This window comes from Streptomyces sp. NPDC006463 (assembly GCF_042870715.1).
In the GTDB taxonomy this organism is placed as follows: domain Bacteria; phylum Actinomycetota; class Actinomycetes; order Streptomycetales; family Streptomycetaceae; genus Streptomyces.
The window spans coordinates 46,751-100,717 of the sequence record NZ_JBIAHP010000019.1 but is presented as its reverse complement, the minus strand read 5'-3'; the positions used below and the strand labels follow the sequence as shown (position 1 = coordinate 100,717).

General features: G+C 70.6%; 61 protein-coding genes and 1 pseudogene (1 of these 62 running past the window's edge). 26 read left to right on the top strand and 36 right to left on the bottom strand.

The annotated features are described in order from the left end of the window. The 4 genes in view from ACFYOB_RS29725 to ACFYOB_RS29710 are tightly spaced (at most 15 nt apart) and all read right to left on the bottom strand, a layout consistent with a single transcriptional unit that may run on beyond the window. A protein-coding gene (locus ACFYOB_RS29725; protein ID WP_388564781.1) for an NADH-quinone oxidoreductase subunit D crosses the window boundary here: on the bottom strand, positions 1–726 show its 5' portion. 630 nt of this gene lie to the left of the window's left edge; the window shows 726 of its 1,356 coding nt (coding positions 1–726); the start codon lies at positions 724–726; its stop codon lies beyond the left edge, outside the window. Further along, positions 726–1,460 carry an NADH-quinone oxidoreductase subunit C gene (locus tag ACFYOB_RS29720; protein ID WP_388564778.1) on the bottom strand — a complete coding sequence of 245 codons (735 nt, stop codon included), beginning with the start codon at positions 1,458–1,460 and terminating at the stop codon, positions 726–728. The genes ACFYOB_RS29725 and ACFYOB_RS29720 overlap by 1 nt, the downstream gene beginning before the upstream one ends. Next, positions 1,457–2,011, bottom strand: coding sequence for an NADH-quinone oxidoreductase subunit B family protein (locus ACFYOB_RS29715; RefSeq protein WP_030010012.1), 555 nt, complete (start codon positions 2,009–2,011; stop codon positions 1,457–1,459). The genes ACFYOB_RS29720 and ACFYOB_RS29715 overlap by 4 nt, the downstream gene beginning before the upstream one ends. 15 nt (positions 2,012–2,026) lie before the next feature. Continuing rightward, the gene (locus ACFYOB_RS29710) at positions 2,027–2,386 is read right to left on the bottom strand and encodes an NADH-quinone oxidoreductase subunit A (RefSeq protein WP_008738438.1); all 360 of its coding nucleotides are present in this window, start codon (positions 2,384–2,386) and stop codon (positions 2,027–2,029) included. A gap of 755 nt (positions 2,387–3,141) precedes the next feature. Between ACFYOB_RS29710 and ACFYOB_RS29705 the strand changes: the two genes are divergently transcribed. Further along, positions 3,142–3,987: a C40 family peptidase gene (locus ACFYOB_RS29705; protein WP_388564775.1), complete on the top strand. Its 846-nt coding sequence runs from the start codon at positions 3,142–3,144 to the stop codon at positions 3,985–3,987. A gap of 236 nt (positions 3,988–4,223) precedes the next feature. Continuing rightward, a complete protein-coding gene (locus tag ACFYOB_RS29700) occupies positions 4,224–4,514 on the top strand; it encodes a hypothetical protein (RefSeq protein ID WP_388564772.1) in 291 nt (96 codons plus the stop codon). 5 nt (positions 4,515–4,519) lie between these two features. Here the strand turns inward: ACFYOB_RS29700 and ACFYOB_RS29695 are convergent, their stop codons facing one another. After that, the gene (locus ACFYOB_RS29695) at positions 4,520–5,803 is read right to left on the bottom strand and encodes a geranylgeranyl reductase family protein (protein ID WP_388564769.1); all 1,284 of its coding nucleotides are present in this window, start codon (positions 5,801–5,803) and stop codon (positions 4,520–4,522) included. A gap of 105 nt (positions 5,804–5,908) precedes the next feature. Here ACFYOB_RS29695 and ACFYOB_RS29690 point away from each other — a divergent pair, with 105 nt between their 5' ends. After that, a complete protein-coding gene (locus ACFYOB_RS29690; protein WP_388564766.1) occupies positions 5,909–6,439 on the top strand; it encodes a GNAT family N-acetyltransferase in 531 nt (176 codons plus the stop codon). Between the two features lie 214 nt (positions 6,440–6,653). Here ACFYOB_RS29690 and ACFYOB_RS29685 read toward each other — a convergent pair whose 3' ends face one another. Next, a complete protein-coding gene (locus ACFYOB_RS29685; RefSeq protein WP_388564763.1) occupies positions 6,654–7,565 on the bottom strand; it encodes a glutaminase in 912 nt (303 codons plus the stop codon). A gap of 18 nt (positions 7,566–7,583) precedes the next feature. Then, positions 7,584–8,276 (bottom strand): demethylmenaquinone methyltransferase, encoded by a 693-nt coding sequence (locus ACFYOB_RS29680; protein WP_388564760.1) that lies wholly within the window; start codon positions 8,274–8,276, stop codon positions 7,584–7,586. A 245-nt stretch (positions 8,277–8,521) separates the two neighbouring features. Between ACFYOB_RS29680 and ACFYOB_RS29675 the strand changes: the two genes are divergently transcribed. Next, on the top strand, positions 8,522–9,445 hold the full coding sequence (locus ACFYOB_RS29675) for a DUF3152 domain-containing protein (protein ID WP_388564758.1): 924 nt from the start codon (positions 8,522–8,524) through the stop codon (positions 9,443–9,445). Between the two features lie 53 nt (positions 9,446–9,498). Further along, the gene (locus ACFYOB_RS29670) at positions 9,499–9,801 is read left to right on the top strand and encodes a response regulator transcription factor (protein ID WP_388564755.1); all 303 of its coding nucleotides are present in this window, start codon (positions 9,499–9,501) and stop codon (positions 9,799–9,801) included. Here ACFYOB_RS29670 and ACFYOB_RS29665 read toward each other — a convergent pair. From ACFYOB_RS29665 to ACFYOB_RS29650, 4 genes are all read right to left on the bottom strand, one after another. Then, positions 9,767–10,411 (bottom strand): hypothetical protein, encoded by a 645-nt coding sequence (locus tag ACFYOB_RS29665; protein WP_388564752.1) that lies wholly within the window; start codon positions 10,409–10,411, stop codon positions 9,767–9,769. The two genes, ACFYOB_RS29670 and ACFYOB_RS29665, sit on opposite strands and share 35 nt — an antisense overlap. Then, positions 10,411–11,610 (bottom strand): cyclic dehypoxanthinyl futalosine synthase, encoded by a 1,200-nt coding sequence (gene mqnC / locus ACFYOB_RS29660; RefSeq protein WP_388564749.1) that lies wholly within the window; start codon positions 11,608–11,610, stop codon positions 10,411–10,413. Before mqnC ends, ACFYOB_RS29665 begins: the two co-directional genes overlap by 1 nt. Before the next feature lie 74 nt (positions 11,611–11,684). Then, a complete protein-coding gene (locus ACFYOB_RS29655; protein ID WP_388564747.1) occupies positions 11,685–13,349 on the bottom strand; it encodes a serine/threonine-protein kinase in 1,665 nt (554 codons plus the stop codon). A 195-nt stretch (positions 13,350–13,544) separates the two neighbouring features. Beyond that, positions 13,545–14,408, bottom strand: coding sequence for a menaquinone biosynthetic enzyme MqnA/MqnD family protein (locus tag ACFYOB_RS29650; protein WP_388564744.1), 864 nt, complete (start codon positions 14,406–14,408; stop codon positions 13,545–13,547). A gap of 237 nt (positions 14,409–14,645) precedes the next feature. On the opposite strand from ACFYOB_RS29650, the gene ACFYOB_RS29645 reads away from it, so the two are divergent. Then, entirely contained in the window at positions 14,646–14,849 is a 204-nt protein-coding gene (locus tag ACFYOB_RS29645) for a cold-shock protein (protein WP_030012116.1), read from the top strand. Positions 14,850–15,051: 202 nt separating this feature from the next. Here the strand turns inward: ACFYOB_RS29645 and ACFYOB_RS29640 are convergent, their stop codons facing one another. Beyond that, positions 15,052–16,755 (bottom strand): hypothetical protein, encoded by a 1,704-nt coding sequence (locus ACFYOB_RS29640; RefSeq protein WP_388564741.1) that lies wholly within the window; start codon positions 16,753–16,755, stop codon positions 15,052–15,054. 393 nt (positions 16,756–17,148) lie between these two features. On the opposite strand from ACFYOB_RS29640, the gene ACFYOB_RS29635 reads away from it, so the two are divergent. From ACFYOB_RS29635 to ACFYOB_RS29615, 5 genes are all read left to right on the top strand, one after another. Further along, positions 17,149–17,622 (top strand): SRPBCC domain-containing protein, encoded by a 474-nt coding sequence (locus ACFYOB_RS29635; RefSeq protein WP_388564738.1) that lies wholly within the window; start codon positions 17,149–17,151, stop codon positions 17,620–17,622. Between the two features lie 181 nt (positions 17,623–17,803). Beyond that, on the top strand, positions 17,804–18,385 hold the full coding sequence (locus tag ACFYOB_RS29630; protein ID WP_388564735.1) for a hypothetical protein: 582 nt from the start codon (positions 17,804–17,806) through the stop codon (positions 18,383–18,385). Positions 18,386–18,626: 241 nt separating this feature from the next. After that, positions 18,627–19,010, top strand: coding sequence for a hypothetical protein (locus ACFYOB_RS29625; RefSeq protein WP_388564733.1), 384 nt, complete (start codon positions 18,627–18,629; stop codon positions 19,008–19,010). 361 nt (positions 19,011–19,371) lie between these two features. Then, complete coding sequence (locus tag ACFYOB_RS29620; protein WP_388564731.1) at positions 19,372–20,244, top strand: Scr1 family TA system antitoxin-like transcriptional regulator; 873 nt, start codon at positions 19,372–19,374, stop codon at positions 20,242–20,244. Continuing rightward, positions 20,241–20,429 carry a DUF397 domain-containing protein gene (locus ACFYOB_RS29615; protein WP_388564729.1) on the top strand — a complete coding sequence of 63 codons (189 nt, stop codon included), beginning with the start codon at positions 20,241–20,243 and terminating at the stop codon, positions 20,427–20,429. The genes ACFYOB_RS29620 and ACFYOB_RS29615 overlap by 4 nt, the downstream gene beginning before the upstream one ends. Here ACFYOB_RS29615 and ACFYOB_RS29610 read toward each other — a convergent pair. Then, positions 20,410–21,288, bottom strand: a complete 879-nt coding sequence (locus ACFYOB_RS29610; protein ID WP_388564727.1) for a GyrI-like domain-containing protein — start codon at positions 21,286–21,288, stop codon at positions 20,410–20,412. The two genes, ACFYOB_RS29615 and ACFYOB_RS29610, sit on opposite strands and share 20 nt — an antisense overlap. A gap of 345 nt (positions 21,289–21,633) precedes the next feature. Here ACFYOB_RS29610 and ACFYOB_RS29605 point away from each other — a divergent pair, with 345 nt between their 5' ends. Then, positions 21,634–21,828, top strand: a complete 195-nt coding sequence (locus tag ACFYOB_RS29605) for a hypothetical protein (protein WP_388564724.1) — start codon at positions 21,634–21,636, stop codon at positions 21,826–21,828. 186 nt (positions 21,829–22,014) lie between these two features. Further along, positions 22,015–22,185 (top strand): hypothetical protein, encoded by a 171-nt coding sequence (locus tag ACFYOB_RS29600; protein ID WP_388564721.1) that lies wholly within the window; start codon positions 22,015–22,017, stop codon positions 22,183–22,185. Between the two features lie 261 nt (positions 22,186–22,446). Here ACFYOB_RS29600 and ACFYOB_RS29595 read toward each other — a convergent pair whose 3' ends face one another. Together ACFYOB_RS29595 and ACFYOB_RS29590 are read right to left on the bottom strand one after the other, a co-directional pair. After that, a complete protein-coding gene (locus tag ACFYOB_RS29595) occupies positions 22,447–23,949 on the bottom strand; it encodes an alpha/beta hydrolase (protein WP_388564717.1) in 1,503 nt (500 codons plus the stop codon). A 208-nt stretch (positions 23,950–24,157) separates the two neighbouring features. Then, the gene (locus tag ACFYOB_RS29590) at positions 24,158–26,032 is read right to left on the bottom strand and encodes an AMP-dependent synthetase/ligase (RefSeq protein WP_388564713.1); all 1,875 of its coding nucleotides are present in this window, start codon (positions 26,030–26,032) and stop codon (positions 24,158–24,160) included. Positions 26,033–26,088: 56 nt separating this feature from the next. On the opposite strand from ACFYOB_RS29590, the gene ACFYOB_RS29585 reads away from it, so the two are divergent. Both ACFYOB_RS29585 and ACFYOB_RS29580 read left to right on the top strand, forming a co-directional pair. Further along, a complete protein-coding gene (locus tag ACFYOB_RS29585) occupies positions 26,089–26,769 on the top strand; it encodes a hypothetical protein (RefSeq protein WP_388564710.1) in 681 nt (226 codons plus the stop codon). Continuing rightward, positions 26,756–27,433: a Fic family protein gene (locus tag ACFYOB_RS29580; RefSeq protein ID WP_388564707.1), complete on the top strand. Its 678-nt coding sequence runs from the start codon at positions 26,756–26,758 to the stop codon at positions 27,431–27,433. The genes ACFYOB_RS29585 and ACFYOB_RS29580 overlap by 14 nt, the downstream gene beginning before the upstream one ends. A gap of 355 nt (positions 27,434–27,788) precedes the next feature. On the opposite strand, the gene ACFYOB_RS29575 is transcribed toward ACFYOB_RS29580, so the two are convergent. Together ACFYOB_RS29575 and ACFYOB_RS29570 are read right to left on the bottom strand one after the other, a co-directional pair. Beyond that, the gene (locus ACFYOB_RS29575) at positions 27,789–28,655 is read right to left on the bottom strand and encodes a helix-turn-helix domain-containing protein (protein ID WP_388564705.1); all 867 of its coding nucleotides are present in this window, start codon (positions 28,653–28,655) and stop codon (positions 27,789–27,791) included. 325 nt (positions 28,656–28,980) lie between these two features. Next, a complete protein-coding gene (locus ACFYOB_RS29570; RefSeq protein ID WP_388564921.1) occupies positions 28,981–29,319 on the bottom strand; it encodes an ATP-binding protein in 339 nt (112 codons plus the stop codon). 224 nt (positions 29,320–29,543) lie between these two features. Here ACFYOB_RS29570 and ACFYOB_RS29565 point away from each other — a divergent pair, with 224 nt between their 5' ends. Genes ACFYOB_RS29565 through ACFYOB_RS29545 form a run of 5 tightly spaced genes read left to right on the top strand, consistent with a single transcriptional unit; the run spans position 29,544 to position 32,928 of the window. Further along, a complete protein-coding gene (locus tag ACFYOB_RS29565; protein WP_388564702.1) occupies positions 29,544–30,467 on the top strand; it encodes a helix-turn-helix domain-containing protein in 924 nt (307 codons plus the stop codon). Between the two features lie 46 nt (positions 30,468–30,513). Continuing rightward, a complete protein-coding gene (locus ACFYOB_RS29560) occupies positions 30,514–30,954 on the top strand; it encodes a hypothetical protein (RefSeq protein WP_388564699.1) in 441 nt (146 codons plus the stop codon). After that, complete coding sequence (locus tag ACFYOB_RS29555) at positions 30,951–32,339, top strand: hypothetical protein (protein WP_388564697.1); 1,389 nt, start codon at positions 30,951–30,953, stop codon at positions 32,337–32,339. Before ACFYOB_RS29560 ends, ACFYOB_RS29555 begins: the two co-directional genes overlap by 4 nt. After that, complete coding sequence (locus ACFYOB_RS29550; protein WP_388564694.1) at positions 32,336–32,617, top strand: hypothetical protein; 282 nt, start codon at positions 32,336–32,338, stop codon at positions 32,615–32,617. The genes ACFYOB_RS29555 and ACFYOB_RS29550 overlap by 4 nt, the downstream gene beginning before the upstream one ends. Continuing rightward, positions 32,590–32,928, top strand: coding sequence for a hypothetical protein (locus ACFYOB_RS29545; protein ID WP_388564691.1), 339 nt, complete (start codon positions 32,590–32,592; stop codon positions 32,926–32,928). The genes ACFYOB_RS29550 and ACFYOB_RS29545 overlap by 28 nt, the downstream gene beginning before the upstream one ends. Before the next feature lie 68 nt (positions 32,929–32,996). Here ACFYOB_RS29545 and ACFYOB_RS29540 read toward each other — a convergent pair whose 3' ends face one another. The 5 genes and pseudogenes from ACFYOB_RS29540 to ACFYOB_RS29520 form a co-directional block, all read right to left on the bottom strand. Beyond that, complete coding sequence (locus ACFYOB_RS29540; protein WP_388564688.1) at positions 32,997–34,319, bottom strand: dicarboxylate/amino acid:cation symporter; 1,323 nt, start codon at positions 34,317–34,319, stop codon at positions 32,997–32,999. A 435-nt stretch (positions 34,320–34,754) separates the two neighbouring features. Beyond that, positions 34,755–35,066 (bottom strand): DUF4229 domain-containing protein, encoded by a 312-nt coding sequence (locus ACFYOB_RS29535; RefSeq protein WP_388564685.1) that lies wholly within the window; start codon positions 35,064–35,066, stop codon positions 34,755–34,757. A gap of 87 nt (positions 35,067–35,153) precedes the next feature. Further along, positions 35,154–35,455, bottom strand: a pseudogene (locus tag ACFYOB_RS29530) (GNAT family N-acetyltransferase); the annotation flags it as partial. 65 nt (positions 35,456–35,520) lie between these two features. After that, positions 35,521–36,684, bottom strand: coding sequence for an aminofutalosine synthase MqnE (gene mqnE, locus ACFYOB_RS29525; protein ID WP_388564683.1), 1,164 nt, complete (start codon positions 36,682–36,684; stop codon positions 35,521–35,523). A 52-nt stretch (positions 36,685–36,736) separates the two neighbouring features. Continuing rightward, positions 36,737–37,192 carry an Lrp/AsnC family transcriptional regulator gene (locus tag ACFYOB_RS29520; protein WP_031145086.1) on the bottom strand — a complete coding sequence of 152 codons (456 nt, stop codon included), beginning with the start codon at positions 37,190–37,192 and terminating at the stop codon, positions 36,737–36,739. A gap of 122 nt (positions 37,193–37,314) precedes the next feature. Here ACFYOB_RS29520 and ACFYOB_RS29515 point away from each other — a divergent pair, with 122 nt between their 5' ends. Beyond that, on the top strand, positions 37,315–37,449 hold the full coding sequence (locus tag ACFYOB_RS29515; RefSeq protein ID WP_388564679.1) for a hypothetical protein: 135 nt from the start codon (positions 37,315–37,317) through the stop codon (positions 37,447–37,449). Here ACFYOB_RS29515 and ACFYOB_RS29510 read toward each other — a convergent pair. Next, the gene (locus ACFYOB_RS29510) at positions 37,446–38,114 is read right to left on the bottom strand and encodes a UbiX family flavin prenyltransferase (RefSeq protein WP_388564676.1); all 669 of its coding nucleotides are present in this window, start codon (positions 38,112–38,114) and stop codon (positions 37,446–37,448) included. The two genes, ACFYOB_RS29515 and ACFYOB_RS29510, sit on opposite strands and share 4 nt — an antisense overlap. 150 nt (positions 38,115–38,264) lie before the next feature. On the opposite strand from ACFYOB_RS29510, the gene ACFYOB_RS29505 reads away from it, so the two are divergent. Further along, complete coding sequence (locus ACFYOB_RS29505; RefSeq protein WP_388564918.1) at positions 38,265–38,819, top strand: rhomboid family intramembrane serine protease; 555 nt, start codon at positions 38,265–38,267, stop codon at positions 38,817–38,819. Positions 38,820–38,827: 8 nt separating this feature from the next. Here the strand turns inward: ACFYOB_RS29505 and mqnP are convergent, their stop codons facing one another. Genes mqnP through ACFYOB_RS29485 form a run of 4 tightly spaced genes read right to left on the bottom strand, consistent with a single transcriptional unit; the run spans position 38,828 to position 42,100 of the window. After that, positions 38,828–39,751: a menaquinone biosynthesis prenyltransferase MqnP gene (mqnP, locus tag ACFYOB_RS29500; protein WP_388564673.1), complete on the bottom strand. Its 924-nt coding sequence runs from the start codon at positions 39,749–39,751 to the stop codon at positions 38,828–38,830. Further along, positions 39,748–40,185, bottom strand: coding sequence for a hypothetical protein (locus ACFYOB_RS29495; protein ID WP_388564671.1), 438 nt, complete (start codon positions 40,183–40,185; stop codon positions 39,748–39,750). The genes mqnP and ACFYOB_RS29495 overlap by 4 nt, the downstream gene beginning before the upstream one ends. Next, on the bottom strand, positions 40,182–40,649 hold the full coding sequence (locus ACFYOB_RS29490) for a hypothetical protein (RefSeq protein ID WP_388564668.1): 468 nt from the start codon (positions 40,647–40,649) through the stop codon (positions 40,182–40,184). The genes ACFYOB_RS29495 and ACFYOB_RS29490 overlap by 4 nt, the downstream gene beginning before the upstream one ends. Beyond that, positions 40,646–42,100 carry a menaquinone biosynthesis decarboxylase gene (locus ACFYOB_RS29485; protein WP_328927038.1) on the bottom strand — a complete coding sequence of 485 codons (1,455 nt, stop codon included), beginning with the start codon at positions 42,098–42,100 and terminating at the stop codon, positions 40,646–40,648. Before ACFYOB_RS29485 ends, ACFYOB_RS29490 begins: the two co-directional genes overlap by 4 nt. Positions 42,101–42,190: 90 nt before the next feature. Here ACFYOB_RS29485 and ACFYOB_RS29480 point away from each other — a divergent pair, with 90 nt between their 5' ends. After that, positions 42,191–42,493: a PLD nuclease N-terminal domain-containing protein gene (locus ACFYOB_RS29480; RefSeq protein ID WP_388564665.1), complete on the top strand. Its 303-nt coding sequence runs from the start codon at positions 42,191–42,193 to the stop codon at positions 42,491–42,493. A 19-nt stretch (positions 42,494–42,512) separates the two neighbouring features. Here ACFYOB_RS29480 and ACFYOB_RS29475 read toward each other — a convergent pair whose 3' ends face one another. Next, positions 42,513–42,881: a cupin domain-containing protein gene (locus tag ACFYOB_RS29475; protein WP_388564662.1), complete on the bottom strand. Its 369-nt coding sequence runs from the start codon at positions 42,879–42,881 to the stop codon at positions 42,513–42,515. An 88-nt stretch (positions 42,882–42,969) separates the two neighbouring features. Here ACFYOB_RS29475 and ACFYOB_RS29470 point away from each other — a divergent pair, with 88 nt between their 5' ends. Beyond that, positions 42,970–43,434 carry a MarR family winged helix-turn-helix transcriptional regulator gene (locus ACFYOB_RS29470; protein ID WP_388564660.1) on the top strand — a complete coding sequence of 155 codons (465 nt, stop codon included), beginning with the start codon at positions 42,970–42,972 and terminating at the stop codon, positions 43,432–43,434. Between the two features lie 55 nt (positions 43,435–43,489). Here the strand turns inward: ACFYOB_RS29470 and ACFYOB_RS29465 are convergent, their stop codons facing one another. From ACFYOB_RS29465 to hemL, 8 genes are all read right to left on the bottom strand, one after another. Beyond that, positions 43,490–44,017, bottom strand: a complete 528-nt coding sequence (locus ACFYOB_RS29465; protein ID WP_388564657.1) for an SRPBCC domain-containing protein — start codon at positions 44,015–44,017, stop codon at positions 43,490–43,492. Positions 44,018–44,042: 25 nt separating this feature from the next. Further along, positions 44,043–45,113, bottom strand: coding sequence for a c-type cytochrome biogenesis protein CcsB (ccsB, locus tag ACFYOB_RS29460; protein ID WP_388564654.1), 1,071 nt, complete (start codon positions 45,111–45,113; stop codon positions 44,043–44,045). Beyond that, positions 45,110–46,825: a cytochrome c biogenesis protein ResB gene (locus ACFYOB_RS29455; protein WP_388564652.1), complete on the bottom strand. Its 1,716-nt coding sequence runs from the start codon at positions 46,823–46,825 to the stop codon at positions 45,110–45,112. The genes ccsB and ACFYOB_RS29455 overlap by 4 nt, the downstream gene beginning before the upstream one ends. A gap of 13 nt (positions 46,826–46,838) precedes the next feature. Beyond that, positions 46,839–47,612 (bottom strand): cytochrome c biogenesis CcdA family protein, encoded by a 774-nt coding sequence (locus ACFYOB_RS29450; RefSeq protein WP_388564650.1) that lies wholly within the window; start codon positions 47,610–47,612, stop codon positions 46,839–46,841. 4 nt (positions 47,613–47,616) lie between these two features. Beyond that, positions 47,617–48,258 (bottom strand): TlpA family protein disulfide reductase, encoded by a 642-nt coding sequence (locus tag ACFYOB_RS29445; protein WP_388564647.1) that lies wholly within the window; start codon positions 48,256–48,258, stop codon positions 47,617–47,619. 66 nt (positions 48,259–48,324) lie between these two features. Continuing rightward, positions 48,325–49,569, bottom strand: a complete 1,245-nt coding sequence (locus ACFYOB_RS29440) for a hypothetical protein (RefSeq protein ID WP_388564644.1) — start codon at positions 49,567–49,569, stop codon at positions 48,325–48,327. A gap of 158 nt (positions 49,570–49,727) precedes the next feature. Then, positions 49,728–50,408 carry a histidine phosphatase family protein gene (locus ACFYOB_RS29435; protein ID WP_388564642.1) on the bottom strand — a complete coding sequence of 227 codons (681 nt, stop codon included), beginning with the start codon at positions 50,406–50,408 and terminating at the stop codon, positions 49,728–49,730. Next, entirely contained in the window at positions 50,405–51,727 is a 1,323-nt protein-coding gene (hemL, locus tag ACFYOB_RS29430) for a glutamate-1-semialdehyde 2,1-aminomutase (protein WP_388564640.1), read from the bottom strand. Before hemL ends, ACFYOB_RS29435 begins: the two co-directional genes overlap by 4 nt. 304 nt (positions 51,728–52,031) lie before the next feature. Between hemL and ACFYOB_RS29425 the strand changes: the two genes are divergently transcribed. Continuing rightward, positions 52,032–52,469 carry a hypothetical protein gene (locus ACFYOB_RS29425; protein ID WP_388564915.1) on the top strand — a complete coding sequence of 146 codons (438 nt, stop codon included), beginning with the start codon at positions 52,032–52,034 and terminating at the stop codon, positions 52,467–52,469. Between the two features lie 764 nt (positions 52,470–53,233). Continuing rightward, positions 53,234–53,967: ice-binding family protein (locus ACFYOB_RS29420; protein ID WP_388564637.1), on the top strand; the 734-nt coding region annotated here is incomplete at its 3' end.

Sequence of the window (53,967 nt, the reverse complement as noted above, 5' to 3'; positions counted from 1 at the left end):
GGCCTTGAAGATGGGGTTGCCGGTGGCGAGCTTGTCGTACTCCGGCAGGTTCTTCTTCATGGTCTTCACGAACTCGCGCAGCTGGTCGACGGCGCCCGGGGGCAGGTCCTGCGCGAGGCCGCCGGGGCGGACGAACGCGTGGTTCATGCGCAGGCCCGTGATCAGCTCGAAGATGTCGAGGATCAGCTCGCGGTCCCGGAAGCCGTAGATCATGATCGTGGTCGCGCCCAGCTCCATGCCGCCGGTGGCGATGCACACCAGGTGGGAGGAGAGCCGGTTGAGTTCCATCAGCAGGACGCGGATGACGGTGGCGCGGTCCGGGATCTGGTCGGTGATGCCGAGCAGCTTCTCGACGCCGAGGCAGTAGGCCGTCTCGTTGAAGAACGGCGTCAGGTAGTCCATGCGCGTGACGAAGGTGGTGCCCTGCGTCCAGTTGCGGTATTCGAGGTTCTTCTCGATGCCGGTGTGCAGGTAGCCGATGCCGCAGCGGGCCTCGGTGACCGTCTCGCCGTCGATCTCCAGGATCAGGCGGAGCACTCCGTGGGTGGACGGGTGCTGGGGACCCATGTTGACGACGATCCGCTCGTCGTCGGCCTTGGCCGCGGACTGGACGATCTCGTCCCAGTCACCGCCGGTGACGGTGTAGACGGTGCCCTCGGTCGTCTCGCGCGCGGATGCGTGATCGGCGGAGGCGTGGTTTTCTGCGTTCTTCGAGGTGGGGGACATCAGCTGTACGACCTCCGCTGGTCGGGAGCCGGGATCTGGGCGCCCTTGTACTCGACGGCGATGCCGCCGAGCGGGTAGTCCTTGCGCTGCGGGAAGCCCTGCCAGTCGTCCGGCATCATGATCCGGGTGAGGGCCGGGTGCCCGTCGAAGATCAGGCCGAAGAAGTCGTACGTCTCGCGCTCGTGCCAGTCGTTGGTCGGGTAGACGGAGACGAGCGAGGGGACGTGCGGGTCGCTGTCCGGCACCGACACCTCCAGGCGCAGGACGCGGCCGTGGGTGAGCGAGCGCAGGTGGTAGACGGCGTGCAGCTCGCGGCCCTTGTCCTGCGGGAAGTGCACGCCGGATACGCCGGTGCAGAGTTCGAAGCGCAGGGCGGGGTCGTCGCGCAGGACGCTCGCGACCCGGACGAGGTGCTCACGGGCGATGTGGAGGGTCAGCTCGCCACGGTCGACCACCGTCTTCTCGATGGCGTTCTCGGGGACCAGGTCCTGCTCCTCCAGGGCGCCTTCGAGTTCGTCGGCCACCTCGTCGAAGTAGGAACCGTACGGGCGGCTGGTCGCGCCGGGCAGGCGTACGGAGCGCACGAGGCCGCCGTAGCCGGAGGTGTCGCCGCCGCCGCGGGCGCCGAACATGCCGCGCTGGACGCGGACCTCCTCGCCGTGGTCCCCGCGCTGGCCGGGCAGGTTCTGCCGGCTGAGTTCCTTGTCGGGGTTGGGTTCGCGGGTCTCACTCACCGGAGCAGCCCCTTCATCTCGATGATGGGGAGGGCCTTGAGGGCCGCCTCCTCCGCCTCCCGGGCCGCCTCTTCCCTGTTGACGCCGAGCTTGGAGCCCTGGATCTTCTGGTGGAGCTTGAGGATCGCGTCCATCAGCATCTCGGGGCGCGGCGGGCAGCCGGGCAGGTAGATGTCCACGGGGACGATGTGGTCGACGCCCTGGACAATCGCGTAGTTATTGAACATTCCGCCTGAAGATGCGCAAACCCCCATGGAGATGACCCATTTGGGAGCGGGCATCTGGTCGTACACCTGCCGCAGCACCGGCGCCATCTTCTGGCTGACCCTGCCCGCCACGATCATCAGATCGGCCTGGCGCGGCGAGCCGCGGAAGACCTCCATGCCGAAGCGGGCCAGGTCGTACCGGCCCGCTCCGGTGGTCATCATCTCGATGGCGCAGCACGCCAGGCCGAAGGTCGCGGGGAAGACGGATGACTTGCGCACCCAGCCCGCGGCCTGTTCGACGGTGGTCAGCAGGAAGCCGCTCGGCAGCTTCTCTTCCAGTCCCATGGAAAATTCAGCCCCTCAGTCCCATTCCAGGCCGCCGCGGCGCCAGACGTAGGCGTAGGCGACGAAGACGGTGAGCACGAAGAGCAGCATCTCGACGAGCCCGAAGATCCCCAGGGAGTCGAAGGTGACGGCCCAGGGGTAGAGGAAGACAACCTCGATGTCGAAGACGATGAAGAGCATCGCCGTCAGGTAGTACTTGATGGGGAAGCGACCGCCGCCGGCCGGCACCGGAGTCGGCTCGATGCCGCACTCGTATGCCTCAAGCTTTGCCCGGTTGTACCGTTTCGGGCCGATCAGCGTGGCCATGACCACGGAGAAGATCGCAAACCCTGCGCCGAGGGCGCCGAGCACGAGGATGGGTGCGTACGCATTCACGCTCCTCGCTCCTTCCAGTCGTCCTTGACCGTTGGACCGCTGCCGGCGCCGAGTGCCCCGCCTCGCTCGCATGTGAGGCAGTTCACAAGCCGGACTGGTGCGCATCTTATGCCCGCTCCTCTGTGATCTGCGACACGGGTTACAACAACGAGTTTGTGATCTCCACCACCTGGCGAACGATCATGAAGGCTGATGAGTGGTGATCTTCATACGCGAAGCATCCACATGATCACCAAAGGTGACATCTGACCCCGTTACCGCAGGTAGAGAGGGTTGCGCATTATCAAATGGTGGCCATTGCAGGCAAATTGGTGACGGCGGCGCTGGAGTGATAAAGGGATCGGCGTCGCCCGGTCGGGGGAGCCCACGTGTACGGAGGTGGACACGGGGCAGACGCGGGTCCTGGGGCGCCGCCGGCCGCGTGCATCCGTTCACGAACCGGCCGGGCAGTTCACGGCGGGATCACGGACAGGCCACAGCGTCCGCACAACGTGACGCTCCTGTGACCTGCGCCACTCTGAATTGACGCCTCCGAAAGGGGGCTTGGCCATCTGTGCGGCGAGATGGTAGTCCGAGGATCAATTCGGACTTATTGTCGATAACCCATGATCACAGCCTTGTGAAAGGGTGTCCGTTTCGCCCGTTACGGCGTCAATAAGGAGCGCGACGCGCCCGGTTAGCGCCTTTCGCGCACAACTGTGGCGCAGCCCACGTTTCTTGAAGGGAACCCGGACACCCTGATAGCGGTTGTTCTCATGTCCACCACCGCTCACATACCCAGCCACCGGAAGCCCCGCCGCAGCGCCTCGAAGCTCGCGGTCCGCGCCGGAGTTGCCGGTGGCGTCCTCAGCACCCTGGCCATGGCCGGCACCGCGAGCGCGTCCCCGTCCGCCGAGCCCGTGGCCGAGACGACGCTCGAAATGCCGGTCCTCAACCTGGACCTTGCCGCCGAGGTCTCCTCCGCCGTCACCACGGCCGCGGAGAACACCCGTGCCGCCGCCGTCGCGGGCGAACTGACCGCCCAGGAGGAGAGCGCCCGCACCGGCGCCGCCGCCGAGGCGAAGAAGGCCAAGGAAGACGCTCAGCAGCAGGCCGACGAAGAGAAGAAGGCCCAGGAAGAGGCCGCCCGCAAGGCCGAGGCCGAGCGCGCGACCCGCGCCGCCGCCCGCACCACGCTGTCGACGAAGTCCTCCTCCAGCGCGACCCCCAGCGACGGCTCCGGCGCCTCCGTGGCCGCCCCGGCGACCGGCTCCGCCGCCGCCATCGTGAACTTCGCCCGCGCGCAGGTCGGCAAGGCGTACGTGTCGGGCGGCACCGGCCCGTCCTCGTTCGACTGCTCTGGCCTCGTCCAGGCCGCCTACCGCCAGGCCGGCATCTCCCTGCCGCGCGTGTCCCAGGCGCAGTCCTCCGCGGGCACCTCGGTCTCCCTGAGCGCCCTGCAGCCGGGCGACATCCTGTACTGGGGCCCCCGTGGCAGCGCGTACCACGTCGCCATCTACGTCGGCGGCGGCAAGTTCGTCGGCGCGCAGAACCCCAGCACGGGCATCGTCGAGCGCAACCTCAGCTACGACAAGCCGACGGGCGCCGTCCGCGTCCTCTGAGTTGAGCCTTCTGGGCTGAACCGTCCAAAATGTACGAAGGGCCGTCACTCCCCCGCTCGGGGGTGGAGTGACGGCCCTTCGGCGTTCCTCGGGCGAGGCTCACCGGGCTGCTCGCGCAGGCTGCCGGCCGGGCTCCGTCCCGCCTGACGGGCGGCCCGTGCCGAACCGGCCGAAGCCCTGAGAAGATGAAGCCAGCGGTGGCGCGTTCTCACCGTCGACCTGGAGGTGGTCGTCCCGTGAACCTGAAGCCGTACGTGTACCACGGCGCCGGTGACCCGACCGCGGCCCCGGCCGCCCTCGGGCTCGGCCTCCTCGGCGTCGGCGGCTGGCTGCTGACCACCGCCCGCCCCTGGCAGAAGCCGGGCAGCGCCCTCACCCTCGGGCTCGGCTGGAGCGCCTCGGGGGCGCTGCTGCTGTGCGGTCTGGTGCTGCTGGCCAGGTGCGTGCGTACCGTGCACGGCGGCACGGATGCGGAAGCGGGCCGCGGCGGGGAACCCCCCGCCCGGCCCGCCCGTTGTGGCGAGTAGCCCCGTCAGGCCTTCGGAGCCACCTTCGAGAGGCCGTTGATGATGCGGTCCATCGCGTCGCCGCCCGTCGGGTCGGTCAGGTTGGCCAGCATCTTCAGCGTGAACCTCATCAGCACCGGGTGGGTCAGGCCGCGCTGCGCCGCGACCTTCATGACCTTCGGGTTGCCGATCAGCTTCACGAAGGCGCGACCCAGCGTGTAGTAACCGCCGTAGGTCTCCTTGAGCACCTTCGGGTAGTTGTGCAGCGCCAGTTCGCGCTGGGCCGGGGTGGCCCGGGCGTGGGCCTGCACGATGACGTCGGCCGCGATCTGGCCCGACTCCATGGCGTAGGCGATGCCCTCGCCGTTGAACGGGTTGACGAGGCCGCCCGCGTCACCGACCAGCAGCAGGCCCTTGGTGTAGTGCGGCTGCCGGTTGAAGGCCATCGGCAGGGCCGCGCCGCGGATCGGGTGCGTCATGTTCTCGGGGGTGTAGCCCCAGTCCTCCGGCATGGACGCGCACCAGGCCTTGAGGACCTCGCGCCAGTCCAGCTCCTTGAAGGCGGAGGAGGAGTTGAGGATGCCGAGGCCGACGTTGGACGTGCCGTCGCCCATGCCGAAGATCCAGCCGTAGCCGGGCAGCAGCCGGTCCTGCGCACCGCGCCGGTCCCACAGTTCCAGCCACGACTCCAGGTAGTCGTCGTCGTGCCGGGGCGAGGTGAAGTACGTACGGACGGCGACGCCCATCGGACGGTCCTCGCGCCGGTGCAGGCCCATGGCGAGGGACAGCCGGGAGGAGTTGCCGTCGGCGGCGACGACCAGCGGGGCGTGGAAGGTGACGGGCGTCTTCTCCTCGCCCAGCTTCGCCTGCACGCCGGTGATGTGCCCGGTGCGCGGGTCGCGGACCGGCTCGCCGACGTTGCAGCGCTCGTACAGCCGGGCGCCGGCCTTCTGCGCCTGGCGGGCCAGGATCTCGTCGAAGTCGTCGCGCTTGCGGACGAGTCCGTAGTCCGGGAAGGAGGCGAGTTCCGGCCAGTCCAGCTGGAGCCGCTGCCCGCCGCCGATGATGCGCAGGCCCTTGTTGCGGAGCCAGCCGGCCTCTTCGGAGATGTCGATGCCCATCGCCACCAGCTGCTTGGTGGCACGGGGCGTCAGCCCGTCACCGCACACCTTCTCGCGCGGGAAAGCCGTCTTCTCCAGCAGCAGGACGTCCAGTCCGGCCTTGGCGAGGTAGTAGGCGGTGGTCGAGCCGGCGGGCCCGGCCCCGACGACGATCACGTCCGCGGAGTGTTCGGAGAGGGGCTCGGTCACTGCGGGGTCTCCCGAAGGCTCGATACTCGATAAAGGGTGCCGGGCGGCACCGGACATGTGCAGTCTATGCAGCGATAGAGATCGCGAACCGAAGGGCTGCCTCCGATGACCACCTCGCCGACCCGGCCGCTCCCCGCCGTACAGCTCCGCGTGCCCACCGACGAGGACGCGCGCGCCTGGCACCGCGTCTTCGACGACCCCGAGGTCATGGAGTTCCTCGGCGGCCCCGCCGAGCTGTCGCTGTACGAGGAGTTGACCGCGCGCCAGCGCTTGCACGACGCACGGCTCGGCTACTGCCTGTGGACCCTGCTGGACGGGGAGGGCACGGTGATCGGCTTCACCGGCGCGCAGCCGTGGCCCGAGGAGAGGCCGTGGGGGCCGGTCGGCGAGATCGAGATCGGCTGGCGGCTGGGCCGCCGGTACTGGGGGCAGGGCTACGCGTACGCCGCCGCGCTCGCCACGCTGGAACGGGTCCGGGAGGCCGGTCTCCCCCGCGTCGTGGCGATGATCAACGACGAGAACGTCCGCTCGATAGCCGTGGCCGAGCGGCTGGGCATGACCCTGGCGGAACGCTTCCTCCTCCCGAGCGGCACCCGCTACGGCCGCCGCTACGAACTCTCCCTCCAGGGCGAGTAGCCGACGGGCGCTGGACGATGCCGTGTTGAAGCGGGCCCGACGGGTCGGTCGGGGCCGGGGGGTTGGGTGTCGGCCGGGACGTAAAACGTGATCTGTGGCGAGGCCTGGGCCCGTAAGGGCCGAAGCACGGCACAGGGCGCCATAAATCATGCAGTCCCGGCCGACACCCCACCCCGGCCCCGGCCCCGCGCATCCCCCGCCGGGGACCGGCCGCCTAGAACACCGACAGACCCGTCAGGGTCGTGAAGCGGTCCAGGGCCGCCACGCCCGCCACCGAGTTGCCGTGGGCGTCCAGGCCCGGGCTCCAGACCGCCAGCGCGCACAGGCCCGGGACGACCGCCACGATGCCGCCGCCGACGCCGCTCTTGCCCGGCAGGCCCACCCGGTACGCGAACTCGCCCGCCGCGTCGTACGTCCCGCAGGTCAGCATCACCGCGTTGATCTGCTTCGCCTCGCTGCGCGTCAGCAGCCGCGACCCGTCCGCGCGCAGCCCGTGCCGTGCGAGGAAGCGCCCGGCACGGGCGAGGTCCGCGCAGCTCATCTCGATCGAGCACTGCCAGAAGTAGTGGTCCAGCAGCGCCGGCACTGGGTTGTCGATGTTCCCGTACGAGGCCATGAAGTGGGCCACGGCCGCGTTACGGTCGCCGTGCTCCTGCTCGGACGCCGCGACCTCCGCGTCGAACCCTATGTCCGGATTGCCGCTCTCCGCCCGCAGGAAGCCGAGCAGTTCGCTGCTCGCGTCACCCGTCAGGGTCTGGAGCCGGTCCGTGACCACCAGCGCCCCCGCGTTGATGAACGGATTGCGCGGGATGCCGTTCTCGTACTCCAGCTGCACGAGCGAGTTGAACGGGTTGCCGGAGGGCTCCCGCCCGACCCGCTCCCACAGCGCGTCGCCGCCCTCCGCCAGCGCCAGGGCGAGCGCGAAGACCTTGGTGATGGACTGGGCGGAGAAGGGCACCTGCCAGTCCCCGACCCCGAAGACGTTGCCGTCGAGGTCGGCGATCGCCATCCCGAACTGCCCGGGATCCACGGACGCGAGCGCCGGGATGTACTCGGCGGGGGTGCCGCTGCCCACCAGCGGGGCGATGTCGGCCGCGATCTGCTCCAGCAGCCCTGCGTAGTTCATGGGCGCAGCGTCCACAGGTCAGCCCTTGATGCCCCGGTGCAGGGCCACGATGCCGCCGCTGAGGTTGCGCCAGGCCACCTTGGACCAGCCGGCCTTCTGCAGCACCCCCGCCAGCCCGGGCTGGTCGGGCCACTCGCGGATGGACTCGGCGAGGTACACGTACGCGTCGGGGTTGGACGAGACCGCGCGGGCCACCGGCGGCAGGGCCCGCATCAGGTACTCGGTGTAGACCATGCGGAAGGGCGCCCACGTGGGCTGCGAGAACTCGCAGATGACGACCTGGCCGCCGGGCTTGGTCACCCGGTACAGCTCGCGCAGCGCCGTGTCGGTGTCCTGGACGTTGCGCAGCCCGAAGGAGATCGTCACGGTGTCGAAGACGTCGTCCTTGAAGGGCAGCTTCGTCGCGTCCCCGGCGGTCAGCGGCAGCCAGGAGTGCTTCTTCTTGCCCTCGCGCAGCATGCCAAGCGAGAAGTCGCAGGGGACCACGTACGCGCCCGTCGCGGCGAACGGCAGCGAGGAGGTCGCGGTCCCGGCGGCCAGGTCGAGGACCTTGTGCCCGGGGCGCGCGCCGACCGCCTTGGCGACCTCCTTGCGCCAGATCCGGGCCTGGCCGAGCGAGAGGACGTCGTTGGTGAGGTCGTAGTTCGCCGCGACCCCGTCGAACATGGAGGCGACTTCGTGCGGCTGCTTGTCCAGGGAAGCCCTTGTCACTGTTGTTCGCCCCTCGGTGTGTGCGGATCGGCGGGTACGGGCCCATCCTCTCAGGCCGTGCTCAACCGGGGAGACACGCCCCACGCCCGGATGGAACCGGACAACTGGCCCGAAGGACAGTTACGCCCGGGGCCCCGGGGACCGTTGACTGGGGGTGGTGCGGCCAGGCGACGGCCACCCATTGGATCATGGGCCCTGACCAGCGGCCGGATCCGTGGCGGCCGCCACGAGCAAAGGGCTTCACGATGCCGGCAGGCCATTCCACCGGTCGCTCCCGCCTCAGCCCGCGCGCGCAGCGCCGGGCCGAGCGGCGCAAGCGGCTGCGGCGTACGATCATCCTCGGTTCGGCGGCCCTCGTCGCTGTCTCGGCGACCGCGTACGCGATGGCACCGGGCGACGATGCGCGTACGACGGCGGACGGCCGGTCGGTGGCGTCCCGACCCGACCAGCAGGACGGGGAATCCGCCGAGGGCTCCGACGCGGCCGCGCAGGGCGGCAGACGTTCCCCCGGCCCCGCGAGACCGTCCGGCTCCCCCTCGCAGCAGCCCCCGGCCTCGCCCACGCCCGCTGCTCCCAGTCCCGCGGCGCCCGCAAAGCCGGTGCCGACCTCCGGGCCGGGCACCTTCCAGGCCTCCGGCGCCTCCGGCAAGGCCCACGGCAAGGGGCCCGCCCTCCGCTGGCGGATCGAGGTCGAGGAGGGCAGCGGGGTCGACCCGGACTCCGCCGCCCGTTCCGTCGAGGCGATCCTCGGGGACCCGCGCGGCTGGACCAGGGATCCGGCGTACGGCTTCCGGCTCGCCGGACCGGGCGAGCCGGTGGACTTCACCGTGAAGATCGCGACGCCCACGACCACCGACCGCCTGTGCGAGGTGGTCACCCCCGAGCTGATCGGCGAGACCAACTGCCGGGCCGGGCACACCGTCGTGGTCAACCTCAAGCGCTGGCATGAGGGATCACCGCAGTTCACCGGCCCCGTCGAGGAGTACCGGGCGCTGATCGTCAACCACGAGGTCGGGCACGAACTCGGCCACGAGCACGAGACCTGCCCGGGCCCGGGCAAGCCGGCCCCCGCGATGATGCAGCAGATCAAGGGCCTGCTCGGATGCAAGTCCAATGCCTGGCCGTTCGACGCCAGCGGAACTTATCTGTCCGGCCCGCGCGTCCCTTAACAAAGGGAGAGCCGGCCATCGGATGGGCCGGCCGGGGGCGAGGAGTGGAAACCGTGCGCGTCGTCAGCTTCAACGTCCCCGCGTGGTTTCCCTCGTACGACGCCGCCGGACCGCCGCGGGCCCAGCTGACGGAGCAGGAGTCCGCGGTGTTCCTGTGCCTGGCCACCGGCGCCTCCAACGCGGAGCTCGCCGCCGAGCTCCAACTGTCGGTCAGCACGGTCAAGTTCCACGTGGGCAACATACGCACGAAGCTGGGCGGCATCAGCCGCCTGCAGGCCTGCGTGCTCGCCGCCCTCGCCCGGCAGGACCAGGACACACGGATCAGCGGCGGCGGTGGAGCAGGCGGCCGCCGATGACCGTGGCCACGCAGGTGGTCGCGCCGCGGGACAGCAGTTCGGCCTCGTCCGCCACCGCGAAGACCGCGAAACGGGCCGGGGCGCCCGGCTCCAGGGCCCCGTGGAAGGCGTCCGCCGCGCTCTCCCGCCCGGCAAGGGGGTCCAGGGCGGGCAGCCCTTCGTAGGGCGCCGGCGGCAGAACGGTGAGCCCCGAGCGGACCACCGCCGTGCGCACCGCGGGGATCGCGAAGCGGCCGGTGACCGCCACGACCCCGCGGGACAGCAGCTTCTGGGTACCGCGCCGGGCGCTGTTGCCCCACCGCGCCTCGGTCATCTTCAGGGCGTCCAGCGCGTCCGGACCGCTGATCGGGTCGGAGCCGAGCTCGGCGGTCTCGTACGGGTCGTCCGGGTAGTACGTCCGCTCCAGCAGCGTGTCCGCCCCACGCACCAGCAGCCCCGGGGTGAGCACCCCGGGCCAGCGCCGGACCCGCGCGTGCGGGTTCCGCGCGGCGAGCTCCGCGAAGGGGCCGAGCGCCTCGATCCGGTCCCCCTCGACCAGGACCGCGCCGTCGCGCACCGGCGCGACTCCCGGCCCCGGGACGAGGAGTTCGGCGGTGTGCAGCGTGCGCATCAGTTCGTGGAGATGAGCTTCAGCTCGGGGTGCGCGGTACCGCCCTCGATGGCGGTGGAGGAGATGTGCGACGCGACGCGGTCGTCGGCCGGGTCGTTCGCCGGGTCGTCGTGCACCAGGAGGTGCTCGTACGTCGTCGCGCGCTGCGCCGGGGTGCGGCCCGCCTTGCGGATCAGGTCGATGATCTCCTGGCGGTTGGAGCGGTGCTTGGCACCGGCCGAGGAGACGACGTTCTCCTCCAGCATGATCGAGCCGAGGTCGTCCGCGCCGTAGTGCAGCGAGAGCTGGCCCGCCTCCTTGCCGACGGTCAGCCAGGAGCCCTGGATGTGGGCGATGTTGTCGAGGAAGAGGCGCGCGATGGCGATCATGCGCAAGTACTCGAAGATCGTCGCCTGGGTGCGGCCCTTGAGGTGGTTGTTCTCGGGCTGGTACGTGTACGGGATGAAGGCGCGGAAGCCGCCCGTACGGTCCTGCGTGTCCCGGATCATCGCGATGTGCTCGATGCGCTCGGCGTTGGTCTCGCCGGTGCCCATCAGCATCGTGGAGGTGGACTCCACGCCCAGCTTGTGGGCGATCTCCATGATCTCCAGCCAGCGCTCGCCGGACTCCTTGAGCGGGGCGATCGCCTTGCGCGGGCGCTCCGGCAGCAGTTCGGCGCCGGCGCCGGCGAACGAGTCGAGACCGGCGGCGTGGATGCGCTTGATCGCCTCCTCCGCCGAGACGCCCGAGATCCGGGCCATGTGCTCGACCTCGGACGCGCCGAGGGAGTGGATGACCAGCTGCGGGAAGGCCTTCTTGATGGCGGAGAAGTGGTGCTCGTAGTACTCGACGCCGTAGTCCGGGTGGTGGCCGCCCTGGAACATGACCTGCGTGCCGCCGAGCTCCACGGTCTCCGCGCAACGGCGCAGGATGTCGTCGAGGTCGCGGGACCAGCCCTTCTTCGTGTCCTTGGGGGCCGCGTAGAAGGCGCAGAACTTGCACGCCGTGACGCACACGTTCGTGTAGTTGATGTTCCGCTCGATGATGTACGTGGCGATGTGCTCGGTGCCCGCGTAGCGGCGGCGGCGCACCGCGTCGGCGGCCTGGCCGAGCGCGTGCAGCGGCGCGTCACGGTAGAGGTCGAGCGCCTCTTCCTTGGTGATCCGGCCCCCTGCGGCGGCGCGGTCGAGGACAGACTGGAGAACGGCCTGGTCGGTCACCGGTGCGTCACCTTTCGGCGGTGTGTCAAGAGGTCCGGACCGATCCAGCCTACGCCAGGGGCCGTCGGCGGCGATCAGGGGCTGCGGGTCAGGTCGCCCTCGGGGTTTCCGGCCGGCCCGTCGCCCGACTTGTAGTGCAGCGTTCCCTTCTCGTTGAGGGTGAACTGCTCGTTGGCGGAGCCGTTGGAGCAGATCCCGGGGGCCGGGTTGGGGCCGCCCGCGGTGTCGAGCACGAGCGAACGGTCGGTTGCGGAGGCGAGCTTCCAGTCACCGCTGCAGTCGGTGCCGAGGACGGCCAGGACCGACTTGTCCCGGGCGACGACCTCGCCGACCTTGCCGCCCTTGATGGTGATCTCGAACTCGCTGGAGACCCCCATCCGGGTCGTGGTGATCGTGCCCTTCCAGGTGCCGGTGAGTTCCTTGGGGACGTCGTCACGGGTCCCCTTGGGGACCTGCGTGGCGCTCCCGCTCGGGGTGGCCGACGGCGACGGGGCGGAGGAGGCCGCGGCCGAGGGCCGCGTGCTGCCGTCGGCGAGGTCCCGCCCCGCGTCCCCCTGCCCGGGCAGCAGACCCATCCCGTACAGCCCGCCGGAGAGCCCGGCCAGCACGGCGGCCGCGGCGAGCACGAGGGTGCAGCTGAACCGCCGCCCCGCGGCGCTCACGCTGACCCGGCGCCCGTCGGATACGTCCGGCGCGGTCCGGGGGTACGGGACCGCGCCGCCCGCGGTCCCGGCGGGACGGCCGTAGGGACCGCCGCCGGTCGCGTACGAGGGGTCCGCCGGGCCGAACCCGGGGCCGCCCGCGTACGAGGGGGTCGTGAAGGGGACCGGGCCCGAGGGGCTCTCCGCGGCCGCCACGTCCAGGTCGAGCAGGGCCACCGCCGCCCGGCTGGCCTCCTCGACCAGGGGCGCGGGCAGCCAGCCCGGAGCGAGCAGGGCACCGTCGAGGGCCGCCGCGATCGCCTCGGGGGCGGGCCGGCCGGCGGCCGTCTTGGCCAGGCAGGCCTCGATCAGGTCGCGCAGCGGCCCGGCCGGGACCGCGCCGAGCTCGGGCGGTTCGTGGACGACCTTGTAGAGGAGGGTCGCCGAGTTGTCCCCGGTGAAGGGCGGGCACCCGGTCGCCGCGAAGGCCAGTACCGCCCCCAGCGAGAACACGTCGGACGCCCCGGTGACCCCCTTGCCGAGGATCTGCTCGGGCGACATGTAGCCCGGCGAGCCGACGGAGACCCCGGTGGAGGTCAGCGAGGCCGTGCCGTCCGTGGCCCGGGCGATCCCGAAGTCGATCAGCCGGGGCCCGTCGAGGGTCAGCATGACGTTCGACGGCTTCACGTCCCGGTGTACGAGGCCCAGCCCGTGCACGGCCACCAGGGCCCGGGCCAGCCCCGCGCCGATCGCCCGTACCGAGGCCTCGGGCAGCGGCCCGTGCGCGGCCAGCGCCCGGTCCAGGGACGGGCCCGCCACGTACCCGGTGGCCACCCACGGCACCGGGGCCTCCGGATCCGCGTCGAGCACGGGCGCGGTCCACTCGCCGCCGACCCGCCGGGCGGCCTCGACCTCGCGGCGGAACCGGGCCCGGAACTCCTCGTCGGCGGCGAAGTGCGGGTGCACGATCTTGACGGCGACGGTCCGGCCACCGGCGCTGCGCCCCAGGTAGACCCGGCCCATGCCACCCGCGCCGAGCCGGCCGAGCAGCCGGTACGCGCCGATGGTCCGCGGCTCACCGGCTTCGAGCGGCTGCATCGCGTTCCCCATCTCCCGAGCCCCGTTTCCCGCGCCGTCCCCCCCGAGATCCTTGATCTCGCCAAGCAGCACCTTAGGGGGTGCCCTGGGCCTGCCGCGCAGGAGAAGGGATGCCGTACCGGATGCCGCACCCCTCTACGCATTCCCCTTGCGGATACGGAAACGCGAAAAGCGCGGGAATTCCCGGTAAACCGGTCAGTGTTCCGGGACGGCCGCGCTCAGGAGTTCCAGGCTCACATCCGAGGGGTACCCGGTCGTCGGTCCGGTACGGCGTGCGAATTCCCTTACGCCGGCCAGCTGTTCCGGCCCGAAACGGAAGTCGAGCGTCGTGAAGTACCGCTCCAGCAGCTCGGCGTCGAAGGCCTCCCAGCGGGCCGCCTGCTCGGCGACCTTGGTGACCTCCTCCAGGGACACGTCCCGGGAGGCGAGGAAGGCCTCGTGGACCTTCTGCACGACGACGGGCTCGCGGGCGAGGTAGTCCTTGCGGGCGGCCCAGATGGCGAAGACGAACGGCAGCCCGGTCCACTCCTTCCACATCTGCCCCAGGTCGTGCACGGCCAGGCCGAGCCGGGGGGCGTCGTGGAGGGAGGCGCGCAGCGCGGCGTCGCCGATCAGTACGGCCGCGTCCGCCTCCTGCATCATCAGCCCCAGGTCAGGCGGGCAGGTGTAGTAGTCGGGCCGGACCCCGTACTGCTCCGCCAGCAGTAGCTGGGCGAGGCGTACGGACGTACGAGAGGTGGAGCCGAGGGCGACGCGGGCGCCGTCGAGCTGCTCCAGCGGCACCTGCGAGACGATCACGCAGGACATCACGGGACCGTCGCAGCCGACCGCGAGGTCGGGGAAGGCGACGAGCTGGTCGGAGTGGCGGAGGAACTCCACGAGGGTGATCGGACCCATGTCCAGGTCCCCCTGGACGAGGCGCTCGCTGAGCTTCTCGGGGGTGTCCTTGGTCAGCTCCAGGTCCAGCAGCGTGCCGGTTCGGGCCAGCCCCCAGTAGAGGGGCAAGCAGTTCAGGAACTGGATGTGGCCGACGCGGGGCCGGCTGCGATAGACGTCCACATCGCGAGACTAGCCCCCGTATCTGCGTCAGCCTTCCGACGGGTCTCAAACGTCCGGGTGACGTGATCTTTCCCTCTGGTCTCGGCCGCGGGGTGCGTGCTAGGCTCGACGCAAGTTGCAGTTTGGTTTCCCTTGCAGTACGAGGCCTGCGGAGAATGTGACCCGCAGGCTTTTGTAGTTTTCAGACTTCTTAGCAGGTTCTGGAGCAGGGCGACCCTTTGGCCCATAGGAGGGCTCATGGCTACCGGAACCGTGAAGTGGTTCAACGCTGAAAAGGGCTTCGGCTTCATCGCCCAGGACGGCGGCGGCCCGGATGTCTTCGTCCACTACTCCGCGATCAACGCCTCTGGTTTCCGCTCCCTGGAGGAGAACCAGACGGTGAACTTCGACGTCACGCAGGGTCCGAAGGGCCCGCAGGCGGAGAACGTCACCCCGGCCTAGTCGCCTGGGCCAACCTAATCGCGGTTGGATAAGCAGTACCCAAGGAGCCCTGTCACCTCTGCGCGAGCAGAGCGGCGGGGCTCCTGCCTTTTGCCTCCTGCCCTTCCCGTCCTGGATGGGGCGGCGGGTGCGGGCGGGCACTGGCGGGTACGACCTGGGGCCCGCACCGTGTGCGCACGGTGCGGGCCCCAGGTCGTTGGCGTCAGGCGGGCTTGCCGGGCTCGGCCGGGGCCGGAGTCGGAGTCGGAGCCTGCGTCGCAGCCGGGGCCGTGATCTTGATGTCCAGGACCAGGGTCACGTTCTGCGGGGTGATCAGCCGCAGGGAGTACGTCCCCGCGGGGAGGTCGGCGTCGGTGAAGAGCTCCGGCAGGACGATCTTGCCGTCGGCGCCCGCCACGAGCAGCGGCAGGCTGAAGGTCTTCTTGCCGGCCGCGTCCTTGAAGTACGGGCCCTTCGCGGTCGCCGGGTCCACCGGGACCCACTTGCCGTCCGCGTCCTTCGCGACCAGGTCGGCGCGGGTCTCCGTACCCGCCACGGCCTTGCCGCCGGCCGTCGCGAGCACCTCGACGCCCTTGACGCTCGTACCGGCGAGCGCCTCCAGGGGCTTGGAACCCTCAGGGCGGGCCAGACGGTCGGCGAACGGCTTCGCCGTCACCTTGCCGGTGAAGGTCACCGTGAGCCGGCCCGCCTTGTCGTAGGCCGAGACCCGCAGGGAGAAGGTGCCTTCCTTGGCGCCCGCCTTGAGGCCGGGCGCGGCCGCGATGCCCTGGGCGTCCGTCTTGACCACCAGCGAGTTCGCCGGAGCCTGCGGGAAGCCGGTGCCGCCGGTCGTGTCGCTCTCGACCGCGAAGACGACCTCCTGCCCGACGGCGGGCTTGCCGTCGCTGAGGACCGCCTTGACCCGCGGGACCTCGGCGAACGCCGCCCCGGCCTCGGCCGTGAGACCGGCGCCGCCGAGCACCGACAGCTCCGTCAGGTGCGCAGCCGGAGTCGGGGTCGGGGTGGGCGTCGGGGTCTGCGTGGGGGTCGGCGTCGGCGTCGGCGTGGGCGTGGGCGTGGGCTTCGGGGCCGGCTTCTGCTGCTGCGGCTGCGGGGTGGGCCGGGTGCCCGGCGGCTGCGTCGGGTAGTTGCCCACCGGCGGGTTCGGCACCTCGGCGGCGCCGCCGTCCTGGTACTGCCGCATGTAGCCGAGCACGGTGTTCACGTACTCGCGGGAGTTGTTGTAGCTGAGGATCGCCGAGTCGAGCTTGGCCGGGTCCGAGAGGTCCCGGTCGCCCGCGCACAGGTAGAGGCCCGCGCCCAGCGCCGCGTCGTAGATGTTGTTCGGGTCGCGCTTGGCGTCGCCGTTGCCGTCGGCGCCCCAGGTCTTCCAGGTGGAGGGGATGAACTGCAGCGGGCCGACGGCCCGGTCGTAGTCGGTGTCCGCGTCCCACTCGCCCTTGTCGGTGTCGCGGATCTCCGCGAAGCCGTTGCCGTCGAGACGGGGACCGCGGATCGGCTTCTCGGTGTACCCGTCGACCTTCAGCCCGTAGCCCGAGGCGTGCACGGACTCGACCCGGCCGATGCCGGCGAGCAGCTGCCAGGGCAGCTTGCAGCCGGGGAGCGCGGCGGCCACCGACAGCTCGGCACGCTTGTAGGCGTCGAGGGCGGTCGCGGGTATGCCGCTTGCCCCCTCCGTGGCGGTCGCGCCCGCGGGAACCTGTGGATCGGCGACGTCCCCGGGCAGGTCCAGCCGTGCATCACCACGGTCGGCGGCCTGCGGGCTGTCCGGGGTCGGCTCGGACTCCCCCGCGTCGGCGGTCGACGGGTTGGTCACGACCGCGGCGGTGGTCAGGCTGGCCGCGAGGGCGGCCGTGCACAGGACCTTGCGCGAGGTGTTGACGAGGTGACGGTGAAGCGGCTTCACAGTGCGGCGATCCCCCCAGGAGCCCTCAGCGGTGCACGGCTGGTCGAGCCGTGAATATTCACTGTCTATCAGGTATTCGAAGGAGACTCGCCGTCCCCCGTGCAGTTGTGACGCACCATTCGTCTCGACTTCACCGGTCTCTCACGCCTGAACGGACAAGGGATCCACACCCTAGCCGGAAAGGCCCCAATGACCCACGGTTCAGCCCTTCTTGCCGCTTTGCCCTGGATTCATGCCCGTCGCACCGCGCTCCGGGCCCTGCCCGAGCGCTGAGCGGTCGCCCTTCGACACCGGCCCGCAACCTGTGGGAGCTCCAGTCGAATTGAGCACGGCCACCCACCGCCACGCGTCGCACCCGGGCAGCCGGGCTCGCGGTCACTAGGGTGAAGTGCCATGAGCACCGACCCGATCCGCGTCCCCGACCTGACGGGGCGCCCCCACCGGCTGACCGTCGAGCGTGCGATGCTCGCCGGCGAGCACACGCTGTACGCGGGGTGGACCGAGCAGTTCGACCGCTGGTTCGCCGCGCCGGGTTCGGTCGTGATGACGGCCGAGGTGAACGCGCCGTTCTTCTTCGAAACGGAGTTCGCGAAGGAACCGGGTGCTCCCCGGGCCAGGCATCCGCACTACGGGCGCTTCCTGCGACTGGTTCCCGACCGGCTGGTGGAACTGACCTGGGTGACGGGCCGGGGCGGCACGGCGGGCGCCGAGACGGTGGTCACCGTCGAGTTCAACCCCCACCCGATCGGCACGCGGCTGCGGCTGACCCACGCCGGGTTCTACGACGAGACCGCCCGCGACCAGCACGAGTCGGCCTGGCACCAGGTTCTGGCGAACCAGGACGAGGTGCTCGGCACCTCCGAGTAGGAGGGCGCGGGCGCCGCCGTGAGGGATCGGCCCTTCACGGCACGCCAATTGCTTCGGAGTCAGGCCCCTCCCCCATGCGGGGGAGGCACCTCGCTCCGGCGGGGGACGCGCGCGCCCCCGCCGCTCGCGAAGATCGAGGGGAGCCGGTGAGGACCGGCCTCTCCTCGAATGGAGCATCACCATGCGCAGCAAGACCCTTCGCATCGCCGCTCTGCTCGCCCTGGCCGCCGCCCTGACCGGCACGGCGGCCACCGCCTCGGCCGCCGCCCCGCCGCCGTCTCCGGCGGCGGAGACCACCGCCCACATCAAAGGCTGGGGACGCCTGGACTACCCGGTGGCCGGCAACGACATCCGGGTCACCGTCGATGCCCGCGCCGCCTTCACCAAGGACGGCACGTTCCCCACCCGGTCCGAGGGCACCCTCCGCCTCTCCCACGAGATGACCCAGCCGGACGGAGCGTCGCGGACCTACTGGGCGGAGCTGGAGGTCGACTGCATGACCAGGGGCGGCCCCAACGCGACCGTGACCGGACGGATCGTGGCCGCCAGCAACAATCCGGCGGACGCCAACTATCCGGAGGACCCCTTCCAGGCGATGCTGAAGGACCACGTCCGACTGGGCATGAGCTTCTACGTGGCAGGCAGGAACGGCGGCCCCTCACGGGTCGGCCTCTCGGGGGTGGCGGACAAGACCCTGTCGAAGTGCATGGCCCCCGCACCCTCCAGCGAGATAGTCAAGGGCGGCTTCAGTCTGAAGTCCTGACCCGCGCCCCGCCACGGACAGGCCGACGGCGTCTCCCCCGGATTCCCAGGCGGACTGCCCCGCACCCCCAGTCCCGGGCCACGGCTTTCACCGGCACGGGCCCGCGCCCGCCCTCGGCCGACCACGGATCGGCGGGGGCGGGCACCTCCGGCGGCTGCTCACGCCCGGGAAACGTGCCCGTGCACCACGGTGTTACGGCGACCAGCCGGTCCCGCCGACACCGGCTGTTAGGTTCGGCCGGATGAGAGCACTCGTGTACGACACCGCCTTCCGCGCGCGGGCGAGCCGGAAGCAGACCTGGGGCTTCGGCCTGATCGCCGTCGCCTCGGGGATCTGGCTCTGGCTCGCCTGCCAGTTGCTGCTCCCGTACACCGTGGAGCACGGCCGGAACGACCGCGAGTGCGCCTCGCGGGTCTTCTACGAGAGCACGAGGGGGTCCTACGCCGACGCGGAGGGCACCACCTGCGCCATCGAGCGCGACTGGGCCGACCTCATCGCCGTCCTCCTGCTCTCCCTCCCCTTCGCCGTCGTCGGCACGGTCCTCTACACCTCGGGCTCCACGGACAACCGCCTCAGCCGCCACCTGGCCGAGGTGAACCGCCTCACCGAGTTCCCGGAGGGCTAGGGGGTGTCTGACGGATCAGGGTCGGATAGCCCGGGTCGGCTGGTGCCGTGGATTGCAAGGCGGAGGAGGGAGTCGACGCGGAGCGTCGGCGACCGACGACAACGCAGCAAGCCGCGGTGCCGGGCGAGCCGGGCCCGGCCCTGATCCGTCAGACACCCCCCAGGGCCGCGGCTGCCCGACCGGACGGCCTCGCCGTCACCCTCGTCTCCGCCTGCCAAGGGATGTCACTGATTTACGTCGTCACCTCACCGAGCGTGGTGGCGGAGCCGTACGCTTTCCAGTGGCGGCGGCGCTACGAGCGTGATCCGTAGGGATGCGGCCTGTTCGTGTACGGCCCGTACGGATGAGGGCGGACCAGCCGATGAACGACCTGTCAGACCGCGAGGAACGCCCCGAGCGCCCGGTGGAGGCGGACGGCACAGCACACCTGTTCCGTGCCCTGGGCAAACAGATCAAGGCGTTACGGGAGGCAGCCGATCTCCACCAGACGGAACTGGCCGCGCTCCTGCACGTCGGCGAGGACCTGATCGGCGCGATCGAGCGGGGTGTCCGCACCCCGCAGCCGGACCTGCTGGAACGGGCGGACGAGGTCCTCGGCGCGCGGGGCGTCCTGAGGGCGGTCGTCCCCGAGGTCAGGGAGGCGCTGAAGCGGGCACGGACGCGGCATCCGGATTGGTTCCGGGATTACGCGGAGGCGGAGGCCCGTTCCGAAGCCATCCACGACTTCAGTCACCAGGGCGTGATGGGCCTCCTCCAGACCGAGGACCACGCACGGGCGGTCTTCACCAAGCGCCGCCCGCTCCTGAGCGAGGAGGCGATCGAGAAGCGAGTTGCGGACCGCATGGCCCGCCAACAGATCTTCGAGCGCTGGCCGTCCCCCACCATCAGCCTCGTCCTGGACCAGAACCTGCTGGAACGGCAGGTGGGCGGCCCGGAGGTGCACCGAGGGCAGTTGCGGCGGTTCCTGGGGATCGGACGCCTGCGGACGGTGGAGTTGCAGGTGGTTCCGTTCCAGCGTGGTGAACACGCGGCGATGGGCGGTTCGTTCACACTCCTCCACCCGAAGGGTCGCCAACAGGTGGCCTACACCGAGGCACACGGGCGCCCCAACTTGATCACCGATGCCGAACAGGTACGCATCATGGCCGAGCGCTACGGGATCATCCGGGCACAGGCGCTGACGCCCGACGAGTCCCTCGCCTTGATCGAGAAGATGCTGGGAGAAGCAGGGTGAACACCACCGCTCCGGCCTGGTTCAAGAGCAGCTACAGCGACGGCGAGGGCGGCCAGTGCGTCGAAGTCGCGGCCTGCGCCACCGCCGTCCACGTCCGGGACTCCAAGGTGACCGCCGGGCCGGAGCTGGCGGTCAACCCTGGAGCCTGGGCCGACTTCGTACGGTTCAGCCGCGCGTCGGCGTAACCGACCGGGTGACCGGGATCCACAGGGCCGCCTCGGCCCCGCCGGACTCGTCCGGCCGGACCCGGAGGATTTCGGGGCCCGGGCGGCTCTCGTACGGGTTGGACGGGAACCACTGCGTGAAGACGTCCCGCCACAGGTACTGGAGCGCCTGCGGGAAGGGGCCGGAGTTCTCGAAGACGGCCCACGTGCCCGCCGGAACGTGGAGCTCGTCCAGGTCCTGCGGTACGTCGGCCGCGCCCGTCACCACGGCGTGGTAGTAGTCCAGTTCGGTCCCTTCGGCCCGGCTGGGATCGAGGTCGTCACTGACCGAGACGATCCCTTCCGGGTCCTGGTCGGACAGGCCGGTGATCCGCCGCACCGTGTCCGGTGCGATGCCCCGGATGAACTCGGCGATGGCCGGGTTCGCCCCCTCGTGGACGAGGGGGACGCGGGCCTTCTTGCCGACCACCTTGAACGCGTCCTTCTCCACGACCTTGTACTGCATGCTGCTGCTCCCTTCGACGACGAGTCGGAAGGACATCCGGGGCTGTGACTGCAGGGCCGCGCCGGCCTGCCGGGCTTCGCCCGGCCCGACGCCGTGCATGGCACGGAACGCGCGGGCGAAGGACTCGCCCGACCCGTAGCCGTAGCGCACGGCGATGTCGAGCAGGGTCCGCTCGCCGGCCAGTACCTCGGCGCCCGCGACGGTCAGCCGCCTGCGCCGGATGTACTCCGACAGCGGCATCCCGGCGAGTGCCGAGAACAGCCGCCGGAAGTGGTACTCCGACGTCACGGCGACCCGTGCCAGCTCGGCAATGTCGATCGCCCCGTCGAGGCGCGCCTCGACGTGGTCCATGGCCTGGTTGAGCCCTTCCAGCACCCCGGACCTCCTTCCGTTTCACCCCTCACGCTAGGAAGGAGCACCCCTCCCGCACCCGACATCCTGTGCCCGGAACGGTCGGGTTGTGCGGGCTGGGCGGGGGCTTCGGGGGCGGGACGTCCGCTGGGCGGCATGGGAACGCGCGGCGGGGTCACGGCGGGTTGTTGCCCTTGGGCGGGATCAGGGAGGGGCTGGGGGTTTCCCGGCCGAGGTGATGACCAGCTCCTTCTTGCGGCCCGTGATGCGCAGGAAGCCGTCACCGGTCCAGCTCCCCCAGGTCGCCGGTGTGCAGCCAGCCCTCCGCGTCCAGGGCGTCGGCGGTCGCCGCCGCGTTCGCGTGGTGCGGTGTCCCCGGCGACGCTGCGGCGCCGGCTCCAGCAGGAGGGGACCTCGTTCCAGCAGCTGAAGGACCACGTGTGGCGGGACGCGGCGATCGCGGGCCTGGCGGAGAGCGGGGAGCCGATCGCGGAGTTCACCGGGCGTTCCGGCGCCGGACGTGGGACTACGCCGGGGGCCTACCGGATCGCGTCGGGCGGCTGAGGCCCGTCTCGTCGCCGTCGACCGCGAGATCTGCCGCGGTAGCGCCTGTCCTGCCTCGCGCTGTCAAGCCCCGAGATCCAGTGGCGTGACGCGGTGGCTGCTGCCGGGGCCCAATGGAGGCACGAGGCCGGCCTGCGCATCGCGGCCGACCGGGGCCCCGCTCCCCACAGCACGAAGGAGAACCCCATGACCAGCATCCACCGCCTCGCTCTCCTCAAGGCCGCCATTGCCGTGGGAGCCATCCGGTTGGCCCCCAGTGCCATCGGTGCCTCCCCGACGTCCCCGACCACCAGCACGCTCGTCCCCATGAGGCCCGAGCAGACGCTGCAGGGCAGCCTTGGGGCGCGCGCCGCCTGATACGGGCGGCAACTGGGCAGGGAACGGCCGGGGCCGCCCCGGGAGCACCGTGCGTGGTGGTCCCGGGGTGGCTCAGACCCTGTGCGTTTTCGGGCCCGGAAAGGTGAGCTGCGCGTTCAGCGACCTTCCTGCCGGCCGGTCACTACCTTCGCCTCACCGATCCCGCACGGAACGAGCCTCTGGGGCCAGTGCCCCCTCCGCCTTCCTTCGCCGCTAGGCCGTCAGCCGTACGGACCTCGATCCCGGCCGCCGCCCCGCCGGTCAGTCCACGGCGGGGCACGACCGTGTCCCGGACGGCAGCCGCCCGTCGAGCAGGAAGCGGTCCACGTGCTCCCGTACGCAGGACGAGGCCGAGTAGCCGGTGTGCCCGTCGCCCTGGTAGTCCACGACGACCGCCGAGCCCAGCCGCTTCGCCGTCTCCTCCGTCCACTCGTAGGGGGTCGCCGGGTCCCCGCGGGTGCCGACCAGCAGCATCCGCGGCGCGCCCGGGCGGTCGATCTTCCGGATGAAGTCGGTGCCGGCGGGGCGCCCGTAGCAGGAGAGCACCGTCATCAGCTGGCGCGGTCCGAAGACCTTGGAGGCCTTGAGGAAGTCGCCCTTAAGGTCGGCCAGTGCCTTCTGGATGGCCGCCGGGCTGGCCTTGTCGTGCGACCGGTCCGGGTCGTCCGCGCAGGTCACGGCGGTGAGGGCGGCCTCGGCGTTGTCCCCGGGCACGGTCCCGGGCCCGTCGGCCCTCTCCTCCTCGGCATCGTGCGGTTCGGAGGGGTCCATCGGCCCGCCGAGCTGGAGCAGCCCCACCGGGTCGCGGTGGCGCTCGGCCATCGCGAGCGCGTCGGCGAGCGCGGGCCACGTCTGCCGCGAGTACAGGGCGGCGCCGATGGAGCCGACGGCGTCCTGCCCCGTCACGTACGAGCCGTCCTGGCCGACCAGCGGCTCCTTGTCGAGCCGCGTCACCAGCGCATGGACCTTCTCCCTGGCGGTGCGCGTGTTGCTCCCGTAGACGCAGCCCGCCCGGTGGGCGCACCAGGTCAGAAAGCGGTCCAGCGCCCGCTGCTGGCCGCGCGCCGTGACGAGTGCCTGCTCCGCGAGCGGTTCGACGAGGGTGTCGACGCCGTCGAGGACCATCCGGCCGGTGTTGCCCGGGAACTGCGCGGCGTACACGGCGGCGAGCCGGGTCCCGTAGGAGAAGCCGAGGTAGTTGAGCTTGCGGTCGCCCAGCACCTGGCGCATGACGTCCATGTCGCGGGAGACGTTGACGGTCCCGATGTACGGGAGGACCGGGCCGGAAGCCAGCTCGCAGCGCCGCACCACGGCGCGCAGGGCGGCCAGCTGCGCGGCGGCGTCGGCCTGGGCCTCGTCGGTGACCTGCTGGGAGCCGCCGCAGGAGACGGGCTCGCTGTGGCCGACGCCGCGGGGGTCGAAGGCGACGAGGTCGTAGCGCTCGCCGAGGCCGGCGAACTGCTCGGGGTCGGAGGCCAGGCCTGCGATGCCCGGGCCGCCGGGGCCGCCGTAGTTCAGCAGGAGCGAGCCGAGGCGCCTGTCGGGGTCGGAGGCCGGTATTCGGGCGAGGGCGATCTCGACCACGCCCTTGGCGGGGGCGGCGTAGTCGAGCGGCACCTGGACGGTCGCGCAGCGCATCCCGTCGGGCACGTGCTTCTCCGGGCAGTCCCCCCACCGGATGCGCTGCCCGTGGAAACGTTCCAGCGGGTCCCCGCCGGTGGCCGTGGGCACCGGGGCGGCGGCGAGGCCGGCCAGGAGCAGCACACAGGCGGCGAAGGTACGCGGGCGGCGACGGGCGCTGGAAAGGGAAAGTGAACGCGAACGGAAACCGGAAGGAGAGCAGGTTCGGGATCGGGATCGGGCTCGGTGCACTGCACCCTCCTCGGGTGTTCCCCCGGACCGCTCCGCCCACCTTAAGCTCCCTCCCCCGCTCCCGCCTGCCGACGGCGGGGACGGGCCCGGAGGCCGGGATTCACCGCTCGCGCGGCCCCCGGTACAGCTCGTCGATCCGGTCCCGGTAGTCGCGGGCGATCGCGCCCCGCCTGAGTTTCAGTGAGGGGGTCAGGTGGCCGCGCGCCTCCGTGAAGCCGCCCGCAAGCACGGCGAAGCGGCGGATCGACTCGGCGCGCGACACCAGCTGGTTGGCCTCGTCGACCGCCCGCTGGAGGTCCGCGAGCAGTTCCTCGTCCCGCACCAGCTCGTAGATCGGCACGCCCAGCTTCTTGTGCATCTGGCGCCAGTGCAGCAGGCCGTCCGGCTCCAGGGTGATCAGGGCGGTGACGTACGGCCGGTTGTCGCCGACCACCATGCACTGCCCGACCAGCGGGTGGGCCCGCAGCCAGTCCTCCAGCGGCGCGGGGGCCACGTTCTTGCCGCCGGAGGTGATGATCAGGTCCTTCTTGCGGCCGGTGATGGTGAGGTAGCCGTCGGCGTCGAGCTCGCCGATGTCGCCCGTCGCCAGCCAGCTGCCGGGCGGCAGGGCCTGCCCGCTGTTCCAGTAGCCGGCGAAGACGTGGCGCCCGCCGAGCAGCACCTCGCCGTCGTCCGCGATCCGTACGCCCGTGCCCGGCAGCGGCCAGCCGACCGTGCCCAGCCGCGGCCGCTGCGGCGGGGTGACGGTGCTCGCGCCGGTCGTCTCCGTCAGCCCGTAGCCCTCGAAGACCTCGATGCCGGCGCCGGTGTAGAAGGCGGCGAGCCGCCTGCCGAGGGGGGATCCGCCGCTCAGGATGTAGCGGACGCGGCCGCCGAGCGCGGCCCGGATCCGCCGGTAGACGAGCCGGTCGTACAGGGCCCGCGCGGTGCGCAGCCCGAGCCCCGGGACCGTGCCCTCGACCAGTTCCCCGCAGCGCCGCGCGATGCGCGCGGCACGGTCGAAGGACGACGCCCGGCCCATCTTCTCGGCGGTGGCGCGGGAGGTGTTGTAGACCTTCTCCAGGACGTACGGGATGGCGAGGAGGAAGGTCGGCCGGAAGCCGGCGAGGTCGGCGAGGAGGTCCTCGCTGCTGATGCTGGGCGCGTGCCCCAGCTTCACCCGGGCCCGCAGGCAGCCGACGGCGACCATCCGGCCGAAGACGTGGGACAGCGGCAGGAAGAGGAGGGTGGAGGCCGGGTCCTTGCTGACGGACTTGAAGACGGGGTGCAGCAGCTCCACCGCGTTGTCGACCTCGGCGAAGAAGTTGCCGTGGGTGATGACGCATCCCTTGGGCTGCCCGGTGGTGCCCGAGGTGTAGATCAGGGTCGCGACGGAGTCCGGCGTACGGGCGGCCCGCCGCGCGTGCACGACCGCGTTGGGCAGGTGCTCGCCGGCCTTGACCAGCCGGGCGATCGCGCCGGTGTCGAGCTCCCACAGGTGTGTCAGCCAGGGCAGGTTGGCCCGCTCGGCGCTGATGATCCGGGCCTGCGCGGTGTCCTCGACGGCGCAGGCCACGGCGCCGGAGTCGTGGAGGATCCAGCGGGCCTGGAGGGCGGAGGAGGTCGGGTAGACGGGTACGGTCACCAGCCCGGCGGCCCATCCGGCGAAGTCGAGCAGGGTCCACTCGTAGGTGGTACGGGCCATGATGGCGAGCCGGTCGCCCTCGCGCAGCCCCTCGGCGATGAGGCCCTTGGCCACGGCGAGCACCTCGGCGGCGAACTCGGCGGCCGTGACGTCCCGCCAGGTCCCGTCCCGGTCCTTGCGCGCGAGTACCGCCTCGCGGGGGGCCTCCCGGGCGTTCTGGAAGGGGATGTCCCCGAGCGAGCCGTGCTCCGCCACCGGTGCCAGCGCGGGCACGTGCACCTCGCGGACCACCCCGTCGACGAGTGTCTTGACGGGCTCGACGGCTCTGACCAGCCTCAGCTCGGCTTCCACGGCGTACTCTCCTCGGTTCGGCACGAGCGTTACCGCCGGTAATCTACGCAGCGCCCATGCCGCCGACCAGCCCCTGGACCCCTTCTTCACGGACGCTCCACGCCACGGCCGCATGCCGCCACCGCGCAAATTCGCTGGCCCGCGCCCTGCGCGGAAGCAAGTGGGCGGGCGAGAACTGGTGCGAGCGGCAGGTGAATGCCATCTTCCGGGAGCGGTACGGATGGTGGACCACCGGCTGGAACTGGACCGGGCCGTCGGGCGGTGTCGTCGGCGCGTGGTTCCTCTCGTCCCAGTCGGTGACCACTCCTGAGGAGACCGCCTCCCGCGCGGTAGCCGCCCTTCTGGAGTGGCGCGCGTGGCTGGAATACCTTGCCGAGCGGTTCGCCGAGTTGGCGCCCCCGCCGGACGCCACCCCCGAGGAACGCAGCTGGCATCTGGAGCGGGCCGCGGTCCGGCTCGTGACGGCGGTGCTCCACCTCACCGGCGCGGAGAGCGGCTGGTACGGGCAGTGCCACCTGGCCCTGGAGTGGTTCCTCACCTCGACCGGCATGCCCTTGGACGAGGCGCGCGCTGCGGTGACCGCCGCCGTCGGCGGCCGGTTCAAGAGCTGGACCGGGCCCGGAAGGGAGCTGATCGAATCCGTCGGGGAAGACCTGGCCGTCACCCTCACCGGCCACCTGCCCTACCGGGACCACCGCGAGTACGGCGACCTGGAGCGGATCCATGACCACACGTGACGCCGGGGCGGCGGACGCGCTGGAGGACTGGTGCCGGGTCCGGCGGGAGGTCGATTGGTCGCGCGCGGGCGGCGCGGAGCCGGAGGCGTCGACCGGGTCGACGGACGGCTTCGTCACCTGGTGCGAGGGGCCGGTCCGCCGCCGCTCCCCCGTCCGGGCGGACCGGCTGCTGTCGGCCTACGCCGCCGCCCGCGGCGACGCGGCGCACCGGGCCCCGCTCACCTTCGCCCGGCTGGCGCACTGGCAGCGCCTGGTGCTCGGGACGGCCGAAGCCCCGTTCCGTTCGGGCGACGCCTACGCCAAGGGGGGCCGCGAAAGGTACCGCCTGACGTCGCACACTCGGGCGGACTTCGCCCGCTGTCTGCGCGACAGCGAGGAGCGGGGCGTCCCCCTGGCCGCCCGGGCCGCCCGTACCTACCTGGACGTGGCGTTCTTCCACCCTTTCACCGACGGCAACGCCCGTGCGGCCCTGCTCGCCCTGTGCTTCGTCCTGGCACGGGAAGGCGTCGTACTGCACGAGGTGGGCCCCCTCCAGACGACCCGTTACGCGGACGACGCCCCGGGCGCGGCCGACCTCGCCGTCCTGGTGGCCCTCCTGATGGCCGGACCGAAGCGACGACGTGCTGCCGGCCCTGGACGTAGTACGTGCCCGGGTTGGCGTTGAGCGCGACGCCGGTCACCAGCAGCACCCCGATGCCGATGAGCCCGTACCGGCGCCGCCCGGGGTCGGCGCTGAGGGCGACCAGCGCCGGGCCCATGTCCATGGAGGGCGAATGCGGCCGGCACCGTACCGTCGCTTCCAACGGCCGTACGTTGAACACGCACAGGACCAGCAGGAGCACCGGCACGGCCAGGACCATCCGGAGGCCATCCCGGCCAGCGGGTAGAGGGTCAGGCAGATCGAGTTGCTGTCCGCGAGCTCCGCCGGTCTTCCTCCATGGCCCACAGCCAGAGAGCCTGCGCCGTCCAGCCCGTGACCGCACCGGCGGCCGCGCTTCCCGCCACTGCGTAGATCTTGTTCATGCAGCCGAGGCCGGCAGCCCGGCAGGTCCGGGTCCTGAGTGCGGGTACTCAGACTCTCCGTAGTCGGGTGTGCAGTCGTGGCAGCGGCCCGGTTCGGGGGCGCGGAAGGCGCGTTCGCAGCCGTCGCAGTTCTGGAGCGGGTCGGGGCGGCGGACGCGCCGGGCCGTCGGGGCCGGGGGCAGGTGCGGCGGGAGCAGCGCGGTGAGGCGGTACGCGAGTACGGCGGCGGGGTTGCGCATGGGCTCGGGGAGGTTCCCGGCCAGTACCTGCCCGATGGCATCGGGGTCGGCCCCGCGCTCCAGCCAGGCCGAGACGCCCGGTGCGAGCCGCTGCACGTCCCGCTCCGCCAGCAGCAGCCGCGGGTCGTGCCGCCGCAGCCCGGCGAGCACACCGGCGGCCCCGGGATGCAGGTGCTGCGCCGCAGGTGGGGCGGGGGGTACGGAGACTTCCTCGGGCTCGGGCTCGGGCTCGGGCTGCGGGTCGGGCTCCGGCTCGGGCTGCGGGTCCGGGTCCGGCTCGGGCTCCGGGTCCGGCTCGGGCTCCGGCTCTGGTACGGGTTCCCGGTCCGGCGGCGGAGGCGGCGGAGGCGGGTGCGGCGGCCCGGCTGATGCGCCCGGCCTGTTGTACGAGTACGTCCGGGTCACGACCCGCCCGGTCTCCAGCCGCTCGCGCCGCCGCTCCAGGTAGCCGTGCCTCTCCAGCTCCCGCAGGGCGGCGCCGATGCGGATCTCCCCCTCGGGGAACCGCCCGGTGAGCGCCTTGATGCCGACCGGGGTCCCGTCGGGCAGCGACTGGATGTACACCGCGACCCCGATCGCCGTCGCCGACAGCTCGCGGTGCTGGAGCAGGTGGTTGCCGACCACGGTGTAGTGACTCTTGTGCCACGTGTTGACGTGGATGACACCAGATCGGGGGGTCCCGGAGCGAACACGGGACGACGTGCACGAGGGCGCGCTAGGGTACTGAAGAGCCATTGGGAAGGTGCAGTCTTCCTGTTTGGTCAGGCCCTCGACCGGGATTGCAGTCCCGCCGGGGGCCGTCTCATGTCTGCGGTTGTCGGGGCGAGCATATGCCCGCCAACCAGTCCGAAATCCAGCTCAGTTGGCACGATTCACCCGACCGAGCGACGCGGACCGGTTGGGTTGGGTTGGTTGGTTCTTTCTCCCGGTTCTTTGGCTCTTTATGCGTCTAAGCGCCCCGGATCGCGGCGCCCCGCGACGCGGTGGCGAGGGAGAGCTCCGCCCACACCACCTTGCACGGAACCGGCCCTTCCCTTACGCCCCAACGGTCCGCGAGCGCTTCGACCAGCAGGAGCCCCCGGCCCGAGTCGCGGATCTCCGGGATCCGGTCACCGCGGGCATCCGACACCTCGATGAGCAACGTGTCCGGGGTGACCGTGAGAGCCAGCCGAAAGTCCCGCCCGGGGACGCGCCCGTGGGTCACGGCGTTCGCGGCGAGCTCGGCGATGATCTGGCCGGGTGCCACCAAGGGGAGTCCCCAGGAGCGGAGTTGTTCGACGGCGAGCATGCGGCCGAGTCGGGCACCGCGCGGAGTCGCGGAGAGCTGGACGTGAAAGTCGACGAGTTGAGGAATCACGTCACTCAGCGTGGCCGTCCGTGCGTACCGTGAGAAGCCACGCCGCCCGTACGTCCCGCGTTTGTCCGGTGCTTGTCCGGTGCTGTCCTGGCTGTCCGGAGCGGGCGACGGGCACACAGCGTTGAGGAATTTCGGTGCGGCGGAGGTGGGCGCGCATGAGCATGGACAGTGGCGGTACTGAAGAGCCCGGCTGGGACGTCGACCCCGAGGACGAACAGGGCGTGGCGGTGGTGGCCGCGCTGGGCCGCCAGCTCAAGGCCTGGCGCGAGTCGGCCGACATGCGGCCCGCCGACTTCGGAGCGGCCATCCAGTACGGAGAGGACCAGGTCCGCAAGGTCGAGGCGGGCAAACGGATCCCCCGCCCCGAGTACCTGGACAGGGCGGACGCCGTACTGAAGGCAGGCGGCAAGATCTCGGCGATGAAGGCGGACCTTGAACAGGTCCGCTACCCGAGGAAGATCCGCGTCTTGGCCAAGATGGAAGCCACGGCCGTCGAGATCGGCACGTACAACAACCACAACATCCACGGCCTGTTGCAGACAGAGGAGTACGCACGCGCGCTGTTCCGAACGTGGCGCCCTGCGTATTCGCCGGACGAGATGGAGCGGGTGGTATCAGGCCGCATGGCACGTCATTCCATCTTCGAGCGGTCCCCCGCCCCGGCCCTCAGTTTCGTCCAAGAGGAGGTCACGCTCCGCCGCCCGATCGGAGGCACAATGGTGCTGCGCCGACAGCTCGAACACCTCTTGGAGGTCATCCAGTTGCCGAACATCGAATTCCAGGTGATGCCGACCGACCGTGAGGACCACGCGGGCATGGAAGGACTGATCGAGGTCCTGAAGTTCGGTGACGGTTCGGCGGTGGGCCGGGCGGAAGGCGCGTTCTACGGACGGCCGGTCTCTGACCCTAGGCACCTCCGAATCCTTGAGCTGCGCTATGGCATCATCCGAGCTCAGGCGCTCACGCCGCGGGAGTCGCGGGACTTCATCAAGCGTCGCCCTCGCCGGCGGAAGCAGCGACTCCACCGTCCGCCTCTGGAAGCTTTCCTGACGGCCGAGGTGCCGTTTTCCCCGTATTAGCATGAGCATGATCCGGCATGTTCCGGGTCAAGTCGGGGGGAACCACATGTCGTTCGACGCTGAATGGGCGCAGCACAAGGCCGCCGCCCTGGCCGGGCAGCAGTCGCCCGCCATGCGGCTCAATCAGGTGGCGCCCGAGGTCGGCGGCAGCCCCGCCGGCAGCCTGCTGGCCGGGGCCCAGTCCATCAACGGCAACGCCAACCTCCTCATCGAGATCGCCGCGCTCCTGCACGAGGGCCGCCCGGACGGCGACGCGAGCACCATGGCCCGCGCGCCCCGCGCGCACGAGGACGTCTCGAAGGAAGCCCTCCGCTTCGCCCGGTTCGCCGACGACCAGTTCAAGGACACGATCGCCCTGTTCGCCGGGCTGGCAACCCGTCTCAAGACCACCGGCACCAGCTTCGCCCACGTGGACGACGGCACCGCCCGGTCCTTCCTGAACAACCTGCTCGAATCGGGGCAGTACGTACCGCCGGAGTGCAAATGAGCGGCCTCAGCTACCACAAGGACGTCGCGTTCCTGGAGGAGTGCAACCCGCCCCTCGTCGAGCGCAACGCCGCCGAGTTCCGCCGGCTGCGCGATCTCCTCGTCCAGGTCGAGGAGCCCGCGCGGCGGGCGGAGACCGGTACGCAGTGGCAGAGCGACGGAAGCCACACGTACACCCGGCGCCTCGGCGAGGCCCGCCAGTTGGTGACCCACATGGCCGAGGGCTACGACAAGGCCGCGAGCGCGCTGAACGCCTACGCCCTGGCCCTGGCCACCGCCAAGTCCCACTACGGCAACGGCAAGCGCTCCGAGCGGGCGCTCGCCGCACTGATCGGTACGAAGGGCACCGCGATCACCAAGGTCGCGCAGGAGGCGGAGCCGATGCGTCAGTGGGAGGACATGCGGGCGACGACGGGAGTCTTCGACTGGCTGGCCGAGGCCACGATGGACGTGGACGACATCCGGGACGAGGCGAACCGGCTCCATGACGGCGCGGGCGGCAGTTTCCACCTGGCGAAGACCACCGAGCAGGAGGCGCGCAGCGCATGCCTGCACGCGCTGAAGCAGGCGTACGAGTTGCTGCCCGACTTCCAGGTGAAGGGCGGTGGCAAGCGGCCCGACCTGTACGCCGCGATGGCGGACATCCGCCGGGAGGCGGCGGAGGCCCGCACCAGCCCGCTGGCCCACCTGCCGGGCAGCGGTCCGAAGCGGGAGATGACGGGGCCGCTCGGGAACACCGAGATGTCGCCGGAGCTGCGCGACATCCGGACGCGGATCGCGGGACTGCCCGAGGTCGACGACAGCTACTGGAACCCGCCGGAGGGCGACAAGGAGAAGGCGGCCTGGATCTCCCAGAAGAAGGCGATCCTCCGGGCGGCCGCCCAGCACGCGGGGCTGCCCGAGGAACTGGTCGCGGGCATCGCCTGGAAGGAGATCGCCGGTCAGCCCGGAATCGTCGACGACGGCATCGACACGATCCGGCAGCTGGCCGGCTCGCCGCTCAGTCCCATCACTCCCGAGAACCTCTTCAGCCGGGCGGGCGGAACCCCCGACGAGACCTCCTTCGGTCCGATCGCCATCCAGCTGCGCCGCGGCGCCGAGGTGCTCGGCTACGACCCGGCGCACCTCACGGACGATCAGCGGGCCCTGGTGGAGGAGTCGCTCCAGGACCCGAGGCAGAATGCCTTCATCGCCGCCGGATTCCTCGCGCAGATCAAGGCCGAGGCCGGCTACGGCGACGTCCCCGCCGACCAGCTGACCGACGCCCAGATGCGGGAGATCGCCGCCCGCTACAACGGCGGTCCGTACTGGAAGTCGGAGAAGGCCCAGTTCTACGGCAACGACTTCGGCGACAGCCTCGGCAAGGTGAAGGACGCGATGCGATGACGTACCGCCGCTGGTGGATCGGGGTACCCCTCGCGCTCGTCCACCTGCTGAACGCCGCCGTCGTCTACTACGCCCTGGCCTACGGGCCGGCGGGCGCATGGGACGACCAGGGGTACGCCGGGACCGAACTGGAGTGCCTGCTCGCGCTCTGCCTGAGCGTGGGCTCGATGCTGATCACCCTCCTCCCGCCCGTCCGCCGGACGGTGGGCCTGTGGTGGCTCGCCCCGCCGGCCGCCCTGGGGGTGATCGCGTGGGTCCGTATCGCGACGCTCGGCTGAGGCTCCCCCGCGAGAACGTCGACCTGCCCGAGGACCAGGGCTGCCTGCGCTGGGTGCTCGGAGTCCCGCTCGCCCTCGTCTACGTCCCCGCGGTGTACCTCTGCTACCTCGCGCTGGCCATGCAGTCGGACCCTCGCGACGACCGTCTGCGGGAGGACGTCCGAATGGTGGCGGGCCTCTCCGTCTCCCTGTGTCTCCTGGGACTGCTGATCACCATCACCCCGGTGTTCCGGCGGACCATGGGCCGGTGGTGGTTCGCGCTGCCGCTCCTGCTCGCGACGGTCGCGTACGTCCGCGGTCAGACGGTCTGAATCGCGCCGCAGCCCCCGCCCTGACGGGGGCGGGGGCTGCGGCGCGTGCGGGACGTGTACGGGAGGGGTCAGGCGGCCACGGGGACCGGCTCCGGCGTGACCGGGGCGGACTCGTCCAGCGGGGAGGCCGAGGCGGTCGCGTAGGCCTCCTTGTCCAGGATTCCCTCGCGGGCCGAGACGATGACCGGGACCAGCGCCTGGCCTGCCACGTTGGTGGCGGTGCGCATCATGTCCAGGATCGGGTCGATCGCCATCAGCAGGCCGACGCCCGCCAGCGGCAGGCCGAGCGTGGAGAGGGTCAGCGTCAGCATGACCGTCGCGCCGGTCAGACCGGCCGTCGCGGCCGAGCCGATCACCGAGACGAAGACGATGAGCAGGTACTCCTTGATGCCCAGCTGCACGTCGAAGATCTGCGCGATGAAGATCGCGGCGAGCGCCGGGTAGATCGCGGCGCAGCCGTCCATCTTGGTGGTGGCGCCGAACGGGACGGCGAAGGAGGCGTACTCCTTCGGGACGCCGAGGCGCTCGGTGACCTTCTGGGTGACCGGCATGGTGCCGACCGAGGAGCGGGAGACGAAGGCCAGCTGGATGGCCGGCCAGGCGCCCTTGAAGAACTGCAGCGGGCTGACCTTGGCGACCGTGGCGAGCAGCAGCGGGTAGACGCCGAACATCACGAGCGCGCAGCCGATGTAGATGTCGGCGGTGAAGGTCGCGTACTTGCCGATGAGGTCCCAGCCGTACGTGGCGATCGCGGTGCCGATCAGGCCGATGGTGCCGATCGGGGCGAGGCGGATGACCCACCACAGGGCCTTCTGGAGGAGCTCCAGGGCAGACTCGGCGAGGTCGAGGACCGGCTTCGCCTTGCCGCCCAGCTGGAGGGCGGCGATACCGGCGACGACGGCCAGGAAGACGATCTGGAGGACCTTGAGCTCGGTGAACGGCGTGACGATGTCCGTCGGCACGATCCCGGTCAGGAAGTCGATCCAGGAGCCCGCCTTCTTCGGCTCCTTGCCGTCGGCGGCGGTGAGGCCGGTGCCCGCGCCCGGGTCGGTGAGCAGGCCGATCGCGATGCCGATGCCGACCGCGATCAGCGAGGTGATCATGAACCAGAGCAGCGTGCGGGAGGCGAGCCGCGCGGCGTTGTTCACCTTCCGCAGGTTGGTGATCGACACCAGGATGGCGAAGAAGACGAGGGGGGCGATGGCCAGCTTCAGCAACTGGATGAAGATGTCGCCGACCTTCTCCAGCGTGGTGCCGAGCCAGCTGACGTCCTGGCTGCGGGCGATCCATCCGAAGAGGACGCCCAGGGCCAGACCGGCGATGATCTGGGCCCAGAAGGGGAATTTGAACGAGGCCTTGGCAGGGCCTTGAGGGGTCGCGGACACGGACACTCTCCGGAGATGGCGCACGAAGACAGGGGAAGTTCTGCGGTGGTGACGCGGTGGTGACACGGTGCGGCAGCAGCCGGGGAAGGCCGGCCGGGACCGAAAGGACCGCTGCTGTATCGATTCAGCTCAACAGCAACAGGCCGCGGACACGCGGCGGCAGAGGTCGACGTGCAGGCGCGACACGAGCAGGATGCTCGCGGTCATCGAGTGCGCAGCTGTGGTCGACATGTTGAACACGCTAACACTTCTCCTTTGAGAATCTCAAAGACGTTCTTTGAGACAGGGGTGCGCGGGCGCGAGGTCCTCCCGTCCGGACCCGCGCCGCCCCCGGAAAACGCCGAACGCCCCAGCGTTACGGGTGGCATTCCCGATGCTGGGGCGGTTCGGTGTGTGATGAACCCAACTGTGCCGACTGGGGCGACTACAGCGACTGCGGCGTTACGAGTTCACGCGCGCCGCGTCGTCGGCCACGTCCTCCTGGCTGCGGTTCTCGGCGAGCTTCTGCTTCGCACCCGCGACGCGTCCGGAGATCTGCACGGACATCTCGTCGCGCTGCTTGCGCAGGAGGACGAAGGAGAGCGGGGCGGACAGGACGAGGGCGAGCAGCACGATCCAGGCGACGTTCGCGTCCCCGAGCCCGGCGGGCACCCAGCCGAGGCGGACCAGGCCGGACACGACGACGAGGCATCCGACGAAGATGCCCAGACGCATCGCGGTGTAGCGGATCGTTGCGCTCGGCTTGAGGGACACGGTGACCCCTTCTCTCTCGTCGTGGTCGTACGGCGGCACGTTCCCGTCCAGTGAAGCACGCCGGACCCCGGCTCCGGCCCGCTGGGGTCAGTGCAGCGGCAGCAGCATCGTGATGTCGTCGCGGTCGTCGCCCGGGGCGACCCGGACGGCGCCGGGGACGCGGCCGACCTCCTTGTAGCCGCAGGCCGCGTAGAAGTGCTCCAGGCCGTGTCCGCCCCGGACGCCGAGGCGGATCGCCTCGATGCCCTCGATCGAGCGGGCCGCTTCGTCCACCGCGGCCATCAGCGCACGTCCGACAGCCGGTGGAGCTGGAGGCGGTGCGTGTTGTGCGTGAGGAAGACGACGGCGGCGACCTCACCCTCACCCCCGGAGCGCCCGACGACGAGCCGGCCGGCACAAAGAAGCCCCGATCCGTGCGGATCGGGGCTCCGTCGTGTCGTTCCGTGCCGCGAGGTCAGACGCGCATCGCCTGCGGCGTCTCGCGCAGCCCAGCGTCCGGGCCGGGGTACTCGCGGATGATCTCGTAGCGCGTGTTGCGCTCGACCGGGCGGAAGCCCGCTTCCCGGATCAGCTCCAGCAGGTCCTCGCGGCCCAGCTTGTTCGGGGTGCCGTAGTTGTCCGCGTCGTGCGTGATCTTGTACTCGACGACCGAGCCGTCCATGTCGTCCGCGCCGTGCTGCAGCGCGAGCTGGGCGGTCTGCACGCCGTGCATCACCCAGAAGACCTTGACGTGCGGCACGTTGTCGAACAGCAGTCGCGAGACGGCGAAGGTCTTCAGCGCCTCGGCGCCGGTGGCCATCGTCGTCCGCGCCTGGAGCTTGTTGCGCACCTTGCCGTCCTGCATGTCCACGAAGTCGTGCTGGTAGCGCAGCGGGATGAAGACCTGGAAGCCGCCGGTCTCGTCCTGGAGCTCGCGCAGCCGCAGCACGTGGTCCACGCGGTGGCGCGGCTCCTCGATGTGCCCGTACAGCATCGTCGAGGGGGTCTTGAGGCCCTTCGAGTGCGCCAGCCGGTGGATGCGCGACCAGTCTTCCCAGTGGGTGCGGTGGTCGACGATGTGCTGCCGGACCTCCCAGTCGAAGATCTCCGCGCCGCCGCCGGTGAGCGACTCCAGGCCGGCCTCGATCAGCTCGTCCAGGATGTCGGAGGCCGACATGCCGGAGATCGTCTCGAAGTGGTGGATCTCGGTCGCCGTGAACGCCTTCAGCGAGACGTTCGGCAGCGCCTTCTTCAGCTCGGAGAGCGAGCGCGGGTAGTAGCGCCAGGGCAGGTTCGGGTGCAGGCCGTTGACGATGTGCAGCTCGGTGAGGTTTTCGTTCTCCATGGCCTTGGCCAGGCGCACGGCTTCCTCGATGCGCATCGTGTACGCGTCCTTCTCGCCCGGCTTGCGCTGGAACGAGCAGTACGCGCACGAGGCGGTGCACACGTTCGTCATGTTGAGGTGGCGGTTGACGTTGAAGTGCACGACGTCGCCGTTCTTGCGCGTGCGCACCTCGTGGGCGAGGCCGCCGAGCCAGGCCAGGTCGTCCGACTCGTAGAGGGCGATGCCGTCCTCACGGGTCAGCCGCTCGCCGGAGCGGACCTTCTCCTCCAGCTCGCGCTTGAGCCCAGCGTCCATCAGCCGGTCGCCTCCTCTAGATACCTGACCTGCAACCCGACCAACCGTACTCTCAGCCTTCCTCGGGCAGTTCCCCGACCCGGTTCTCCCACTTGGTGGAGAGCACGATGGTGGTACGGGTACGCGAGACGCCCTTGGTGCCGGACAGCTTGCGGATGATCTTCTCCAGGCCGTCCACGTCGCTGGCACGCACCTTCAGCATGAAGGAGTCGTCACCCGCGATGAACCAGCAGTCCTCGATCTCCGCGAGGTCGCGCAGCCGGCGGGCCACGTCCTCGTGGTCGGCGGCGTCGGAGAGGGAGATGCCGATCAGTGCCGTGACGCCGAGGCCGAGCTCGGCCGCGGCCACCGTCGCGCGGTAGCCGGTGATGACGCCGGCCGTCTCCAGCCGGTTGATGCGGTCGGTGACGCTGGGGCCGGAGAGGCCCACGAGACGGCCCAGCTCCGCGTACGAGGCACGACCGTTCTCGCGAAGTGCCTGGATGAGCTGCCTGTCCACCGTGTCCATTACGTGGAGCCTTCCATTATTCGGCGATCCTGCAAGTTTAGGTATAGAATCTAAGGCACACAGGGTCAACACCCTGTGAAATCTTTCAGCAGATCAATAACGATCTTCAGGAGTGGTTCACCGTGTACACGATCGAGATGGCCTACGCACACATGCGACAGCTCCAGGAGCTGGCCAACCGATCCCGTGCCCACCAGCCCGCCGCCGCCCACCGCGTCGACAAGACCCGCAAGCCGGGCCGGACCAAGAAGGCCTAACCCCGAGGGCGGGATCCACCGAGGTCCCCCTCCCAACGGCGGTACAGCCGGTGCGGCACCCCTGCCGCGTCCAGCACCCGCCCCGCGACGAAGTCCACCAGGTCCTGGATGTGCGTCGCGCCCGCGTAGAACGCCGGAGAGGCGGGCAGCACGATCGCGCCCGCCTCGTCCAGCGCCACCAGATGCTTCAGCGTCTGCCCGTTCAGCGGGGTCTCCCGCACCGCGACCACCAGCCGGCGCCGCTCCTTGAGCGTCACGCTCGCGACCCGCTGGAGCAGGTCCTTCGACAGCCCGAGCGCCACCCCCGCCACGCAGGCCGTGGACGCGGGGACGATGAGCATCCCCTTGACGGGGTACGAGCCCGAGCTCGGACCGGCCGCCAGGTCCCCGGCGCCCCAGAACCGGACATCGCCCTCGAACGGCGCGAAGGTGCCCGGCTTGCCGTCGGCGCCGTATGTCAGCCACTGCGTCAGATCGTCGCGCCAGTGCGCGTCACGGAAGGCGATCCCGGTCTCGTCCAGCAGAGTGAGGCGCGAGGCCCGGCTGACCACCAGGTCGACGCTCTCCCCCGCCGCGAGCAGCCCGCGGAGCACGGCCGCCGCGTACGGCGTCCCGGACGCCCCGGAAACCCCGACCACCCACGGGGTGCGCTTGCGCTCAGTCATACCTCCGAGACTATCCGGCCACCACGGGCGGGCACTCGCTATGGTGGCCGGACGTTCCAGGGGGTGGGACGCACGACGAAGGGGACGACGGTGAGCACGGCTGCGGACACCTGGGCACAGACCGACCGCGCGAAGGCCGCGGCCAAGCTGATGCTCGGCTGGGTGGCCCTCCTGTGGGTGATCGAGGCCGTCGATTTCGCCACCGGGCACGCGCTGGACCCGTACGGGATCACCGCGCGCAGCGCCGAGGGGCTCAGCGGCATCCTCACCGCCCCGTTCCTGCACTTCGGCTTCGCGCACGTGGCGGCCAACAGCGTCGCCCTGCTGATCTTCGGCTTCGTCGCCGCGCTCAGCGGCATACGCCACTTCCTGGCCGTCAGCGCCGTCATCATCCTCGGGGACGGGATCGGCATCTGGCTGATAGCCCCCTCGCACACCAACACCGCCGGCGCCTCGGGCCTGGTCTTCGGCCTCTTCGGCTACCTCGTGGTCCGCGGCTTCGTCGAGCGCAAGGCCCTCGGTATCGCGGTGGGCTTGGTGATCGCCGCGATCTGCGGCGGCTCCTTCTTCCTCGGCGTCCTGCCGACGGACACCGCGGTCAGCTGGCAGGGCCACCTCTGCGGCCTCGCGGCGGGCGTCCTGACGGCCCTGTTCTTCCGCCGCCCGGCCCACCCGGCGGGCGGGGGCCGGATGATCCGGGCTTAGGCCTGGGACTAGAAGGTCAGACCGCGGGACACCAGGTCGAGCAGGGCGCACACGAAGAGGGCGATGCCGATGAAGCCGTTGACCGTGAAGAAGGCGCGGTTCAGGCGGGACAGGTCGTGCGGCTTCACGATGGTGTGCTCGTAGCAGAAGGCACAGGCGACGATCACCAGGCCCGACCAGAACAGCACGCCCGCGTCCGTGGCGAGGGCGTACCAGGCCAGCAGGGCCGTGGTCACGACGTGCGCGCCGCGGGCCCCCCAGAGAGCGGCCGGGACGCCGAAGCGGGCCGGGACGGACTTGACGCCCTCCGCGCGGTCCGCGGCCACGTCCTGGGAGCCGAAGATCAGGTCGAAGCCGCCGATCCACACGCCCACCGCGAGCCCCAGGATCACCGCGTCCCAGGACCACTCGCCGGTGACCGCCAGCCAGGCCCCGACCGGACCGATCGCCTGGGCCAGACCCAGGATGGCGTGCGGGAAGTTCGTGAACCGCTTGCCGTACGGGTACACCACCATGGGGACCACCGCGACGGGCGCCAGCGCCAGGCAGAGCGGGTTCAGCAGCGCCGCCGAGCCCAGGAAGACGGCGAGCGCGATCCCGGCCCCGGTCCACGCGGAGCGCACGGAGACCGCGCCGGTGACCAGCTCACGGCCGGCGGTACGCGGGTTGCGGGAGTCGATCTCGCGGTCGATGATCCGGTTGGCGGCCATCGCGAAGGTCCGCAGACCCACCATGCAGGTCGTGACGAGCAGCAGCGTGCCCCAGTGCACGCCCCGGTCGAGCTGGAACATGGCGGTGAGCGCGGCGATGTAGGCGAAGGGCAGCGCGAAGACCGAGTGCTCGATCATCACGAGCCGCAGGAAGGCCTTGACCTTGCCGGGGGCCTGCGGCGCGGGGCCGGATCCGATGACTCCGTCGGCGGTGGTCATCATGCGAGTTCCCTCCGGAACGCTTCGAGGTGGGCCACCTGGTCGTCCAGGGGGACGGCGCCGATCTCCAGGTCGAGGTGCGAGGTCTCGTCGTGCCCGCACGGCGTGACGCGTGCCAGGAACACGACCCCGTCGTCAAGCCGGCGGACGTGGACGCTCAGCGGGTTGTTGCGGCCCTCGCTGACGACCGCGCTGAAGTGCTCGCGCGGCGCGAAGGGCCCGTCGGGGGCGAAGCCTTCGAGCAGCCGGTCCGCGAACGCCGCGACGTCCTCGGTGCTGACTCCGGCGGCTTCGAAGTCCGCCGTGAAGCAGCCGCTCCAGTCCGCGGTGAGCCGCCAGAACGTGTCCGCCCCTTCGGGCGCGGTGAGCCGCACCGAGCTGATGTCGTCACCGAGCCGCAGCTGCGGCGGGTAGTCACCGTCCGCGGAGGAGGTCACGCCAGGCTCCTGCGGAACTCTTCGAGGTCGGCCAGCAGCTCCGCCGTGGGAAGCGGGCCGAGCTCCAGGGTCCGGGGAGCTCCGTCGTGGCCCTCCGGCGGGGTCACGTGCGCGGTGAGCTGCCAGGTGTCGCCAGCCGGGCGGGCGGCGAGGCGGAGGAAGTTCCCGGCCTCGGCGGCGAACGGCTCGCCCTCCGCCACGGCTCGCTGGAGCTGCTCCGCGAAGTCGTCCGCCTCGATGTCCCGGGCGCCGGGCAGCTCGAAGCCGTCGCCCTCGCCGTCCGCATCGAGCATGAGCGCCCAGACGTTGCCGGGGCCCGCGAACTCCTCGGGCGTCACGCCCGCCTGCTCGGCGGCCAGCCGGAGGCCCGGATCCGCCGGGTCGAGCTCCGGGCGCAGCAGTGCCACGTACGTCTCGTCGGTGCCGATGAACAGGGCCGGGCCGCCCATGGCGATGGGGCTCACAGTCCGTACTCCTTCCAGCGGCGGTCCACCAGGGCCGCGGTCGCCGGGTCCGACTCGACCATGTCGGGCCAGCCGCCGTCGCGGGTGTAGCCCTCCTCGGGAAGCTTCTTGGTGGCGTCGATGCCCGCCTTGCCGCCCCAGAACTGCTGGTACGAGGCGTGGTCCAGGTGGTCCACCGGGCCCTCCACGACCGTCAGGTCGCGGGAGTAGTCCGTGTTGCCGAGCGCCCGCCACGACACCTCGTGCAGGTCGTGGACGTCGCAGTCGGCGTCCACCACGATGATCAGCTTGGTCAGCGACATCATGTGCGCGCCCCAGATGGCGTGCATGACCTTCTGCGCGTGCTTGGGGTACTTCTTGTCGATCGAGACGATCGCGCAGTTGTGGAATCCGCCCGACTCGGGCAGGTGGTAGTCCACGATGTCCGGCACGATGATCTTGAGCAGCGGGAGGAAGAAGCGCTCCGTCGCACGGCCCAGCGGCCCGTCCTCGGTCGGCGGCCGGCCGACCACGATCGACTGGAGCAGCGGGCGCCTGCGCATCGTCACGCAGTCGATCTTCAGTGCGGGGAACGGTTCCTGCGGGGTGTAGAAGCCGGTGTGGTCGCCGAAGGGGCCCTCCGGGAGCGTCTCGCCCGGCTCCAGCCAGCCCTCGATAACGACCTCCGCGTTGGCCGGGACCTGGAGCGGCACGGTCTTGCAGTCGACCATCTCGATCCGCTTGCCCGCGACGAAGCCGGCGAAGAGGTACTCGTCGATGTCGCCGGGCAGCGGTGCTGTGGACGCGTACGTCACCGCGGGCGGGCAGCCGAAGGCGATCGCGACCGGCAGCCGCTCGCCGCGCTTGGCTGCGACCGCGTAGTGGTTGCGGCTGTCCTTGTGGATCTGCCAGTGCATGCCGATGGTGCGCTTGTCGTGGCGCTGGAGGCGGTAGAGGCCGAGGTTGCGTACGCCGGTCTCGGGGTGCTTGGTGTGGGTGAGGCCGAGGTTGAAGAAGGAGCCGCCGTCCTTGGGCCAGGTGAAGAGCGCCGGCAGCTGGTCGAGGTCCACGTCGTCGCCGGTGAGGACGACCTCCTGGACCGGGGCCTCACCCTTGATCTTCTTCGGCGGCACGTGAACCATCGAGCCGAGCTTGCCGAAGGCCTCGCGGACGCCGATGAAGCCCTGGGGCAGCTCCGGCTTGAGCAGGCCGCCGATCTTCTCGCTGATCTCGCCGTAGGACTTCAGGCCGAGCGCCTTCAGGAGGCGGCGGTCGGTGCCGAAGACGTTCATGGCCAGCGGCATCGCCGAGCCCTTGACGTTCTCGAAGAGGAGCGCCGGACCCCCCGCCTTGTTCACTCTGTCGACGATCTCCCCGACCTCCAGGTACGGGTCGACTTCGGCCTTGATGCGCTTGAGGTCGCCCTCCCGCTCCAGGGCCCGGAGCAGCGAGCGGAGATCGTCGTAAGCCATAGGGGCCAGTATCCGTCACCAACTACCCTGGATCTGTCACCGGGGCCCGCTGCGGGCCCGCCGCCACTGCCCGGGAGTCGGTCCCACACCGTGCTGCGCTATCTGCCGTTCCTGCTGATCCTCGCGCTGACCATCTACGCCTTCATCGACTGCCTGAACACGCCGGAGGAAGAGGTCAAGCACCTGCCCAAGGTGGTGTGGGTGATCATCATCCTGCTCTTCTCCATCGTCGGGCCGGTGGTGTGGCTGGCGGCGGGCAAGAAGCGCTCCGCGGTCGGCGGCGGCCGGGCGCGCCGGGCCCAGTGGGTCGCGCCCGACGACAACCCGGAGTTCCTGAAGTCCCTGCGCGACGAGCAGGAGAGGAAGAAGGACACCGGCAAGGACAAGGACTAGCCCGGAGCGGGACGCCCGTTCACTGCGCCCAGGGCAGGACGCGGGTGCCCTCGGTGCCCGGGACCGAGGCCACGCCGTCCGCTCGCATGGCGACGTAGGCCTCGAAGGACTCGGTGGCGTGGATCCGGCGGAGCACGTCCGGGGGCAGGACCAGGGTCTGGCCCGCGGTGACCTTCTCGGTGCGGCCCCCGTCCCAGGTGATCTCCAGCGATCCGGCCGTGAGCGTCCAGACCTGCTCGCGGCTGACGGAGTGCTCGGGGCCGGTCGCGCCGGCGGCCATGTCGACGTGCCAGGTGCTGAGTTCGGCGCTGCCCCGGCTGGGGGCGGCGAGTCCGGTCATGGTGGCGTTCGGGGAGACGGTGACGTGTTCGGGAGACGTGGTGATCACGTGCAAGGCGGTTCCTCAATCCTGTGAGTCAAGGAGCTTTACTTGCGATGAGTAAAGCAGGTTGACTCGCCTGTGTCACCATGTTTCCGTGACCGGAGACGAAGACGAGGGTGTCGAGCTGGCCTTCCTGCTCGGCCTGGGCTTCCAGCTGCTGCTGGGCGAGTTCACGCGGCGGGTGGCAGAGGCCGGATACGCCGACCTGCGGCCCCAGCACGGGATGGCCTTCCAGGTCCTCAAGGGCCCCGGAGCCACGGCGTCCGAGCTCGCCGAGCGGCTCGGAGTGACGAAACAGGCCGCCGGTCAGCTCGTGGACGACCTGGAGAAGCGCGGCTACGTCCGCCGCGAGCCGCACCCCGAGGGCGGCCGCCGCAAGCTGGTCGTGCTGACCCCGGCGGCCGTCGACCACCTGGCCGTCGCGGGCCGCATCCTGCACCAGCTGGAGGACGAACTCGGCTGCAGCGCCGATCTCCCGGCCCTGCGCGGCGAGCTCTGGCGCGTCGTGCGCACCCTCAACGGGGACGCGGAACTGCCGGCCCTGCGGCCGGTGTGGTGAGCGGTTGAGCGGGGCGAGCGGGGAGCGGGGTTAGCGGTTGAGCGGGGTGAGCGGCCTACGTCCTGGACAGGGCCGCGTAGTCCTCGCACAGCTCGTCCCGGCGGGCGCCCGTCCACAGGACCCAGTCCACCGGCTGCCCGGCCAGCGCGGACTCCAGCAGTTCGAAGTGGTCGTGCCATACCGCGAGCCAGTCCAGACGGTCGGCCTCGGCCTCGTCCGCCCCGGCCCGGTCGTTCACGCGGCGCTCGCTCACGAACCGGATGACGGTCGAGTCCGTCCCCACCGGCTCCAGGTGGAAACGGATCCGCTCCTGCCCGCCCACCGTGTACTCCACGACCCGCTCGACGTCCCAGGCCGTGACGCGGCCGCTCTCCACCGTCGGGCTGCCCAGCCGGTGCAGCGTGACCTCCCCGCCGAGCCTGCGCTCCAGGACCTCCGCCTCGGCCAGCCAGCCGCGCAGCCCCTCCCGCGTGGTCAGGGCGGGCCACAGCTCCTCGTACGCGTACGGGAGGTGCAGCTCGAAGCGGATCCGCAGGCGGCCTTCGCCGGGGCTCTCGCTGGTGCCATGACTCACAGGAGGCATGACACCAGCGTCCCACTCCCGCGGGTCAGACGCCCGCGTACGAGTGCTTGCCGCTGAGCAGGATGTTCACGCCGTAGTAGTTCCAGATCCAGCAGGCGAAGGCGAAGAGCGCGAGGTACGCGGCCTTGCGGCCCTTCCAGCCGGCGGTGGCGCGGGCGTGCAGGTAGGCGGCGTACGCCACCCACGTCACGAAGGACCAGACCTCCTTGGGGTCCCAGCCCCAGTAGCGGCCCCAGGCGTCGCCCGCCCAGATCGCGCCCGCGATGATCGTGAAGGTCCACAGCGGGAAGACGGCCGCGTTGATGCGGTACGAGAACTTGTCGAGCGAGGTCGCCGAGGGCAGCCGCTCCAGCACGGAGGAGGCGAACCTGCCCGGCTTGCCGCCGCCCGCGAGCTTGGCCTCGTAGGAGTCGCGGAAGAGGTACAGGACCGCTCCCGCCGCGCCGATGTAGAAGACGGCGCCGCAGAAGATCGCGGTGGAGACGTGGATCCACAGCCAGTACGAGTGCAGGGCCGGGACCAGCTGGTCACTGTCGGTGTAGAGCCAGGTCACAGCGATACCGAGGTCCAGCAGGACGGTGGTGACCAGGATCAGACCGAGCCAGCGGACGTTCTTCTTCAGCGCGAGGAGCACCAGGTACGCGCCGACGGCCACCGTGGAGAAGGTGATCGAGAACTCGTACATGTTGCCCCAGGGGGCCCGCTGCACCGACATCGCCCGGGCGACGACGCCGCCCGCCTCGATGAGGAAGGCGAGCGCGGTCAGCGAGACCGCGATCCGCCCGTACAGGTCACCCTGCTCGGTGCCGCCCGCGGCGCCCGGGCCGTCGGGCACGTCGCGCGTGCCCGTGGCGGAGCGGGTGACGACCTGCGGCTTGTCGAGGACGGCCGTACCGCCCCCCTTGCTCCGGACCTGCACGGCGGGTGCGGCGGCGGTCAGCGCGGCGGCCGTACGGGCCACCTTGCTGCGGCTGCCGAAGGTCCACTCGGCGATGTGCGCGAAGAAGGCGAGCATGTAGACCGCCATCGACGAATAGACCAGGTAATTGCTGATCTGAGCCAGGTTCTCGTTGGCTGCGGCAGCGAGCGGCGTCATCCGCGCTCTCCTTCGGGGGTTTCTTCGACAGGTTCGGCGGGCGTCGCGGTCGGCGCCTGCTCGTGCAGGGTGGCGGCGAGCTCCGCCAGCTCTTCCGGGAGCCGGGTGGACTCGCTGCGGCCGAGGCCCGCCATCTCGACGACGGTGACGCCGTCCTCGCCGCGCTCCGCGCGCACCCAGACCCGGCGGCGCTGGATGAACAGGGACCCGGCCAGGCCCGCGATGGCGGCGATCGCGCCCGCGAGGGCGAGGCCGCTGCCGGGCTGGTGGGTGACGGAGAAGGTGGCCCACCGCTCGATGCCCTCGAACTTCACGGTGCCCGCGCCGTTCGGCAGGACCATCGACTCGCCGTGCGCCAGCTTCTGCTTGAACAGCTGGCCGGACTCGTCCTTGAACGACTCCATCTTGGTGGTGTCCAGCTGGTACACGTTCTGCGGCAGACCCGAGTCGACGCCGAGGCTGCCGTGCCAGGCGCTGAGCATGAGCCGCGGATTCCCCAGCTCCGGGAACTGCGAGAACATCATGCCCTGGCCCTCGCCCGCGAACGTCGGGACGAAGACGGCGTTGAAGCCGAGCTGCTCCTTCTTGCCGTCCTTGTCCTTGTAGCCGTCGGTGACCTTGACGGCTCCGGTGGAGGTGAGGTTGCCGTCCTGGGGGAGCATCGGCACGGCGTCCTTGAAGATCACCTTGCCGGTGGGGTCGGTCACCGAGATGACCGGCGCGTAGCCGTGCCCGAGCAGGTAGACCTTGGAGCCCTCGACCTCAAGGGGCTCGTTGACCTGGATCTCGCGCTTCTGCGGCTTGCCGGCCGCGCCCTCACTGAAGGTGACGTACGCCTTGAAGTCGCGCGGGGTGCCCCGCTGCGGGCCGGTCTTCTCGTACGTCGCGTCGAACCTGTCCAAGGTGAACGAGAAGGGCGGCAGGTCGTCGGGGTCGAAGAGGCTGCCGTACTTGAAGTCGTCGTACTGGGTGAGCGTGTTCGAAAAGCCGCTGCCGCGCAGGACGAGCTTGCCGCCCTCGGACTTGAAGTACTGGCCCCAGGCGAAGGCCACCAACATCACGATCAGCGCCACGTGGAAGGCCAGATTGCCGGCCTCGCGCAGGTAGCCCTTCTCCGCGGCGACGGAGTTCCCGCCGCCCGCCTCGGTGCGGAAGCGCTGCCCGCCGAGCACCGTCCCCGCGTACGAGAGCACCTCGTCCGGGGACTTGTCCGTGCGCCACGTCGTGTACACGGGCAGCCGGTCCAGGCGCTTGGGGGCGGCCGGCGGCCGGCCGCGGAGCTGGCCCACGAACTGCCAGGAGCGCGGCAGGATGCAGCCGATCAGCGAGATGAACAGCAGCAGGTAGATCGCGGAGAACCACACCGAGCTGTAGACGTCGAAGAGCTGGAGCTTCTCGGCGACGCCCACCCAGGACGGGTTGTCCCGCTTCCAGACGGCGACCTTCATCGCGTCGACGTTGGTCTGCGGGATGAGGGAGCCCGGGATCGCGCCCAGGGACAGCATGAAGAGCAGGATCAGCGCCACCCGCATGGAGGTGAGCTGCCGCCAGAACCAGCGGGCCCAGCCGATCACCCCGATGCCGACGGCCGGCCCGGTGGGGCTGTCCTCCAGCGGGGCGGTGGAGAGCTGGGCGCCGGCCGCGCCGAGCTCGGGCTCGGCGGGGTCTTCGGATCGCGGCGCCTCGGTGGACGCGTTATCGGTCGTACTCATGTCCGTGTAGTCCTCAGATCCCCACCGTGAAGCGTTGGGTCCAGCTCTGCATGTCGTTGACGATGCTGGACCACATTCCTGTGACGAGCAGCAGGCCGGTCAGGATCAGCATGCCTCCGCCGATGCGCATCACCCACGCATAGTGCTTCTTCACCCAGCCGAACGCGCCGAGCGCCTTGCGGAAGGCGATCGCGGTGAGGATGAAGGGCAGGCCGAGTCCGAGGCAGTAGGCGACGGTCAGCAGCGCGCCCCGGCCGGCGCTGGCCTGGTCGAGGGAGAGCGTGGTGACGGCCGCGAGGGTCGGGCCCATGCAGGGGGTCCAGCCGACGCCGAAGAGCACGCCGAGCAGCGGGGCGCCGATCAGGCCTGCCGTCGGCTTCTTGTGGAAGCGGAACTCCCGCATCGTCAGGCCCGGGATCGCTCCCATGAAGAACAGGCCCAGGAGGATCACCAGGCCGCCCAGGACGCGGGAGATGATCTCGGTGTTCTCCCGGAGGGTCTCGCCGAAGTAGCCGAAGAGCGCGCCGGTGGAGACGAAGACGGCGGTGAAGCCGGCGATGAACAGGAGCGCGCCCGCCAGCATCCGCCCGCGCCGGGCCTCGGCGAGGTCGGCGCCGCTGACGCCGGTCACGTAGGAGAGGTAGCCGGGGACCAGCGGGAGCACGCAGGGCGAGAAGAAGGAGACCAGCCCGGCGAGGACCGAGATGGGCAGGGCCAGCAGCAGCGCCCCGTTCAGGACCGTGGTGTTCACGCCGGTCGCCTCGGCGGCGAGTACGTACTCGACCACGGGGTCACTTCTCCGCGAGGATCGGGTCGATCATCGAGCGGAGTTGGTCCTCGCTCACCGCGGACAGGGTGCGGGCGGCGATCCGGCCCTCCTTGTCGAGGATGATCGTGGAGGGGATCGCGTTCGCGTTGAGGGTGCCCTTGGGGAAGCGGAGCATCAGCTTCCCGACCGGGTCGAACAGGCTCGGGTAGGTGATCCCGAAGTCCTGTTCGAAGGAGGCCGCGTTCTGCTTGCTGGTGTCGCGGGTGTTGATGCCGACGAAGGCGACGTCCTTGCCGGCGTCGGCCAGCTCCTTGGAGACCTTCGCGAAGTTGGGGGCTTCGGCCCGGCACGGCGGGCACCACGACCCCCAGACGTTGAGGACGACGACCTTGCCCTTGAGGGTGGTGGTGTCGAGGGTCTTGCCGTCGACGGTCTCGCCGTCGAGCTGCGGGGCCTCGTCCCGCTCGCCCGCGGCCACCCTGGAGATGCCGCTCGGGCCGGTGACGTAGTTGCCGCCGGAGCCGGTGGCCTTGCCGCCGTCGTCCGAGCCGCCGCAGGACGTCAGGGTCATGACGCCCGCGACGGTCACCGCGGTCAGCAGGGCGGCACGGCCGCCGGGCGAGCGGCGGCTGTTTCGACTGGCACGGGCGCGGCTGAGGCTCATGTGAAAAGTTTCGCATGAGCAATTTGTGGATCTACCGCACCCCCCGGCGGGGTGTCGATGCCCTGGTCAGGCGGCGGTGAGGTACGCCGCCCAGCCGACGCCGGGCGACTGGCCGGGGCCCAGCGCGCGGAGCTTGGCGAGCACCTTGGGGTCCTGGACGTCCAGCCAGTCGGTGAACTGCCGGAAGGATACGAGGCGTACATCCCTTTTGTCTGCCATGCCCTTGAGTGCCTCCTCGACGGCGTCCATGTAGATGCCGCCGTTCCACTCCTCGAAGTGGTTGCCGATGAAGAGGGGCGCGCGGTTGGTCTCATAGGCCCGCCGGAAGCCGCCGAGGTAGGTGGCGGTGGCCTGGGTGCGCCAGCCCGGATAGTTGGCGGGCACGCCCCTGGTGGTGTTCTTCGACTGGTTGGCGAGGATGTTGTAGTCCATCGAGAGCACCTCGAAGGAGTGCCCGGGAAAGGGCAGGGACTGCAGCGGCAGGTCCCAGACGCCCGACCTCTTCACCGGCCAGACCTGCAGGCCGCCGGGCGAGCTGGAGTCGTAGCGCCAGCCCAGCTTCTGGGCGGTGGCCAGCAGGCTCTCCTGGCCGAGCAGGCACGGGGTGCGAGCTCCGGCCAGCTCCTTGCGGTAGTCGAAGGGCAGGGGTTCGAGGTCGGTGAAGCCGGTGTTCGTGCGCCAGTTGGTGACGAAGGACACGGCCTGGTCGATCTCGCTCTGCCAGTCGTCCGGGGTCCACTTGCCGACCGAGCCGGAGCCGCCGCAGAAGTGGCCGTTGAAGTGGGTGCCTATCTCGTGCCCGTCGAGCCACGCCTGGCGGACGTGACCGAGGGTGGAGCGGACGTTCTCGTCCTTGAGGTAACCGATGTCCGAGGCGCCGACGGGGTTGTTCGGCGGCCGGTAGAGGCCCTTCTTCGACTCGGGCAGCAGGTAGAGGCCCGAGAGGAAGAAGGTCATGGCCGCGCCGTGGTCCTTGGCGAGCTTGAGGAAGCGGGGGAAGAGGCCGTTCCCGACCTCCCCCGCGCCGTCCCAGCTGAACACGACGAACTGCGGCGGGGTCTCGCCCGGCTGGAGGGGTACGGGCTTGGCGGGCTGGTTGGGCTGCGGGCCGGTGTCGGCGGTGGAGCCGTCACCGATGGGCCTGACCACGGGCCCCTCCCCCGGCTTGGGATTCTTGACCGGCCCGGGCTTGCCCAGCTCGGCCTTGCTGCCGCCGCCCAGGCCGCAGCCGGCGATGCCGACCGCGGCCGCGGCGGTGGCCGCGGCACCGAGTCCGAGTCCGAGCATTCCCCTTCGGCTGAAGTCGCGCATGCCACCGTCCCGTCGTCAGATCTCAAAGCTCACGTTCCGTCATATAAACGGACAATTAGCCTGAGCTTGTGCGCTGACACGGTGATTCCCGCGCGTCTTGTATTTATTTAGGCAAATCTGTAACAGGACGTTACAGATTGTGGATCAGGAGGAGCGGCTCACGCGCCGAAGGCCTTGGACTTCCCCTTCACAGGCTTCGCCCCGGCCAGCAGATGCGCCGGCACCAGATCCCGGGCCGGCTCGCTGTAGCCCACGGACACCAGCTGGTCGCCCTGGAACGTGAAGGACGTCATCGAGGCGAGCGTGCACTGGCGGCGACGCGGGTCGTGCCACAGCCGACGCTTCTCCGCGAAGCTGCGCACGATCCAGATCGGCAGCTGGTGGCTGACCGCCACCGCCTCGTGGCCGCGGGCCGCGTCGCGCGCGGCCTCCAGCGCGCTCATCATCCGGACCACCTGCTCGACGTACGGCTCGCCCCAGGAGGGCTTGAACGGGTTCGTCAGGTGCTTCCAGTTGCCGGGCTTGCGCAACGCGCCGTCACCGACGCCGAAGGTCTTGCCCTCGAAGACGTTCTCCGCCTCCAGCAGCCGCCGGTCCGTGGCCAGTTCCAGGCCGTGGATCTTGGCGATCGGGGCGGCCGTCTCCTGCGCCCGCTCCAGCGGGGAGGACACGACGTAGGCGATGTCCCGGTTCTCCAGGTGCTCGGCGACCCGGTCGGCCATCTGCCGGCCCAGCTCGGACAGGTGGTAGCCGTCCCGGCGCCCGTAGAGGACCCCGTCCGGGTTGTGCACCTCCCCGTGGCGCACCAGGTGGACGACGGTGATCTCATTGCTGCTCATGCGGTGGCCTCCGCGGCGGCCCGGGCGGCGGCCGGCAGGGCGGCCGCGATCCGCTCGACCGCCCGCTCGTCGTGGGCGGTGGACACGAACCAGGACTCGAAGGCGGACGGCGGCAGGTAGACGCCCTGCGCCAGCATCGAGTGGAAGAAGCCGTTGAAGCGGAAGGACTCCTGCTTCTTGGCGTCGTCGTAGTTTCGGACCTCGTCCTCGGTGAAGAAGACGGAGAACATGTTGGACGCGGTCTGCATCCGGTGCGCCACGCCCTCCTTGGCGAGCGCCGCGGTGACCAGGCCCTGGATCTCCTTCGAGACCGCGTCGACCTTCTCGTACGCGGCCGCGTCCAGCAGGCGCAGCTGCGCGAGACCCGCGGCGGTGGCGATCGGGTTACCGGAGAGCGTGCCCGCCTGGTAGACCGGGCCGGCCGGAGCCAGGTACCCCATGACGTCCGCGCGGCCGCCGAAGGCCGCCGCCGGGAAGCCGCCGCCCATGACCTTGCCGAAGGTCATCAGGTCCGGCTTGACCCCGTCGACGCCGTACCAGCCGGCGCGGCTCGTACGGAAGCCTGTCATGACCTCGTCGGAGATGTACAGGGCGCCGTTCTCGCGGCACAGGTCCGCGAGCCCCTGGTTGAAGCCCTCGGCCGGGGTCACGACGCCCATGTTGCCGGGCGCCGCCTCGGTGATCACGCAGGCGATCTCGCCGGGGTGCGCGGCGAAGGCGGCCCGGACCGCGTCGAGGTCGTTGTAGGGCAGGACGATCGTGTCGCCGGCCTGGGCGCCCGTGACCCCGGGCGTGTCCGGCAGCGCGAAGGTCGCGAGCCCGGAACCGGCGGCGGCCAGCAGCGCGTCCACATGGCCGTGGTAGCAACCGGCGAACTTCACGACCTTGGCCCGGCCGGTGAAGCCGCGCGCCAGGCGGATCGCCGACATCGTGGCCTCCGTCCCGGAGGACACGAGCCGCACCTGCTCGACGGGGGCGACGCGCGCGACGATCTCCTCGGCGAGCGCGACCTCGCCCTCACCGGGCGTGCCGAAGGAGGTACCACGGGCGACGGCCGCCTGGACGGCCTCGATCACCTCGGGGTGGGAGTGGCCGAGGATCATCGGTCCCCACGAGCACACGAGGTCGACGTACTCCCGGCCGTCGGCGTCGGTGAGGTACGGACCGGTGCCGGACACCATGAACCGGGGCGTACCGCCCACGGCTCGGAAGGCGCGCACCGGAGAGTTCACGCCGCCGGGGGTCACGAGGGAGGCGCGCTCGAAGAGCGTCTGCGAAACTGGGGCTTCATACGGGTACGGGTAGCTCACACCAGCCATGGTCTCAGAGGCCGCGACAGACTTGCGGACGGGCGTTTCACCGCGCCGCCGCGGGGGAGGTCACTGCCATGATGATCAGGCTGCGTGGCGGTGGCCACGGGGCCGGGGCAAGCAATACCAGTCGGGTGGAGATATGCAACGCGGTGGTGGACCGGGCGAGGGTACGGACGGCCTCGACCCCCAGCGCGCCCGCGAAGCCCGCGAATCCCGCCGCCGGGGCAAGCACCGCCGCCGCTCCACCGAGGCGCCCGATGCGATCCCGGGGCCCACGGAAGCGCCGGACGACACGCCCAGGGGCCGCGGCATGGGAGTGACGTACAAGTACTTCGGCGCCCCGGACGGCGCCACGGCGGCCCGGGTCCCGGTCACGATGCGGCCGGAGGAGCTCGGCGGCGACGAACTGGGCATGGGCGGCCTGTTCACCAAGATCAAGCCGGAGACGATGGCCGCCATGGTCCTGACCGGCATCGAAGGCATACCGCTCCACAAGGTGCCCCCGCTGGAACTGGTCGTCCTCCACCCCGACTACGCGGTCGTCAAGCTCCCGATGACGGTGGTCGACCCGCTGCGCGGAATCGGCGAGGAATCGGTCGGCGCGGCCGCGTTCATCTGGTCCACGGTCCCGGACCGCGGCGGCCCGCGCGACGCGTTCAACGTCTACCAGCTCCTCCACGAGTGGCAGGACTTCAGCCACCGGCTGCATGAGGCCGGGCATCAGCCTTATTGCCTTGTATGGCCCTGACCTGGCCTTTCGTCAAGCGGCCAGGGAACCTTGAGCACACGGCTGAGACGCGAATGGGACCTGCACGACGAGACGCTCCGACCGGAGAACCACTCACCCCCACGCCCAGAGCCCAGCCGGTGCGCAGTCACACCGGCCGGGCTCTGTCACGTCCCGCCCGACGCCGGCCTTGAGGCTCGCGGCCGCACACGCCGTCGACGTCACGGCTCATCGATGTTGATCACCACACCCGGCGGGTACGGCGAGTACGCCACACCTCCACGGGCGGCCCGATCCCTGCCGGTCCAGCGATGCGGCGGTAGGGGACGTCGGCCGGCTCTCCACTGTGACGACACAACGCATTCGCACGGATGTGCGGCGCACGCAGGTTCCTGACGATGCGTCACTCACATAGAGCATTTTTTCCGATTTACAGGATATTGCTGCGAAATATGCGTGACTACTTCCGCGTGACGGCGTATCACTACCTCGGGCAGGGAATCGCTCTCGGTCCCCGCTCAGGGGAGCCTGCGCGCCGGCGCAGGTAGGGGCTTGCGGCCCTGAGTAGCCATCGTCGCGGGCGCTCGGGATCTTCCTTCGGGAGGACTGAGACCCGAAGCAACAAGAAAGGTCCTGCTATGGCATTGGATGTCATCCGGTCGGGTCCACCCGACAAAAGGCCTAGACGCAGTCTGTTCAAACGGGGAGCCCTCGTCCTGCTCCCCGCAGCGCTCCTGGCGGCGGCAACCCTGGCCCCGAACCTCGCTCACGCCCTGGAAGCCCCCGTGGGACTGGGGACCGCCACCAACTACGCGGTCCTGGCCGGTTCAGAGATCACCAACACGGGCGACACCGTCATCAACGGAGACCTGGGGATCCACCCGGGCACAGCGGTGACCGGCTTTCCGCCCGGCGAGGTCAACGGAACGCAGCACATCACCGACGCCGCCGCCGCTCAGGCGAAGTCCGACCTCGTCATCGCCTACAACGACGCGGCGAGCCGGGGACCCGGCGCCAACCCTGGGACCGACCTCGCCGGGCAAACGCTGGTGGCCGGCGTCTACACGGCGTCGTCATCACTGGCGCTCAACGGAACGGTCACTCTCAACGGCGAGAACAACCCCGATGCCGTCTTCATCTTCCAGATCCCCTCGACGCTGATCACGGGTTCGGCGAGCGTCGTGGCCTTGACCAACGGAGCAAATGCCTGCAACGTGTTCTGGCAGGTGGGCAGCTCCGCCACGCTCGGCACGACCACCCAGTTCAAGGGCAACATCCTCGCCCTGACGTCCATCACGCTGAACACCGGCGCCGTGATCGAAGGCCGCGCCCTGGCGCGCAATGGCGCGGTCACGATGGACGACAACACCATTACGAGGGCGGCCTGCGCCGTTGGCCCGCCTGGGCCTCCCGGGCCGAGCGGGCCTCCCGGACCGAGCGGGCCTCCCGGACCGACTGGTTCGCCTGGCCCGACGGGTGCCCCCGGCCCGACCGGCGCCCCCGGCCCCGACGGCAGTCC

Excerpts from the sequence above, each read along its gene's own strand:
- ACFYOB_RS29715 (WP_030010012.1), bottom strand. The coding sequence starts at position 2,011 with ATGGGACTGGAAGAGAAGCTGCCGAGCGGCTTCCTGCTGACCACCGTC.
- ACFYOB_RS29705 (WP_388564775.1), top strand. The coding sequence starts at position 3,142 with ATGTCCACCACCGCTCACATACCCAGCCACCGGAAGCCCCGCCGCAGC.
- ACFYOB_RS29690 (WP_388564766.1), top strand. The coding sequence starts at position 5,909 with ATGACCACCTCGCCGACCCGGCCGCTCCCCGCCGTACAGCTCCGCGTG.
- ACFYOB_RS29685 (WP_388564763.1), bottom strand. The coding sequence starts at position 7,565 with ATGAACTACGCAGGGCTGCTGGAGCAGATCGCGGCCGACATCGCCCCG.
- ACFYOB_RS29675 (WP_388564758.1), top strand. The coding sequence starts at position 8,522 with ATGCCGGCAGGCCATTCCACCGGTCGCTCCCGCCTCAGCCCGCGCGCG.
- ACFYOB_RS29665 (WP_388564752.1), bottom strand. The coding sequence starts at position 10,411 with ATGCGCACGCTGCACACCGCCGAACTCCTCGTCCCGGGGCCGGGAGTC.
- ACFYOB_RS29655 (WP_388564747.1), bottom strand. The coding sequence starts at position 13,349 with ATGCAGCCGCTCGAAGCCGGTGAGCCGCGGACCATCGGCGCGTACCGG.
- ACFYOB_RS29645 (WP_030012116.1), top strand. The coding sequence starts at position 14,646 with ATGGCTACCGGAACCGTGAAGTGGTTCAACGCTGAAAAGGGCTTCGGC.
- ACFYOB_RS29635 (WP_388564738.1), top strand. The coding sequence starts at position 17,149 with ATGAGCACCGACCCGATCCGCGTCCCCGACCTGACGGGGCGCCCCCAC.
- ACFYOB_RS29630 (WP_388564735.1), top strand. The coding sequence starts at position 17,804 with ATGCGCAGCAAGACCCTTCGCATCGCCGCTCTGCTCGCCCTGGCCGCC.
- ACFYOB_RS29625 (WP_388564733.1), top strand. The coding sequence starts at position 18,627 with ATGAGAGCACTCGTGTACGACACCGCCTTCCGCGCGCGGGCGAGCCGG.
- ACFYOB_RS29620 (WP_388564731.1), top strand. The coding sequence starts at position 19,372 with ATGAACGACCTGTCAGACCGCGAGGAACGCCCCGAGCGCCCGGTGGAG.
- ACFYOB_RS29600 (WP_388564721.1), top strand. The coding sequence starts at position 22,015 with ATGACCAGCATCCACCGCCTCGCTCTCCTCAAGGCCGCCATTGCCGTG.
- ACFYOB_RS29585 (WP_388564710.1), top strand. The coding sequence starts at position 26,089 with ATGCCGCCGACCAGCCCCTGGACCCCTTCTTCACGGACGCTCCACGCC.
- ACFYOB_RS29580 (WP_388564707.1), top strand. The coding sequence starts at position 26,756 with ATGACCACACGTGACGCCGGGGCGGCGGACGCGCTGGAGGACTGGTGC.
- ACFYOB_RS29570 (WP_388564921.1), bottom strand. The coding sequence starts at position 29,319 with ATGCTCGCCGTCGAACAACTCCGCTCCTGGGGACTCCCCTTGGTGGCA.
- ACFYOB_RS29565 (WP_388564702.1), top strand. The coding sequence starts at position 29,544 with ATGAGCATGGACAGTGGCGGTACTGAAGAGCCCGGCTGGGACGTCGAC.
- ACFYOB_RS29560 (WP_388564699.1), top strand. The coding sequence starts at position 30,514 with ATGTCGTTCGACGCTGAATGGGCGCAGCACAAGGCCGCCGCCCTGGCC.
- ACFYOB_RS29555 (WP_388564697.1), top strand. The coding sequence starts at position 30,951 with ATGAGCGGCCTCAGCTACCACAAGGACGTCGCGTTCCTGGAGGAGTGC.
- ACFYOB_RS29550 (WP_388564694.1), top strand. The coding sequence starts at position 32,336 with ATGACGTACCGCCGCTGGTGGATCGGGGTACCCCTCGCGCTCGTCCAC.
- mqnE (WP_388564683.1), bottom strand. The coding sequence starts at position 36,684 with ATGGACGCTGGGCTCAAGCGCGAGCTGGAGGAGAAGGTCCGCTCCGGC.
- ACFYOB_RS29520 (WP_031145086.1), bottom strand. The coding sequence starts at position 37,192 with ATGGACACGGTGGACAGGCAGCTCATCCAGGCACTTCGCGAGAACGGT.
- ACFYOB_RS29510 (WP_388564676.1), bottom strand. The coding sequence starts at position 38,114 with ATGACTGAGCGCAAGCGCACCCCGTGGGTGGTCGGGGTTTCCGGGGCG.
- ACFYOB_RS29505 (WP_388564918.1), top strand. The coding sequence starts at position 38,265 with ATGCTCGGCTGGGTGGCCCTCCTGTGGGTGATCGAGGCCGTCGATTTC.
- mqnP (WP_388564673.1), bottom strand. The coding sequence starts at position 39,751 with ATGATGACCACCGCCGACGGAGTCATCGGATCCGGCCCCGCGCCGCAG.
- ACFYOB_RS29485 (WP_328927038.1), bottom strand. The coding sequence starts at position 42,100 with ATGGCTTACGACGATCTCCGCTCGCTGCTCCGGGCCCTGGAGCGGGAG.
- ACFYOB_RS29465 (WP_388564657.1), bottom strand. The coding sequence starts at position 44,017 with ATGCCTCCTGTGAGTCATGGCACCAGCGAGAGCCCCGGCGAAGGCCGC.
- ccsB (WP_388564654.1), bottom strand. The coding sequence starts at position 45,113 with ATGACGCCGCTCGCTGCCGCAGCCAACGAGAACCTGGCTCAGATCAGC.
- ACFYOB_RS29455 (WP_388564652.1), bottom strand. The coding sequence starts at position 46,825 with ATGAGTACGACCGATAACGCGTCCACCGAGGCGCCGCGATCCGAAGAC.
- ACFYOB_RS29445 (WP_388564647.1), bottom strand. The coding sequence starts at position 48,258 with ATGAGCCTCAGCCGCGCCCGTGCCAGTCGAAACAGCCGCCGCTCGCCC.
- ACFYOB_RS29440 (WP_388564644.1), bottom strand. The coding sequence starts at position 49,569 with ATGCGCGACTTCAGCCGAAGGGGAATGCTCGGACTCGGACTCGGTGCC.
- ACFYOB_RS29435 (WP_388564642.1), bottom strand. The coding sequence starts at position 50,408 with ATGAGCAGCAATGAGATCACCGTCGTCCACCTGGTGCGCCACGGGGAG.
- hemL (WP_388564640.1), bottom strand. The coding sequence starts at position 51,727 with ATGGCTGGTGTGAGCTACCCGTACCCGTATGAAGCCCCAGTTTCGCAG.
- ACFYOB_RS29425 (WP_388564915.1), top strand. The coding sequence starts at position 52,032 with ATGGGAGTGACGTACAAGTACTTCGGCGCCCCGGACGGCGCCACGGCG.